General features: G+C 63.1%; 61 protein-coding genes, 3 tRNA genes and 1 pseudogene (1 of these 65 running past the window's edge). 25 read left to right on the top strand and 40 right to left on the bottom strand.

Annotation, left to right across the window (positions count from 1 at the left end; all coding sequences use genetic code 11):
- Positions 1 to 428 precede the first annotated feature (428 nt).
- A pseudogene (locus A6W98_RS20120) lies at positions 429 to 1,435 on the bottom strand (IS5 family transposase).
- 79 nt (positions 1,436 to 1,514) lie between these two features.
- Between A6W98_RS20120 and A6W98_RS22270 the strand changes: the two are divergent.
- Entirely contained in the window at positions 1,515 to 1,679 is a 165-nt protein-coding gene (locus A6W98_RS22270) for a hypothetical protein (RefSeq protein ID WP_155734711.1), read from the top strand.
- 151 nt (positions 1,680 to 1,830) lie between these two features.
- Here the strand turns inward: A6W98_RS22270 and A6W98_RS03845 are convergent, their stop codons facing one another.
- The 5 genes from A6W98_RS03845 to A6W98_RS03825 all read right to left on the bottom strand — a co-directional run bounded on the left by A6W98_RS03845 (position 1,831) and on the right by A6W98_RS03825 (position 7,718).
- On the bottom strand, positions 1,831 to 2,934 hold the full coding sequence (locus A6W98_RS03845) for a flagellar basal body P-ring protein FlgI (protein ID WP_042458140.1): 1,104 nt from the start codon (positions 2,932 to 2,934) through the stop codon (positions 1,831 to 1,833).
- Positions 2,931 to 3,941, bottom strand: coding sequence for a flagellin (locus A6W98_RS03840; protein ID WP_042458138.1), 1,011 nt, complete (start codon positions 3,939 to 3,941; stop codon positions 2,931 to 2,933). Before A6W98_RS03840 ends, A6W98_RS03845 begins: the two co-directional genes overlap by 4 nt.
- A 3-nt stretch (positions 3,942 to 3,944) precedes the next feature.
- A complete protein-coding gene (gene flgK, locus A6W98_RS03835; RefSeq protein ID WP_042458136.1) occupies positions 3,945 to 5,414 on the bottom strand; it encodes a flagellar hook-associated protein FlgK in 1,470 nt (489 codons plus the stop codon).
- Positions 5,415 to 5,446: 32 nt separating this feature from the next.
- Positions 5,447 to 6,760, bottom strand: a complete 1,314-nt coding sequence (locus A6W98_RS03830) for a flagellar hook protein FlgE (protein ID WP_042458133.1) — start codon at positions 6,758 to 6,760, stop codon at positions 5,447 to 5,449.
- 85 nt (positions 6,761 to 6,845) lie between these two features.
- Positions 6,846 to 7,718, bottom strand: coding sequence for a flagellar motor protein MotB (locus A6W98_RS03825; protein WP_042458131.1), 873 nt, complete (start codon positions 7,716 to 7,718; stop codon positions 6,846 to 6,848).
- A 527-nt stretch (positions 7,719 to 8,245) separates the two neighbouring features.
- Here A6W98_RS03825 and A6W98_RS03820 point away from each other — a divergent pair.
- The 5 genes from A6W98_RS03820 to A6W98_RS03800 all read left to right on the top strand — a co-directional run bounded on the left by A6W98_RS03820 (position 8,246) and on the right by A6W98_RS03800 (position 12,067).
- Positions 8,246 to 8,977 carry a TIGR04255 family protein gene (locus tag A6W98_RS03820; protein ID WP_063490871.1) on the top strand — a complete coding sequence of 244 codons (732 nt, stop codon included), beginning with the start codon at positions 8,246 to 8,248 and terminating at the stop codon, positions 8,975 to 8,977.
- Complete coding sequence (locus A6W98_RS03815; protein ID WP_042458127.1) at positions 8,974 to 9,552, top strand: hypothetical protein; 579 nt, start codon at positions 8,974 to 8,976, stop codon at positions 9,550 to 9,552. The genes A6W98_RS03820 and A6W98_RS03815 overlap by 4 nt, the downstream gene beginning before the upstream one ends.
- Before the next feature lie 118 nt (positions 9,553 to 9,670).
- Positions 9,671 to 10,030: a hypothetical protein gene (locus A6W98_RS03810; RefSeq protein ID WP_155734710.1), complete on the top strand. Its 360-nt coding sequence runs from the start codon at positions 9,671 to 9,673 to the stop codon at positions 10,028 to 10,030.
- Positions 10,031 to 10,334: 304 nt separating this feature from the next.
- A complete protein-coding gene (locus A6W98_RS03805) occupies positions 10,335 to 10,994 on the top strand; it encodes a hypothetical protein (RefSeq protein ID WP_042458122.1) in 660 nt (219 codons plus the stop codon).
- Complete coding sequence (locus tag A6W98_RS03800; RefSeq protein ID WP_247904415.1) at positions 10,991 to 12,067, top strand: helix-turn-helix domain-containing protein; 1,077 nt, start codon at positions 10,991 to 10,993, stop codon at positions 12,065 to 12,067. Before A6W98_RS03805 ends, A6W98_RS03800 begins: the two co-directional genes overlap by 4 nt.
- 383 nt (positions 12,068 to 12,450) lie before the next feature.
- Here the strand turns inward: A6W98_RS03800 and A6W98_RS20795 are convergent, their stop codons facing one another.
- From A6W98_RS20795 to A6W98_RS20115, 3 genes are read right to left on the bottom strand one after another with little or no spacing between them, the layout of a single operon-like run.
- Positions 12,451 to 13,152 carry a hypothetical protein gene (locus tag A6W98_RS20795; RefSeq protein WP_155734709.1) on the bottom strand — a complete coding sequence of 234 codons (702 nt, stop codon included), beginning with the start codon at positions 13,150 to 13,152 and terminating at the stop codon, positions 12,451 to 12,453.
- Positions 13,137 to 13,613, bottom strand: coding sequence for a hypothetical protein (locus A6W98_RS20790; protein WP_155734708.1), 477 nt, complete (start codon positions 13,611 to 13,613; stop codon positions 13,137 to 13,139). Before A6W98_RS20790 ends, A6W98_RS20795 begins: the two co-directional genes overlap by 16 nt.
- 1 nt (position 13,614) lies before the next feature.
- Positions 13,615 to 14,469: a ParA family protein gene (locus A6W98_RS20115; RefSeq protein WP_072071642.1), complete on the bottom strand. Its 855-nt coding sequence runs from the start codon at positions 14,467 to 14,469 to the stop codon at positions 13,615 to 13,617.
- A gap of 552 nt (positions 14,470 to 15,021) precedes the next feature.
- On the opposite strand from A6W98_RS20115, the gene tssI reads away from it, so the two are divergent.
- The 4 genes from tssI to A6W98_RS22265 all read left to right on the top strand — a co-directional run bounded on the left by tssI (position 15,022) and on the right by A6W98_RS22265 (position 18,576).
- Positions 15,022 to 17,118 (top strand): type VI secretion system tip protein TssI/VgrG, encoded by a 2,097-nt coding sequence (gene tssI / locus A6W98_RS03795; protein ID WP_081251752.1) that lies wholly within the window; start codon positions 15,022 to 15,024, stop codon positions 17,116 to 17,118.
- Positions 17,119 to 17,128: 10 nt separating this feature from the next.
- The gene (locus A6W98_RS03790) at positions 17,129 to 17,935 is read left to right on the top strand and encodes a hypothetical protein (protein ID WP_042458119.1); all 807 of its coding nucleotides are present in this window, start codon (positions 17,129 to 17,131) and stop codon (positions 17,933 to 17,935) included.
- 4 nt (positions 17,936 to 17,939) lie between these two features.
- Positions 17,940 to 18,191, top strand: a complete 252-nt coding sequence (locus A6W98_RS03785) for a hypothetical protein (protein ID WP_042458116.1) — start codon at positions 17,940 to 17,942, stop codon at positions 18,189 to 18,191.
- Between the two features lie 208 nt (positions 18,192 to 18,399).
- A complete protein-coding gene (locus tag A6W98_RS22265; protein ID WP_414478770.1) occupies positions 18,400 to 18,576 on the top strand; it encodes a PAAR domain-containing protein in 177 nt (58 codons plus the stop codon).
- A 125-nt stretch (positions 18,577 to 18,701) separates the two neighbouring features.
- On the opposite strand, the gene A6W98_RS03780 is transcribed toward A6W98_RS22265, so the two are convergent.
- Positions 18,702 to 19,031 carry a bacteriophage spanin2 family protein gene (locus A6W98_RS03780; RefSeq protein ID WP_042458113.1) on the bottom strand — a complete coding sequence of 110 codons (330 nt, stop codon included), beginning with the start codon at positions 19,029 to 19,031 and terminating at the stop codon, positions 18,702 to 18,704.
- Positions 19,028 to 19,594 carry a lysozyme gene (locus A6W98_RS21795; protein ID WP_081251750.1) on the bottom strand — a complete coding sequence of 189 codons (567 nt, stop codon included), beginning with the start codon at positions 19,592 to 19,594 and terminating at the stop codon, positions 19,028 to 19,030. The genes A6W98_RS03780 and A6W98_RS21795 overlap by 4 nt, the downstream gene beginning before the upstream one ends.
- On the opposite strand from A6W98_RS21795, the gene A6W98_RS21790 reads away from it, so the two are divergent.
- Genes A6W98_RS21790 through A6W98_RS03755 form a run of 4 tightly spaced genes read left to right on the top strand, consistent with a single transcriptional unit; the run spans position 19,574 to position 21,097 of the window.
- Positions 19,574 to 20,143 carry a DNA cytosine methyltransferase gene (locus A6W98_RS21790; protein WP_052677902.1) on the top strand — a complete coding sequence of 190 codons (570 nt, stop codon included), beginning with the start codon at positions 19,574 to 19,576 and terminating at the stop codon, positions 20,141 to 20,143. The genes A6W98_RS21795 and A6W98_RS21790 overlap by 21 nt on opposite strands.
- Positions 20,133 to 20,657 carry a hypothetical protein gene (locus A6W98_RS03765; RefSeq protein WP_042458110.1) on the top strand — a complete coding sequence of 175 codons (525 nt, stop codon included), beginning with the start codon at positions 20,133 to 20,135 and terminating at the stop codon, positions 20,655 to 20,657. The genes A6W98_RS21790 and A6W98_RS03765 overlap by 11 nt, the downstream gene beginning before the upstream one ends.
- Positions 20,650 to 20,877 carry a hypothetical protein gene (locus tag A6W98_RS03760; protein ID WP_042458107.1) on the top strand — a complete coding sequence of 76 codons (228 nt, stop codon included), beginning with the start codon at positions 20,650 to 20,652 and terminating at the stop codon, positions 20,875 to 20,877. The genes A6W98_RS03765 and A6W98_RS03760 overlap by 8 nt, the downstream gene beginning before the upstream one ends.
- The gene (locus tag A6W98_RS03755) at positions 20,870 to 21,097 is read left to right on the top strand and encodes a helix-turn-helix domain-containing protein (RefSeq protein ID WP_042458105.1); all 228 of its coding nucleotides are present in this window, start codon (positions 20,870 to 20,872) and stop codon (positions 21,095 to 21,097) included. Before A6W98_RS03760 ends, A6W98_RS03755 begins: the two co-directional genes overlap by 8 nt.
- Here A6W98_RS03755 and A6W98_RS03750 read toward each other — a convergent pair.
- From A6W98_RS03750 to A6W98_RS21430, 15 genes are all read right to left on the bottom strand, one after another.
- Positions 21,094 to 22,074: a tyrosine-type recombinase/integrase gene (locus tag A6W98_RS03750; RefSeq protein ID WP_168161805.1), complete on the bottom strand. Its 981-nt coding sequence runs from the start codon at positions 22,072 to 22,074 to the stop codon at positions 21,094 to 21,096. The two genes, A6W98_RS03755 and A6W98_RS03750, sit on opposite strands and share 4 nt — an antisense overlap.
- 128 nt (positions 22,075 to 22,202) lie before the next feature.
- Positions 22,203 to 22,277, bottom strand: a tRNA-Phe gene (locus A6W98_RS03745).
- A gap of 113 nt (positions 22,278 to 22,390) precedes the next feature.
- The gene (locus A6W98_RS03740; protein WP_042458102.1) at positions 22,391 to 22,570 is read right to left on the bottom strand and encodes a DNA gyrase inhibitor YacG; all 180 of its coding nucleotides are present in this window, start codon (positions 22,568 to 22,570) and stop codon (positions 22,391 to 22,393) included.
- On the bottom strand, positions 22,567 to 23,607 hold the full coding sequence (locus tag A6W98_RS03735; RefSeq protein WP_042458098.1) for a ribonuclease E/G: 1,041 nt from the start codon (positions 23,605 to 23,607) through the stop codon (positions 22,567 to 22,569). The genes A6W98_RS03740 and A6W98_RS03735 overlap by 4 nt, the downstream gene beginning before the upstream one ends.
- The gene (locus tag A6W98_RS03730; RefSeq protein ID WP_042458095.1) at positions 23,604 to 24,182 is read right to left on the bottom strand and encodes a Maf family protein; all 579 of its coding nucleotides are present in this window, start codon (positions 24,180 to 24,182) and stop codon (positions 23,604 to 23,606) included. Before A6W98_RS03730 ends, A6W98_RS03735 begins: the two co-directional genes overlap by 4 nt.
- A 3-nt stretch (positions 24,183 to 24,185) precedes the next feature.
- Positions 24,186 to 24,404, bottom strand: coding sequence for a translation initiation factor IF-1 (gene infA / locus A6W98_RS03725; RefSeq protein ID WP_037209844.1), 219 nt, complete (start codon positions 24,402 to 24,404; stop codon positions 24,186 to 24,188).
- 72 nt (positions 24,405 to 24,476) lie between these two features.
- Positions 24,477 to 25,370 carry a carbon-nitrogen hydrolase family protein gene (locus A6W98_RS03720; protein ID WP_042464491.1) on the bottom strand — a complete coding sequence of 298 codons (894 nt, stop codon included), beginning with the start codon at positions 25,368 to 25,370 and terminating at the stop codon, positions 24,477 to 24,479.
- A gap of 11 nt (positions 25,371 to 25,381) precedes the next feature.
- Positions 25,382 to 25,969 (bottom strand): GNAT family N-acetyltransferase, encoded by a 588-nt coding sequence (locus tag A6W98_RS03715; RefSeq protein WP_042458090.1) that lies wholly within the window; start codon positions 25,967 to 25,969, stop codon positions 25,382 to 25,384.
- A 20-nt stretch (positions 25,970 to 25,989) separates the two neighbouring features.
- Positions 25,990 to 26,397 carry a ketosteroid isomerase-related protein gene (locus tag A6W98_RS03710; RefSeq protein WP_042458086.1) on the bottom strand — a complete coding sequence of 136 codons (408 nt, stop codon included), beginning with the start codon at positions 26,395 to 26,397 and terminating at the stop codon, positions 25,990 to 25,992.
- Complete coding sequence (locus tag A6W98_RS03705) at positions 26,394 to 26,861, bottom strand: arsenate-mycothiol transferase ArsC (RefSeq protein WP_042458082.1); 468 nt, start codon at positions 26,859 to 26,861, stop codon at positions 26,394 to 26,396. Before A6W98_RS03705 ends, A6W98_RS03710 begins: the two co-directional genes overlap by 4 nt.
- Before the next feature lies 1 nt (position 26,862).
- Complete coding sequence (locus A6W98_RS03700; RefSeq protein ID WP_042464490.1) at positions 26,863 to 27,345, bottom strand: UPF0262 family protein; 483 nt, start codon at positions 27,343 to 27,345, stop codon at positions 26,863 to 26,865.
- Positions 27,345 to 28,655 (bottom strand): histidinol dehydrogenase, encoded by a 1,311-nt coding sequence (gene hisD / locus A6W98_RS03695; protein ID WP_042458078.1) that lies wholly within the window; start codon positions 28,653 to 28,655, stop codon positions 27,345 to 27,347. The genes A6W98_RS03700 and hisD overlap by 1 nt, the downstream gene beginning before the upstream one ends.
- A gap of 85 nt (positions 28,656 to 28,740) precedes the next feature.
- Complete coding sequence (locus A6W98_RS03690) at positions 28,741 to 29,217, bottom strand: DUF2948 family protein (RefSeq protein WP_042458075.1); 477 nt, start codon at positions 29,215 to 29,217, stop codon at positions 28,741 to 28,743.
- Positions 29,214 to 30,482 carry a UDP-N-acetylglucosamine 1-carboxyvinyltransferase gene (gene murA, locus A6W98_RS03685; protein ID WP_042458072.1) on the bottom strand — a complete coding sequence of 423 codons (1,269 nt, stop codon included), beginning with the start codon at positions 30,480 to 30,482 and terminating at the stop codon, positions 29,214 to 29,216. The genes A6W98_RS03690 and murA overlap by 4 nt, the downstream gene beginning before the upstream one ends.
- On the bottom strand, positions 30,482 to 30,634 hold the full coding sequence (locus A6W98_RS21430) for a hypothetical protein (RefSeq protein WP_168161804.1): 153 nt from the start codon (positions 30,632 to 30,634) through the stop codon (positions 30,482 to 30,484). The genes murA and A6W98_RS21430 overlap by 1 nt, the downstream gene beginning before the upstream one ends.
- Before the next feature lie 124 nt (positions 30,635 to 30,758).
- Here A6W98_RS21430 and A6W98_RS03680 point away from each other — a divergent pair.
- Positions 30,759 to 30,833: transfer RNA gene (locus A6W98_RS03680), tRNA-Thr, on the top strand.
- Positions 30,834 to 30,999: 166 nt separating this feature from the next.
- Here the strand turns inward: A6W98_RS03680 and A6W98_RS03675 are convergent.
- Entirely contained in the window at positions 31,000 to 31,806 is an 807-nt protein-coding gene (locus tag A6W98_RS03675; RefSeq protein ID WP_155734706.1) for an HNH endonuclease, read from the bottom strand.
- Positions 31,807 to 32,146: 340 nt separating this feature from the next.
- Between A6W98_RS03675 and A6W98_RS03670 the strand changes: the two genes are divergently transcribed.
- The 3 genes from A6W98_RS03670 to A6W98_RS21635 all read left to right on the top strand — a co-directional run bounded on the left by A6W98_RS03670 (position 32,147) and on the right by A6W98_RS21635 (position 36,354).
- Complete coding sequence (locus A6W98_RS03670; RefSeq protein ID WP_247904414.1) at positions 32,147 to 32,476, top strand: type II toxin-antitoxin system RelE/ParE family toxin; 330 nt, start codon at positions 32,147 to 32,149, stop codon at positions 32,474 to 32,476.
- Between the two features lie 9 nt (positions 32,477 to 32,485).
- On the top strand, positions 32,486 to 32,773 hold the full coding sequence (locus tag A6W98_RS03665) for an addiction module antidote protein (RefSeq protein WP_042458069.1): 288 nt from the start codon (positions 32,486 to 32,488) through the stop codon (positions 32,771 to 32,773).
- Positions 32,774 to 33,489: 716 nt separating this feature from the next.
- Positions 33,490 to 36,354, top strand: coding sequence for a pentapeptide repeat-containing protein (locus A6W98_RS21635; RefSeq protein ID WP_063490869.1), 2,865 nt, complete (start codon positions 33,490 to 33,492; stop codon positions 36,352 to 36,354).
- 243 nt (positions 36,355 to 36,597) lie between these two features.
- Here A6W98_RS21635 and A6W98_RS03650 read toward each other — a convergent pair whose 3' ends face one another.
- The 7 genes from A6W98_RS03650 to A6W98_RS03620 all read right to left on the bottom strand — a co-directional run bounded on the left by A6W98_RS03650 (position 36,598) and on the right by A6W98_RS03620 (position 40,079).
- The gene (locus tag A6W98_RS03650; RefSeq protein WP_042458062.1) at positions 36,598 to 37,287 is read right to left on the bottom strand and encodes a hypothetical protein; all 690 of its coding nucleotides are present in this window, start codon (positions 37,285 to 37,287) and stop codon (positions 36,598 to 36,600) included.
- 36 nt (positions 37,288 to 37,323) lie between these two features.
- Complete coding sequence (ssb, locus tag A6W98_RS03645) at positions 37,324 to 37,791, bottom strand: single-stranded DNA-binding protein (RefSeq protein ID WP_042458057.1); 468 nt, start codon at positions 37,789 to 37,791, stop codon at positions 37,324 to 37,326.
- The gene (locus tag A6W98_RS03640) at positions 37,791 to 38,141 is read right to left on the bottom strand and encodes a hypothetical protein (protein ID WP_042458054.1); all 351 of its coding nucleotides are present in this window, start codon (positions 38,139 to 38,141) and stop codon (positions 37,791 to 37,793) included. Before A6W98_RS03640 ends, ssb begins: the two co-directional genes overlap by 1 nt.
- On the bottom strand, positions 38,138 to 38,608 hold the full coding sequence (locus A6W98_RS03635; protein ID WP_042458051.1) for a putative PDDEXK endonuclease: 471 nt from the start codon (positions 38,606 to 38,608) through the stop codon (positions 38,138 to 38,140). The genes A6W98_RS03640 and A6W98_RS03635 overlap by 4 nt, the downstream gene beginning before the upstream one ends.
- Positions 38,609 to 38,648: 40 nt before the next feature.
- A complete protein-coding gene (locus A6W98_RS03630; RefSeq protein ID WP_042458048.1) occupies positions 38,649 to 38,846 on the bottom strand; it encodes a hypothetical protein in 198 nt (65 codons plus the stop codon).
- Entirely contained in the window at positions 38,846 to 39,532 is a 687-nt protein-coding gene (locus A6W98_RS03625; protein WP_042458045.1) for a hypothetical protein, read from the bottom strand. Before A6W98_RS03625 ends, A6W98_RS03630 begins: the two co-directional genes overlap by 1 nt.
- A gap of 79 nt (positions 39,533 to 39,611) precedes the next feature.
- Positions 39,612 to 40,079, bottom strand: coding sequence for a hypothetical protein (locus tag A6W98_RS03620; RefSeq protein ID WP_042458042.1), 468 nt, complete (start codon positions 40,077 to 40,079; stop codon positions 39,612 to 39,614).
- A 414-nt stretch (positions 40,080 to 40,493) separates the two neighbouring features.
- Here A6W98_RS03620 and A6W98_RS03610 point away from each other — a divergent pair, with 414 nt between their 5' ends.
- From A6W98_RS03610 to A6W98_RS22095, 3 genes are all read left to right on the top strand, one after another.
- A complete protein-coding gene (locus A6W98_RS03610; RefSeq protein ID WP_042458036.1) occupies positions 40,494 to 41,180 on the top strand; it encodes a S24 family peptidase in 687 nt (228 codons plus the stop codon).
- A gap of 232 nt (positions 41,181 to 41,412) precedes the next feature.
- Complete coding sequence (locus tag A6W98_RS03605) at positions 41,413 to 41,808, top strand: hypothetical protein (protein WP_196760239.1); 396 nt, start codon at positions 41,413 to 41,415, stop codon at positions 41,806 to 41,808.
- Positions 41,809 to 42,522: 714 nt separating this feature from the next.
- Positions 42,523 to 42,648, top strand: a complete 126-nt coding sequence (locus A6W98_RS22095; RefSeq protein WP_264580115.1) for a hypothetical protein — start codon at positions 42,523 to 42,525, stop codon at positions 42,646 to 42,648.
- Between the two features lie 1,060 nt (positions 42,649 to 43,708).
- Here the strand turns inward: A6W98_RS22095 and A6W98_RS20780 are convergent.
- The 3 genes from A6W98_RS20780 to A6W98_RS03595 form a co-directional block, all read right to left on the bottom strand.
- On the bottom strand, positions 43,709 to 44,467 hold the full coding sequence (locus A6W98_RS20780; RefSeq protein ID WP_155734705.1) for a hypothetical protein: 759 nt from the start codon (positions 44,465 to 44,467) through the stop codon (positions 43,709 to 43,711).
- Positions 44,468 to 44,982: 515 nt separating this feature from the next.
- Positions 44,983 to 45,378, bottom strand: a complete 396-nt coding sequence (locus tag A6W98_RS03600) for a hypothetical protein (RefSeq protein ID WP_042458030.1) — start codon at positions 45,376 to 45,378, stop codon at positions 44,983 to 44,985.
- 417 nt (positions 45,379 to 45,795) lie between these two features.
- Positions 45,796 to 46,302: a ClbS/DfsB family four-helix bundle protein gene (locus A6W98_RS03595; RefSeq protein ID WP_042458029.1), complete on the bottom strand. Its 507-nt coding sequence runs from the start codon at positions 46,300 to 46,302 to the stop codon at positions 45,796 to 45,798.
- Between the two features lie 107 nt (positions 46,303 to 46,409).
- Between A6W98_RS03595 and A6W98_RS20775 the strand changes: the two genes are divergently transcribed.
- Both A6W98_RS20775 and A6W98_RS03585 read left to right on the top strand, forming a co-directional pair.
- Positions 46,410 to 47,048, top strand: a complete 639-nt coding sequence (locus A6W98_RS20775) for a DDE-type integrase/transposase/recombinase (protein WP_196760238.1) — start codon at positions 46,410 to 46,412, stop codon at positions 47,046 to 47,048.
- 415 nt (positions 47,049 to 47,463) lie between these two features.
- A tRNA-Thr gene (locus A6W98_RS03585) sits at positions 47,464 to 47,539 on the top strand.
- A 727-nt stretch (positions 47,540 to 48,266) separates the two neighbouring features.
- On the opposite strand, the gene A6W98_RS03580 is transcribed toward A6W98_RS03585, so the two are convergent.
- From A6W98_RS03580 to A6W98_RS03570, 3 genes are all read right to left on the bottom strand, one after another.
- Positions 48,267 to 49,655: a heme biosynthesis protein HemY gene (locus A6W98_RS03580; RefSeq protein WP_042458026.1), complete on the bottom strand. Its 1,389-nt coding sequence runs from the start codon at positions 49,653 to 49,655 to the stop codon at positions 48,267 to 48,269.
- 12 nt (positions 49,656 to 49,667) lie between these two features.
- Positions 49,668 to 50,897 carry a COG4223 family protein gene (locus A6W98_RS03575; protein WP_052677899.1) on the bottom strand — a complete coding sequence of 410 codons (1,230 nt, stop codon included), beginning with the start codon at positions 50,895 to 50,897 and terminating at the stop codon, positions 49,668 to 49,670.
- Positions 50,898 to 50,978: 81 nt separating this feature from the next.
- Positions 50,979 to 51,701, bottom strand: coding sequence for a uroporphyrinogen-III synthase (locus A6W98_RS03570; protein ID WP_052677898.1), 723 nt, complete (start codon positions 51,699 to 51,701; stop codon positions 50,979 to 50,981).
- Positions 51,702 to 51,779: 78 nt separating this feature from the next.
- Between A6W98_RS03570 and tsaD the strand changes: the two genes are divergently transcribed.
- A complete protein-coding gene (gene tsaD / locus A6W98_RS03565; protein ID WP_042458023.1) occupies positions 51,780 to 52,865 on the top strand; it encodes a tRNA (adenosine(37)-N6)-threonylcarbamoyltransferase complex transferase subunit TsaD in 1,086 nt (361 codons plus the stop codon).
- A protein-coding gene (locus A6W98_RS03560; RefSeq protein WP_042458020.1) for an NAD(P)H-dependent glycerol-3-phosphate dehydrogenase crosses the window boundary here: on the top strand, positions 52,862 to 53,225 show its 5' end (the start). The gene runs 602 nt beyond the window's last position; the window shows 364 of its 966 coding nt (coding positions 1–364); its start codon is at positions 52,862 to 52,864; its stop codon lies off the right edge, out of view. Before tsaD ends, A6W98_RS03560 begins: the two co-directional genes overlap by 4 nt.

Genomic DNA, 53,225 nt, shown 5'->3' with positions numbered 1-53,225 from the left:
GGCCCGACCATCCATCTTTTCGCTTCCGGCGCACCGAAGCCCCCCGATTTGAGCACCGGACGTTTTCCGTAACATCCTGATGCATAACCGAAACGGGCCCCGTCTTCCCCGATCGAGACAGCGCGGCACATGGCGGGCCAGCTTGCAGCGGCCGCTCGCAGTATTTCCTCTGCACAGGATTAGCTGCCTAAAATTCGACCGAAACGGGTTGCCTCCGCTACGTCCTTTTTGCGGCCACAGCCCACGGAACGAGCAAATAGATGGGAGCCCGGGAGAAACTGAGCTATTCTTGAAAAAATCCGATAAAAATTTACAAAATTTTGACCTGCGGCCTGCCTCGGCGTTGTTGCGAAAATTTGCATATGGGCTGCAGGGACTCTGTTACACAAAAGAGCTGATGGCGGTGGTTTCCCTTTCCGCGGACAGACCTATCCCACGGCCTCTGTGACAGGGATGCCGAGCGCGGTGTAGCGGTTCAGAACGGCGATACGGACCTGAAGCTCGGCGACCTGTCGGTCGAAGTCCCGTGCCATGAGGCGCTGTCCCAGCAGTTTCACACAGTGCATCTTCGTCTCGACACGGCTTCGGCGGTGGTATCCGCTCCATCGTCGCCAGAGGGCACGACCGAGGTATTTCGATGCCCGCAGTGCTTCGTTTCGAGCGACCGCGCCGGCGGTGACTGTCTTCCACGGTTTGGCGTTCTTGCGGGGCGGAATGACAGCGTGGGCGCCGCGGTCAGCAATGGCATCGTGGCATTTGCGGGTGTCTCAGGCACCGTCGGCGGTGACGCTGCCGATCTGCTCGTGCGCCGGGATCTGTTTGAGCAGGTCGGCTAACACCGGCGCATCGCCGATGTGGCTACCTGTGATCTCCACGGCCCGAACCTCCAGCGTTTCCTCATCAATCCCCAGATGGATCTTGCGCCAGACGCGCCGTTTCGGGCCGCCATGCTTGCGGGCGTGCCACTCGCCTTCACCCTCGACCTTGATGCCATTCGGCATTGTCCTCGGACCAATGGCGGTCAATGCCTCATTGTCGAACAGCAGGTGCAGCGGCCCCTTGAACCCGCGATACGGTATGTTCACAGTCAGGGTCTTCTGGCGGCGGGACAGGGTGCTGAAGTCAGGCGCCGTCCAGTCGAGGCCAACCAGCTGCAGCAGGCTCTCGACGAAGCCGGTCGTCTGCCTGAGCGCCATGCCGAATAGCACCTTCATCGAAAGGCATGTCTGAATGGCAGCATCGCTGTAGGTCTGCTGGCGGCCACGCCTGCCTGTCGGAGCGGCATCCCAGCTCATCTCGGGGGCGAACCAGATCGTCAGCGAGCCCCGGCGCTTGAGCGGGTGCGCCGGTGGGCTCGGACCAATGGCGCCCTCACCGGCTTACTGTAGGCTGGCCAGTTCCTGGTCCTGTAGGTCGGGGATGTGGGTCTGCTCATGCATCCCAGCTACCGCACTGGATTCAAAAGGTGAATCCCTCACAGGATTTGTGCAACAGAGCCACAAGGAGCAGGAAACATGAATGCCCAGAACGGAGATGTGCAGCAGACACGACCTAACGCGAAGCTCATACGCCTGCTGGTCGGCACCATGCTGGATCGAGCTACTGGAACGCCATTGGTCCGAGAGACAATGGCAGGGATCATGCTGAAGTATTTGCTGCGCAAGACTGGACGACATTGACCAGGCAACGAGAGGCTGCGCTCCGGGTGATAAAGAACCATGACGTCTCACCGGGCCGGGCCTGCAGACTGAGGAACCGATAGCGTGAAGGTCATGCCCCGCCCAATAAAAGTAGGACACCCACCAGGTAGCGGGAGCGACCTGAGAACCTTCAGCGAACTAGAAAATCAGCGTGCAGCGCACCGGCGGCCTTGATGCTTTTCAGAATGTCAATCATATCGCGCGGCGAAACCCCGAGTGCATTGAGACCGGCCACAACTTCGGAAAGCGAGGTACCCTCGTTGATCTCGGCAAGGCCGGTCCCCGGCTCTTCTTCAATCGCGGCCCGTGTTCGCGGAACGACCACCGTCTGACCCTGCGCAAAGGGATTCGGCTGTATAACGAGAGGTTCTTCCTGAACCCGCAGTGTCAGATTGCCCTGAGACACCGCCACCCGCGAAATTCGCACATCTTCGCCCATCACAATCGTACCCGACCTCTGATCGACCACGACTCTGGCCTTCTGCTGAGGCTCGACCATAATACCTTCGATCCGTTGAAGCGCATGCGCAGGCGACGGCGCGCGAGTAGCAGCGATGTCCAGCATGACAGTGCCGGAATCGAGCATGCGTGCGACCCCGCGGCCGTAATCGTTGTTGATCGCCGCCTCGATCCGCCCCGCAGTGGTAAAGTCGGGATTACGCAGCGCCAAACGAAGCCGCCGAAGCGATGAGAAGTCGAAATCGATCTCGCGCTCGACCCGTGCGCCGGAGGGGATAACACCGGATGTGGGAACACCTTCCACGACCCTTGCCCCGTCACCCTCTGCCGACGCGCCTCCGGCAATCACCGTTCCCTGTGAGACGGCGTAAATCTGTCCATCGGCGGCGTTGAGCGGCGTCATGACAAGCGTTCCGCCCAGCAGGCTTTTTGCGTCGCCAATCGCCGAGACGGTCACGTCAATCTGGGAACCCGACCGCGCAAAAGGCGGCAAGCTGGCCGTCACCAGAACGGCTGCAACATTCTTGGGACGGAATTGCTCTCCGGTAACGTTGACACCGAGCCGCTCGAGAATGTTGGACATGATCTCTTCGGTGAAGGGCGCGTTCCGGATGCCGTCACCGGTCCCGTTAAGGCCGACGACCAGGCCGTATCCGACGAGATCGTTGCCGCGGACGCCGTCGAACTCCACCAGATCCTTGATGCGGATCGGGGCTGCGAATGCCGGAAATGCGACAAGCAAAACGGCGAGAAGGAGGGTCAGACGACGGATCATGGCATATAGTTCGTGAAGCTAAGGCGCGCCAGGCGCGCGGTGACCTTGTAGAGCGTTTCGATCTGTGCCTCGACAGCATCCATCTCTGTTACGGTTTCATAGGGATCCACGCCGAGGACACCCTCGCGGGCGAGCACCAGCATCGTCCGGTTCGCGCCGTTCTCGGTCTCGATCGTTTCGATCTTTTCCTGGCGCACCCCTAGCAACGCTTGTAGCTCGGTGATCGAGCTACGGGCAGTGAGAAGCCCCTCGCCTGCGGATTCGGCCAGCAGAGACCGAAGTACCGGATTCCCCGACAAGACCGTCTCATCGGCCAGCAACGCCCCGGTGGCCAGTGATTTCAAGACATCGCGAACCGCCGGATCCAGCGCGGTGATATCGATACGGACGGTTTCCGTCTCGCTGAGGCGAACCGGTCCGACCGAGGCCGTCGATCCCTGATAGGCAACAGTGTCGAAACCACCGGGTGTGTTGAACCAGTCGTCGATGGCGGTCTCGATATCGGTGACACTCGTCAAACCGCTGACCGTCGTACCCAAAGCAGAGAGGATCGTATCGGCGCTGGCGAGCGCTGGAGAATCGGTGGCCTCGCCCGCGAACAGGCTCCGGCCGGCGAAGCGGGTGTTCAGCGCCGCGACGACCTGACGGAACTGTTCTTCAGCCTCCTGCCCCGCCGCGGCAATCATGTTTCCATGCTGTCCCGACGACCCATTGATCAGGCTCGAACCGATTTCCTTCGCGGTATCGCTGACCACTCCGAGCGCGGCCTGCATCACCTGGGCGGTCGATTTGGTCTCGGATGTCGCAAGGTCATAAGCATCGAGCAGCGTAAGGCTGCGGTCGATGGCCCCAAGCGGGCGGAAATCGCCCCGTACACGGGCGGCCGGATCGGCGGTGACCCCGCTGACGAGCTCTTCCGTAAGGCGCGTAAACTGTGCCTTGACTTCGGCATTGCGGATGCGAAGTCCAAGTCCCTGAGCAAGATCTCCCATGGAAATTAAAGACATGACCTAGATCTCCAGCAACATGTTAATCAGCTCGTCGATCGTCTTCATCACTTTCGCGTTGGCGGCATAGGCCTCCTCGAACAGCATCAGCATCTGCAACTCGTAATCGGTATCGACACCCTCGGCGAGTTCGGCCTCGCTGAGAGCCGAAGCGCGGGCAGAGCTGAAACTGGACTGCTCGATTGCAGTCTGCGACCGAACCGAAATTCCGGAGACCACTTCGGAAGCGAGATCAGCCATGGTGAAGGCTTGAGTGGTATAGGATCCCGAACTCGGAGCCCGACTGGCGGTCAAGGCGTCGCCCATGGAATTGAGAAGGCTCGCATCTCCGACCGGGCCGGACGCCCCCGCCATAAGCCCGCTGCGAAGGCGCCAAAGCGCACCGCCTTGATCCGGGTCGGCAAGGAGGTTCACCCCGATCCGGGTGGACAGCCCGGTTTCGGCGTCAGGATCGGAGACGAGATCGAAAGCCGCCCCGAAATTAGTGAACAGTCCCGCGTCGCCTGCTCCAAGCGAGGCATCGACTGCCGGATCCTGGAATCGCTCAATCAGGTCGCGGGCAAGCGCGTCGAGATCGGTCTGCGCGTCGACCGCAGCGATGTCACGTTGCCCGAAAAGGGCTTCGAGACTGCCTCCCCCCATCGCAGCATATGTGCCCGAAACCCGAACCGGTCTGCCATTCATGGTCAGACCGCTCAGCGCACCGCCTTCGACCGTCATCTCTGGAACGATCACCCCGGCACTGACGAATTCGAACTCCGCCGGCGGACCGTCGATCAGCGCGGCACCGTTTTCGGTGTAGAGGGCGACCATGCCGTTGTCGCGCGCGATCTCGCGGACCGGAACGATCCCCGCGATCTTGTCGATCAGGATCTGACGCTGATCGACAAGGGCACTGGCATCGTTGTTATAGGAACGCTGCTTGCGGATTTCGGTGTTGAGTTCCGCGACCTGCTGAAGCGTCTCGTTGAGGGTCCGGACATTCGAGACAATGCCCGCTTCGGCATCCATCCGCGACTGCTGGATGTCATCTGCCGCCTCATTGATCCGCCCGACCAAGGTCTGCGTGGTCGCCAGAACATCGGCAAGCCGCGCATCACTGTCGGGTCGGCTGGCTGCCGCGACCAGAGCCGATTCGAAGGCGGAAATGGCGCCGGAAATCGAGTCGGCACTATCCGATATCCCGAAGGCCGCCTCGAGTTTCGACAGACCGTCGGCGCGCGTTTCGGCCTCGGCCGAAGCCGCATCGGCAAGGCGCCGGTCGGCGATCAACTGATGGTTCACATCGCGTCTTACGCCGACCACCTGCACACCGCTGCCCGAAGTGGACACGGTGTTGGGCGTCGTTTCCAGAACGCGCCGTCCGTAGCCTTCGGTCAGCGCGTTGGACACGTTCGACGAAACGACCTGGGCACCGCGGGAAGCGGCATTGAGGCCGGATAGGGCGTTGGCCAGGCTGGCGCTCAGGCTCATATGTCACCTCCTCTTCCCGCTGCCGGGACGGATTACCTTTTGATATTGGTGGTTTCCTGAAGCATCTCGTCGACGGTCTGGATGACCTTCGCGTTCGACGAATAGGCCCTTTGGGTCTGGATCAGTTCGGTGAGTTCCCCGGCCACATCCGTTGCCGATTCTTCGAGCGCGAAGCTCACGACATCGCCGGTCGGCCCGTCGCCGGCATCCCACATGAAGAACGAGCCGCTGGTATCCGACGGGCTGTAGCACTGGTTGTCATGGGCATAGAGACCGTTCGGGTTCGACACATCGACAATCGGCACCTGGTAGAGGGTACGGGTGATCCCGGTGTCGAAGTTTGCCCTGACGAAGCCGTTCGAGTCGATCTCGATCGAGGTCATGTTGCCGACCGGGAAGCCGTTCTTGGAGATGGTGGTCGGGCCGTAGCTGTCCGAGAGCTGGGTCATGACCGACCGGCTGTGCTGGGCACCGATATTGATCGACATCGTGTCCGAGTTGGGGCCGACCTGCACCGTCAGAATCCCGGTCGCCGAATCCCAGGCGCCGCCCGAATTGGTCGCGACGCTTTCCAGCGTCCCTCCATATTGCTGGGTGTCGGAGAAGACGAGATCGTAATCTCCGACGACCGCCCCGGTCGACGAGTCGGTCAACGTCATGTTCCAGCTGTTCGACAGGCCCGCGACCGATGTGTCGGGAGTATAGGAGATCTCGATGCTCTGCGACGTCCCGAGATTGTCGAAATACTCGACCGACAAGGTCAGCGGATTACCGGTGGCCGAGGCGGAATCGTAGGCCGTCTCGGTGGCGGGCAGGTTGACGCCGATCGTCATTTCGGTCGTCGGTTCGGTCGCGAACTGGTTGGTCTGGATCTGGATCGGCACCAGATCGTCGGTGGTATCGCGCGAATAGGACGGGATCGATCCATCTGCATCCGCGGGCCAGCCCATCAGCACGAGGCCGGTCTTGGTCTTCAGAAAGCCGTCTTCATCGGTCCGGAACGATCCGGTGGTGGTCATGTACATGGTGTAGTTGCCGACATTCGAGATGAGCTCGGATTCGGTCATCACCGGCAGGAAACCGCGGCCGCGAACGGCAAGGTCGGTGGCATTCGCGGTGGTCAGCAGCGCGCCGGGCTGGTCGATCAACCGCGTGGTCGTGGGACGGACACCGCCGGCGGAATAGGTCCCCCGCGACGAGTTGATGACCATCGAATGGAAATCGGCCTCGGCCGACTTGTAGCCGTAGGTCGAGGAGTTCGCGATATTGTCGGAAATCGTCGCCAGGCGGGTGGCGTTTGCCGCGAGACCGGCCACGCTTGCGTTGAGCGAGGAAGAAATCGTCATATGGGGGCGCCTCTTTGCTGCTGTTCCCGTTGCACCAGAGGTAAGGCCTTTGTCTTTAACGCGGCCCTAACATTCAAAATTTTCGCTAGTTTCTCAGATCGGACCTCAGGAGCGTCAGTTCGAGCCGGTTGTTGCGGACCGCCATCGGCCGCGAGATCGCGGGTTTGCGGTCGGCATATCCGGTGACCCGCTCGATCCGCGCAGGCGCCACGCCGATATCCTCAAGCATCTTGCGGGCGATCTGGGCATGAAGGGTGGAAATGTCCCAGACCGGATTGTCGACCAGAACGACGGGCCGGGCGCTGACATGACCGGCCACCGACACCTTGTTGCGCACGATGGAAAAGGCGGCCCCGATCACCTCCATCAACTCGTCGAGAACCTCGGTCGGGCGGTCGCGATCGTCGAAAAGCGGCACGCCCTCGATATCGAACAGCTCGATAACGAGGCCCTCATCGGTGAGCCGGGTCACGATATGGCGCATCATCTGCTCGCTCAGGAGCGTCTCGCCGCTCTTGCCATTGAGCATCTCCGCGACTTGCTCGAGCGCCTGGATCTCGGCCTCGGCATTGGCCGACGCCCCGCCCTCATCGTCCTTCTGCACCTGCGGACCGCTGCCGATTTCGCCCTTGGCCTGACGGTCGGGCGAGGGGCTGGGCCGGGTCGCGCCGGTACCCTGCTGGACAAGCGTATCCTCCGAAAAGATCGAATCGCCGCCGAACGCGCCTTCTCCTCCGCCGGACACGCGGTTCACCGGAATCGTCGGATTGAAGTAATCCGCGATCCCCTTGCGTTGCTTTTCTGTCGTCGCGTTCAGCAGCCACATCAGCAGAAAGAAGGCCATCATGGCCGTCACGAAGTCGGCATAGGCAACTTTCCAGGCACCACCATGGTGCCCGTCGCCTCCGACAACCTTCTTCCGTTTGATGATGACTGGCGCGTTGGTTCCAACGGCCATAGCACCACCTCGATTCACCCACCCCCAGCTTTAGAGCGCGGACATGAACAGGGGATTAATCCGGAAAAGTGGCATAAATCGGGTAAAAGGCCGCACGTCCTGGCGCCGACCGAAACAGATGCCATGCGGCTCGTGCAACGGCAAAGGACGCTCGTGGACGCCGTCCTGAAAGGTGGTGCCTGGGGGCGGCAACCTAAATAACTGATTCAAAATTATTAATGCAGGTTGTGGGGGATTTTTGGGTGACGCAGAAGGGCCGCGCCCATGTGTGAGGAACCCACACCGATCCGCTGACAACGGCTACGCACAGGGGGTGGTGCCCAGATCCTGATCCAGATGTGCAAGTCGTGCGCACCGCGCTTTTCGCAGGATGATTCGGGGAGGAAGGGACTCTACTGGAGCGAGACCGAGGCAAGCCATTGAGCGGGAATCGTTTTATCCTGTTGAATCAGAATGAACTTTTCGATTCAATGGCAAGAACTTAGGAGATTTTCTGAGGCTGCGAACCGAGCCGCCGGGAGGGCTGATTGCGCTACAAAAAGGCGCCTATCTTGGAGGCGGTGCTCCAGTTCAGCTGGTCGCCTTCGAAGTCGCTAGACGAACTGGAGGCGGTGCTTTCGTCCCCTGCCTTTGAGGATTTTGAAGAACCGAAGTCGAGGTTCCAGATCGACGCTACGGTCAATGTCGATGAAGGTGCGTTTTCGCACCGTCAGCGGCGGGTCGGCTTTGAGATCGCTCTTCGGAACGGTTCTGAGATAGTCTTTTTGGAAGAACAACGGCTCGTCTTCGTACAACGAGCGCCCTATGACCGTTGGGAGCATTTCTCTCAGCGCGCATTAGCATTGCTCTCCCCAACCGTCTCAGCCTTGAGGGTCGACGAATTTTCGCGGGTGGGCCTGCGGTTTGTTAACCGCATCGACATTCCCAAGCCGTCAATCAACACCGACGAGTATGTGACGGTCAGTTTCGACGGTCCTCGTCATGATCGTGGGGTCATAGAGGAATTCCAGATGAGGGTGGTGAAACCCACCGAGAAGGAAGGGATTCACTACGCTCTTGTCCTTGCGACGACGGCATCTCCGCTACCCGGTCACTCCAGCATTTTGCTGGATATTGACGTCTTTACGCGCCGACCAGTGCCCGCCGACGACGAAAAATTGATGCGCACGCTAGGTGAAATTCGGAACGAGAAGAATGAGATATTTGAGGAGTGCCTCACCGATGAGGCGCGAGCGCTGTTTGGAGGAGTGGAAGAATGACCTACGTCGACATGGGAGTTTCCCCCAGAGGACCACTGGTTTCTGGGCGCGCCTTTGACCGAATCAATGAGTTCTTCGGGCTGCTCGGGCAGAGAGGCGGGGCCGAACAGATTGAGGCTCAAGAATCCCTGGCTTCCTCCCATCTGAGTCTGCTGGAACAACGACTTCGGTACGTCCAACACAAGATCTCCGAGATTTCAATGCACTTGCCGAAGGGTTTTACCGCTGGGTTGAACCGGCAGTTCGCGAACCTGATGGACGAGGATGCGTGGGAAAACGAAGACGAACTAGTCAGCCCAAATGCGCTGGCGACCTTCATTCTAGTGCTACTCAGCACCAAGACGAGTCGACGGCCGGGCATAGGTACCAATGGTCGGGGCTCAATCACCGCATCTTGGACCGAAGGTGATAATCGACTCACAATCGAATGCCTGCCAACCAAGCGGGTCAGCTTGGTATTGTCGCGTGGATGTGACAACGGAGAAATCGAGCGTGCCGCCTTCGACCCGATGCGCCCAGAGCGTGTGAGCGATGTTCTAGCACCTTTCCATCCCGAGGTTTGGTTTGACGGCTGACGGCGACGATCTTCCAGGCCCCAGCCGGGTGGTTCGCTACGTGCCATATGGCAGGATGCGCAAGGACGAGGATGATAATTTCCTTGGCCCGTATCCTTCGGCTTTCGAAGAGCGTGCGGTGGATGACTACCTCTCCGTGACTTGGTGCGAGTACTTCGTCGGTTCGGACGACGAGCAGCTTCGGTGTTCCGTTGAGGCAATCCGGAGCAGCAACATGGATGTCAGACCAAAGGCGTGCTTCTGCTTAGCAAATACAACCGATGTACTTGCGGCCATAGACGACGCGGGCAGCAACGGTCGAGCTGTGTACCATCCTGAAGGGGACAACGACGCGCACGCAGGCATCTATGGTATCGCCCCGGAGGAAGCTAAGTTGCTTGCACGCCTCGCTGACGAGGTGTGGTGCGCTTTTCTCACCAAGGACACTGCCAACGCGCTCCCTGAGAGCGGATGCGCAAAATCGAACGATGTCGAATAGCGAAGTGGTACATCAAGAGGGAAAACTAAGACTATATTATGTAACGGATATTCAAATTTGCGGGGTATTTATGAGGGATTCGCGGTTGGGGCGCAACCATGTCTGTTTCCCCCACCCAACCGCTGCCACTGGCTCCGCACCGAGGACGGCGCCGAGTTCCTGATTCTTATATGTTGCGGCGCGGCAGCAGGCGGCCCGTGCGACTGCAGCTGCGATGTGCCTCAGCGCGCATAACCCGGAAGGTTGCTCTTGCGTTTAATATTTCCCCCCTCTAATGTGAGGGTAAATATTAAACGATGCAGGCATGGCAGCTTTCAACACCGCGATCACAGACAACCCACACGACGCCGAAGTGCGTCTCGCCGACTTTGGTCTGACACCAATGCAAATTCTCACCATTCGAGACTCTGCCCGTGCAGCCGCAGACGATGCAAGCCCGCTCATGCCCCTGAACGCTCCGGGCACACTGGCCTACATCCGTGGGGTGGAAGCCCTACGTGCTCAGTTGCTGGATGGTGAATGGGTGATAGACCGTACCCTTGGCGTCGAAGCAGTGATCAATCGCGAACTTGGAATCCGCATCGGTTACCAGAACGTCGACAAGGCATGCGATCTTGTTTTCAAGCCGATACCGCGTTCGGTGAAAGGTCCTGCCTCTGAAAAGATGTGCAGCTTTCCCCTCTTTGACTACTACGGAATGACTCTCGAAACCGACCATGACAGGGTTCCCCGCGATGATGTAAAAGACCCCCACGGCGATCAGGTAACGACGTACTTTGTAATGGTGGGTGAAGACGGAAGCGTCGAGCTGTCCAGCCCCATCATTGCTAATCGGAGGTACTCGGACTTCCGGGAACGCATCTTTGTGGATCGCCTAGACGAAGACTGGGAAGACCGGATTGAACCTGATAGCGAGCCCCTCGACGACTTTGACGTGCCGGTAAGCATTAAAGACAAGACATGATGTTCAGCGCAGAAAGACTTAGGATGGCCCGCTTTAGGCGGAAGCTGTCCGGGAAGGGACTCGCAGAAGCTGCGGGCCTCACTCCTGTTACTGTGTCTAAGGCAGAGAACGGGCACCAGCCCGACGAAGCCACGGTGCAGAAACTCGCGGACGCGTTAGACTACCCCGTCGACTTCTTTTTCATGGAAGCCCCGGAAACCCTCGAAACGAAAGCAGTCTCATTCCGGAGTCTCAAGAAGATGAGCGCCGCAGAGCGCAACGCGTCCTTGGCGGCGGGGTCGATTGGGATCGCTTTCTATGACTGGATCGAACAACACTTCAACCTGCCAGCACCGGACCTGATCGACCTGAGCAAGGAACGTGACCGGCCTGAGGTCGCCGCACGTCTTTTGCGCCAACATTGGGGGCTTGGTGATCGCCCGATAGGGAGCCTACTCAAACTCTACGAATCGAAGGGTGTCAGGGTTCTTTCCTTGTCGGAGAATACACCAAACGTTGACGCCTACTCATTCTGGCATGCGGAACGCCCCTACATGTTCCTGAACCAGCGCAAGACGGCGGAGCGCTCGAACTTCGACTCCGCGCACGAACTGGGGCATCTTGTTCTTCACTTCCACGCAGCGCGGCAGTCGGCGCAGATAGATGATGCTGAAAAGCAGGCGGACCAGTTTGCGTCTGCCTTCTTGATGCCGGAAGCTGACGTAAAGAGCCTTTTGGGACACGTCTACAGCGTTTCGCAGATCATCAAGGCCAAGCACCGCTGGAAGGTGTCCGCTATGGCTTTGGCGACACGGCTGCACGGCCTAGGGATGCTGAGCGATTGGAACTACCGATCGATCATAATCGAACTTGGGCAGCGAGGATACAGGAAGGGCGAACCTGTAGGTGTGGAGCGTGAGACGTCCACGGTTCTACGAAAGGTTTTGGCGGCGCTCTGGAAGAATGGGATCACTCGGTCTGAAATTGCGCAGAAACTGAACCTCCCTTGGGAAGAGGTCGAAACGCTAATTTTCGATTTGGCAGGGCACATGCCATCGCGCCCAGAGGCCCCCTCGCTGCGCTTGGTGAGATAACAGACTAGCCGCGCCAGACCCATTCTGGCGTGGCCTCAACATTCTGGTGGTGTCGGGTTTCAACCGCCACGAGCCTCAACGCCCCCTGTGAAAGTCATGAGGCTAACCATACGACCAGCCCGAAGTGGACGACGGCTTCACCCTTCCGTCTTACCTGGCGACCCTTGGTACGGGCGGAAAGCGGTCGTTCGTTGCAGGCGCGTAGGCACCCCGGCCGTCTCCAGGAAGCGGACATCCAGCCGGGAACCCGGGCCGGACCCGCTTGATGGACAAAGAGCGGACAGCGGCCATTCTCAACGGGCGCCCTTAATGCGCAATTTCACCAAAGGAGTAATCAAAAAGTAAACTAACCTTCGTCACCTCAAGCCCAACTAAACGCAGTTTCATAGGTCAAGCTCTACTGCTGGTTGCTTATCCTTAAATCTATATATTAAATCTGTCTTGATTGCCTCAGGCAAGGAAATCCAGTTTCCTTGGAAGCAGCTGATGTTGATATCGTTGATGTTTTCAGCCGTGTCATGGAAGACTTCCACGGCCGACCCAACGGTATCTATATCTTCGACCAATTCCTCGGGGACGGTAGCGGATGTTATCGAGTGAAGTGCAGTCCCGTGGGCAACGCCCGAGAGAATGACGTAGCAATCTTCATTCCGGCGACTTTTGTGCGACGTTAGTGTCTTGAAACGATTCTCGAACTCAGGATAGAAGTCTTTAAGGTATTTCTTGTTCACTCCAGGGAGATTCGGTTGATTCCTGAAACTCTTCACTCCGCGCCACTCCACGGGATGATCTTTATAATAGAGAAACTGTAGGCTTAATTCGTAGTGCGCGCGAAGAGAGAGGATGGCCGGTCGAACCAGGCCAATCGCCAAAAGAGACACTGCTTCTACAGCCGTGCCATATGCCCCTTTCAACAACAGATCGCAGTGCCTGTTATCGCTGTCTTCAAGATGCAATGCAGCCCAAGTTAGGGACAAAGTCATATGACGTTTGCATTCGTCGGCCAGAGGAGCATTCGTGCTGACTTGGCCCGAAACCGTTTCAGCAAAAGCTTCATACTGTTGTTGAGTCACCGTAGCTTCCAATCAGAGCCTTTTCCCTCGTAACGCTCATGCCTGATCTTCATTGCTGCATGGTAGATCTCAGATTCAGAAAAGCGCTCTGACATTCTTTTCAGCCAGACTTGAAGACCTCTCCGGGAATCAAAGCTCGGAACCTGCGAAGGTTCTCGCGCGCCGTTCTGGGAAATACTTTCCGTGAGTGCATCCACAAACTGCTGGACAGTCAGCCGAAGCTCTCCCTTCCTGATTCGATCAAGTTCTCTATAAAGACCTTCGGAATTGACATCATAACTTGATCGCTCACGGGAGCTCTCCAATATCAACGATATGGAATTCTCTACCTCATCCTCGATATCCCGGATTATGTCTATAAATGTAGTTGGATCGGTATCGCTTACCAGATCATGAAGTGATCTGATGTCTCTTTCGCTGAGGCGGGCCATCGCAATTGCAGAAAGTGCTCTGCCAACACCCTTTTGTGCCATTCTAATTACCCCAAACTCGGTTTGAGATCTCCGATACAATCTTTCCAATTTCCGTCTTTAGAACTCCCGAATAGGGCCCCCCTCGATCAGTAGCAAAACCTGTGTAGCTCGGGTCAGCCGTAAGGTGTTTACTTTGAACCAGGCGATTTACGAGGACCTTGGGGCCAAATTTCTCATGTGCTCTTAGCTCTACTTCTACCGGGGATGCTGGGTCGTGACGCTGCACCCCATTTATCAGGATCATATGATCTGGCGACAATCCAAGATGGTCAAATAGTTGGTCCACCAAGCCAACACCGAGAACCGAAAATTTGTCCAACTTCACCGGAGATAGAACGCTTGTGGAGTTCTCAAGTGCGCACTTCGTTACGAACGAGCTGCTCGGGTTGCAATCGAGGACAATTAGGTCGTAGTCCTTTCGAGCTTGGGAAATGAACCGCTTGAAGTAGCTTCCTGCACTCTTCAGCTGGCTGGCGCTGTCAATCATCGAGTATTTTACCAGCTCGAATGACCCAGCCAGCAGATCGATCCGTGCCTTTTTCCCTTTCCCAATTCCCCTCAGCACAGTAGCAACATCTGCGGCCTTAGGTGGCGGCTGATCTGACTTCTTTACCTTGAAGAAATCTTGCGACGGCAGCGGCTCGAAGCACGACATAACCGTATTGCCCTCTTCAATCACCTCATCATACTTCGACTGCGTAATTACCGATTGTGTGAGGTTGTATTGAGCGTCTAAATCTACCAGAAGAACCTTCTTCTGTAGTCGTTGATATAGAACGCGCATCACATGAGCAGACGTGGTAGTCTTGCCGACACCACCTTTCATGTTCAGAATCGATATTACCGGAGCCAACATCGTCAAGAGCCTTTTTTCGCCTTGCTCTCTACATACATCCAACCGAGGTCAATTGAACACCAGAAACTCGCGTTTGCGGCCTGACACCGCGCCTATGCCGGTCAACGCCACCCATGTTAGTCGAGCGAAAGAGCGTATGGCTACATCTGCAAAGGCTTGCAGGTGATGCGAAGACCGTGCGTCCACGACGACCGGTTGGAATGTCCGCGGATCCGAGCTCGAGAACCCGAGCGATGCTGCCCGCTGATGCGAACGGCGGCATCGGGGTAGCCGCGGTGCCGCGGATGCTATCTCGATGTAGGTCGGCTTAGGGCCGGGTGCGTCGATCGGAACGGGCATTGTTCCTCAGCAAGTGATGCCTGCAATCTGCGCATCGCTGCCGTTCGTTGAGGGCACAGCGAAGGTCGTCTCTCCGCCGCTTCTGCGTAGTGGCGTCAAGGATACCGGCATAATTCTGCCAACGACCTTGCGTCCACGTACGCCGAGAGCAGCCTGGGGTTGCCAGATCGAGGGCAGCCTCACTACCTTGGCGGGAATTCGAGAGGGTATTTCATGAGTGGCTTCTTCCGTCAGGACGCCCGCATGGGCCGGATTTCCACGGTGCTGGGGCAGGACGTCCTGGTGTTGCGCCGGTTCGAAGGCACGGATCACCTGAACGCGCTGTTCGACTATTCGGCCGATTGCCTCGCTGCCACGGCCGATGTCGATTTCGACCGGCTGATCGGGACGCATGCCACTGTCACCCTCACCACGAAGGAAGGCGAACGCCCCTTCGACGGCATCGTCACCGAGGCGCGCTGGCTGGGCTCGGGCGACAATGGCCATCGCTACCGGCTGCGGCTCCGGCCCTGGGCTTTCCTCGCGAGCTTGAGGCGTAACCAGCGGATCTTCCACAACAAGACCGTGGTCGAGATCCTGACCGAGCTGCTCTCGGCCTATGCGGATGCGGGCGCGCTGACGGTGGAACTCGCGAACGATTACCCCGAGCTCGAATACACCGTGCAATACCGCGAGAGCGATCTGGCCTTCGCCTGCCGGATGATGGAGCGGCACGGGATTTCCTATCACTTCCGCCACGCGGATGGCGGTCATGAGATGGTGCTGACCGACCAGGTCGAGGCCCATGACAGCATCGGCGCGCGGCCGTTCCGGCCCGCCGAGGGCCACCATCAGGAGGAGGTCTCGCATTTCCGCGCCTGGCGGCCCGCGCGACGGATCACGACCGGCGCCATCCGGCTGACGGACTACAATTTCAAGACCCCGGTGGCGGCGATGGAGACCGACCACCTGGGCGATGCCGCCTACGAACAGGGCCAGATCGAGAGCTTCGACTGGCCGGGCGATTACCTCGACCAGGGCCGCGGCCGGGTGGTGGCCGAGCTGCGCGCCGCAGGCGAACGCGGCCAGGACCGGCGCTTTGAGGCCGAGGGCGATATCGCGGCGCTCGGCGCGGGTCTCCGGGTGACGCTTTCGGGCGATCCGGTGCCCGGGACCGGTGGCGAGTACATGTGCCTGAGCGCGCGGCACTCCTACACCGCCGACAACTATGGGTCAGGCGGGTCGGACGATGGCGACGGCCGCGCCTATGACGGGCAATACGTCCTGATGCCGGTCGAGGCGCCGCTTCTGCCCGAACAGAAGACCGCGCGCGCCGATGTGAGGGGGCCGCAGACCGCGACGGTAGTCGGCGAGGGCGAGATCGACTGCGACGAATACGGCCGGATTCTGGTGCGGTTCCACTGGGATCTCGACGAGGCCTGGTCTATGCGCTGCCGGGTGTCGCAAAGCTGGGCCGGCGCGGGCTGGGGCGGGATGGTGATCCCGCGGATCGGCATGGAGGTGGTGGTCGAGTTCCTCGACGGCGACCCGGACAAGCCGCTGGTCACGGGCTGCGTCTATAACGGGCGAAATAAGGTTCCCTACGACTTGCCCGAGAATAAAACGCGCGCGACACTCAAGACAGATACCCACCAAGGCACCGGTTTCAACGAACTGCGCTTTGAAGACGAGAACGGCCGCGAGGAGGTCTACCTCAGGGCCGAGAAAGACCTGAGCCTCCGGGTGCGCGACAACGCGGTGTCCAATATCGGCGGCCTCAGCGTAGAAAACATCGACAAGGACAAGTGGGAGATGATCGGCAACGCGCATACCCTCAGGGTCGGCAAGGACTACAACATCGACGTTGGTTTCGAACGCGACTTCGGTGGCAGCTTCGGTTATCACAATCTCGGCGACGATGGCTTGCAAAAATCCATTTTCGGATACGATTCCAAGGGCTTCGATCTGGGCGAAACGGGCGACTACCGGCTGAACGTGAAAGGCACGATCACCCAGACCACGCAGTCGACCTTCACCCTGCGCGCCAAGGACAGCACTCATATAGAATCCGATCAGACCTTGCGGCTGGAGGCAGCCCGCGACTTCGACGTGAACGCGGGGCGCAACCTTGATCTCACCGCCACCCGCAGCCTCGTGGGCGCCGCCGCCGACTTCATCAAGATCGAAGTGGCAGGGGTATCGCTCACCATCTCGAAGGACGGTTGCGCCCGGCTACGCGGCACAAATATCGAGATTCATGCCGACGACAAGGTCGACATCCGGGCCGGAAATGAGATCCGTCTCTCGGCTGCGCGTATCGATCTGAACTAGGAGGGCGGCGATGGCGCAGGACCATGCACCCGTAAGCGACGTGACCGTAACCTACGAGAACGACCTCGGGGGACAGATTACGATTACTATCGATGGAACGGATTTCGTGCTCTCCGCTGCGCGCGCAAGGCCGGCGCCTTTGGTACGGCAGGCGCAAGAATATGCCGGCACAATTGCCTCGTCGATCTGGCACCAGCCCACCGACGTGACCACCGGAGCGTTCCTGCTCGCCACCCTCGGCGGCACCTTCGACGGGATTGCACCGCAAGGCTCCCGCAACGCGCGCGCGGTGATGAGCCTGCCAGTCGAGGCTTTCGGAATGCTGCGCCGTGATTGGAGACAGTTGCGGCTAGAATTGCAGATGCTGCTGGTCTACCAGCAGACCGACCTGCGCGGCCGGATGCTGCTGGCGAGCGGCACGCGCATTGCAACCGGCATGACGGTGACCCCGTGGATATTCTCGCTTGGCGGGCGGGTGAAAGGCTATGCTCTCGCCCGCGGGGCAGCCACCTTCGCGTTGGCGACATTGGGAGCGGTCTACCGCATGAGTATGAGAATGTACGAGGCCAAGCTGTCGGTGATGGATACCGGCCCCTACCCATTCCTCGCGGCAATCATCTCGGGCGAGGAACGCATATTCCATCTCGCCCGCGAGATCGGCATCGACAGCTATTTTGAGATCCGAAATTACCTGCGCGACCATCCCGAGGCGATCCAGCTTGAGGATACCGAGTTACGTCTCGTGCAGAAGGCGATCAACTGGGTATTCGATGCGCTGGAGGATCCGGCAGGCTTTACCGACAAGGTGGAGGAATGAGCCGATGATGCGGTTCATCAGCAAGGGCGGTTACTTCGTATTTCTTGCGATCCTGTCGGTGGTCGCCGGGGTCGTGCTCCCGGTCACCCTCGTGTTCGGGGCCTTTGCGCTGTGGGACCACGACTATCTCAATGGCATTGCCCTGCTCGGCTTCACTCTGCTCGGTCTCTACCTCACCCAGTTTGCCTTCGATTACCGCAAGAAAATCGGCCGTAATCGCGACGCGTCCGGGCCAGATGGAGCCGGACAGGACTGACCCGAGAAGTCAAGGAAACGCTATGCCAGCAGCGACCCGCCTTGGTGACATCGGCTCCGGCCACGGTTGCCACTTTCAGCCGAGCCCGGCCACCGGGGCCTCGAGCGATGTCTTCGTCAACGGCATCGGCGCGGTACGGCAGGGTGATGCTTATGGGCCGCATACCTGAGGTGTCTGCCCGCAACCGCCGCACGGGCGCGCGCGGTGAATTGGCTCGGGCACGATATTCATCAACGGCAAGCCTGCTGGGCGCATCGGCGATGCGATCAACTGCGGAGGCAAAGCGGCCCAGGTTCGGGCGATGTGTTCATCGGTGACGGAGCGGACAGTCACGCTTTCCGCCCCGAGCGATCAATCCCTTCCAGACGGCGCGGCGAGCTGCTGAACGGCTGCTACAGGGAAACCGCGCAATCCGCGGCGTCGAGCACGAACGTCAGTAGTCCGCCCAAACTTCCAGGATCCTGCTGAAACGGTTCCGAGGTGGGGTGAATGTCCGCCCTGGCGAAGCTCTCAGGTCCGGCGGCGCGTGATCGCTTCCGCGATCCGCCGCCCGATCTCGCCCGGCGAGGGGGCGATCCATCCGATCAGCGCGACCAGGACGATCCAGGGCGGGATGACATTGACGATGACGGTCTCGACGCGGTCGGCGCGGAGGCGGTTCTCGGATTGCTCCTGGCGGATCTCGCGGGCGCGGGGCCGAAGGATGGAAGGCGCGTTCTCGACCTTCTGCCCCTGGACGTTCTCGGCCCCGGCCTGGACATTCGCGGCGACGTTGGGGCCGAGCGGGACCGGCAGCCCGCCGCATCCGGCCAGCAGCAGCGCCGCGAGGAGCACCCTCATGCGCCGCCCCAGCGGAACGGCACCTCGGCCGGGATCCCGTCGAGCCCCTCATGGCAGAGCTGGCGGGCCTTGTTGCGGCGGATCAGGAGGCCGCGAATGCCCTTGCCGCCCGCAAAACGCCAGCGCGGGAGCTCATTGCAGGCGCCGCGCAGATCGCCCGCATTGAGCTTCCGGATCAGGGTCGAGCGCGCCGCCGCCCCAAGGCCCACATTATAGGCCCAGTCCAGAATGCCCACATAGCTCCGGTCCGGGATCCGGTCCTCGAGGGGATCCGCGATCAGCCGGTCGAGCCCGGCCTCGACCTCCGCGAGCCGCCCGGCGAACATCGCCCGGCACTCGGCGGGCGTGTAGCTGTCGCCGATCTCCACGCCGCGGGTTTCGCCGAAACAGACGGTCGGCACGCCCACGATGTCGAGATAGGCCTCTGTCTTCAGGCGCCGCGCGCGCTCGACATCGGCGCGCCGCTGAACACCGTGGTCGCGGGCGGCGTGAAGCAATACCCGGTGGCGGCCTTCCTCGCGCAGCAGAACGGCGGGCCGCGCATGGCCGCCCATGCCGGGCATGACCCGCGCGCGCCCCTGTCGACGGTGGCCGCCAGCGGCAGCCACCAGACGCCGGTCGCGGCCTGGTTCGCGAAATACTACGGCACCGGCGACGGCGCCCGGATGGACGCGCCCTGCCACACGGTGACGGTCAAGGACCGCTTGGGGCACATGCAGGCCGATCTGGCCGCGCCACCCTTCGCCCGGGAACACGAGGCGAGGGCGCGCGAGGTAGCCGAGTTCCTGCGCGCCCATGGTGCCTGGGACGGCGGCGAATTCGTCACGCTCGAGATCGACGGGCAGAGCTTCGTCGTGATCGATATCGGCATGCGGATGCTGAGCCCGCGCGAGCTGTTCAACGCGCAAGGCTTCCCGCCCGACTACGTGATCGAGGGCACCTGGGAGGGGCTCGACAGTGACGAGCCCACCTTCCGCCCGTTTTCCAAGGATGTGCAGATCAGCTGCTGCGGCAACTCGGTCTGCCCGCCCGTCGCGGCCGCGATCATCGCCGCCAATTGTCCCCACCTGGCCGCGCCCCGGCAAGCAGAGGAGGCCCATGATGCCGTCTGAGACCCTCACCCGCAGCTTCGGCCGGTTCGAGGCTGAAGCGACCCCGGCCGAGGCCCGGCTGATCGTCCGCGATGACGGCAAGGACGTGATCCGGCTCTTCGGCCGCGACCTGATCCGCAGCGCGCTTCTGGGCGGCAGCTGGGCACCGGACATCAAGCGCGCGCTGCGCTGGGGGCTCGACCGGATCGAGGCCGAGCTCGGCGAGGATCTGCGCTATCGCGCGGGCGTGATGGCCGCCGTCAAGCTCTGCTGGCGGCTGCGCCTGGCCGACGATCCACGCCGCGCGGAGCGGCTTCTGCTGGGCGATCCGGAGGCCGGGCAACCGCCAGCCGAGCCCCGGATCTGCCCCGCCTGTGGCGAGCTGGTGACTGACAGCCTGGGATGCGGCGGCGGTATCTGCCGGGCCTCGGACGCCTTTCCGAAGCCGGTCGAAGATCCCGCGGACAAGGCGTTCCGCGAAGCCGTCGCCGAGCTGGTCGATTGCGCCATGAAGGAGGGAAAGGCCGATGCCTGACGTGTTTCGGACGCTTTGGGCAATCGCAGGCGCTTTTGGTTTTGCAGTCCTCGCCCGCATCGGATGGGAGTGTGGCGGGCGAATTATCCGGGCGTTAACCGACACTGATCCGCTGGTAAGCGAGGCAACAGTCCGCGGCGGGCCACGCATTCGCTGGTTCACGGACAGGACCGGCCGGATCGTTCACATCGAGCGTGTGGAGGGCCAGGACGATGGCTGAACCGCAACTGATCGTCATTGACCAGAGCCGCCTCGACCGCATCGAGGAAATGCTGCGCGAAGCCCTGAAACGGCCCGAGCCGCCGAAACGCGAATGGGGCACAGTCAGCGAGGCGGCCCGGCACTACCGCGTCACGGACAGCACGGTGCGCCGCTGGATCTCGGACGGACGCGTGGAAGCCCGTGGCGTCGGCAAGGCCCGGCGCGTCCGCCTGGACTAGCCCAGCTTCTTCGCAATATCGGCCGCCGTCTCACGGTAATAGGCATTGAGCAAGATGGACAAATCGCGGTGCCCAGAGATCTTGGCGAGCGTCAGCGCGTCGACTTTCGCCGATAATCGCGTGAGGGCGAACGCACGGCTGTCGTGGAACCTCAGCCCCTCGACCGCGGCCTTGCCCCTGACCTTGCGCCAAAGCGCGTCGATTTGTCGGGGCGTCAGTCCGAACACCGGTGACATCTTGGGCAGCGCCTCAAGCAGCGCGACGGCCTCAGAAGAAAGCGGCACGTCCCGCGCATGCCCGTTCTTCGTCATCGGCAGGCGCGCCACACGCGCCTTGAGGTCGATCCGGTCCCATTCGAGGCTGGCGATCTCTCCGGCCCTCATGGCTGTCTCGCACGCGAACCGGAACGCATGGAAGGTTCGCCCCTGGGCCGTGGACAGGTCGTCGCCAGCCACATGGGCCAGCCGGTCGATTTCATCCTGCGTCGGCAGCCTATCGCGCGGCGGCGGCTCGGCCGGTTTGCGCACGTCCTCGATGGGGTTCGCGGATAGCAATCCCCACTCTTTACGCGCCCGTGTCAGAACTGCGCCGAGCAGGTTCATTTCCCGCCGCACAGAGGAGGGGGCGACCTCGCGCAGACGCCGGTCCCGCCAGTCGGCAAGGCTGGTCGCTGTCAGGTCCCGCAGGCGGACCTGGCCTAGCCGATCCGCCGCGATGCTCTTCAGGCGCAGCACCTCCCAGCGTTCGCCGCGCTTGGTCGGGCTGACCTCTCGCGCATACCGGATCAAAACGTCGCCGAAGGGCTGCGCGCTTGCCTCTTTCTCTGCGTTCTTGATCAGATATTCTTGCCGGGCGGCCCAGTCCTGTGCCTCGCGCTTGATCTCGAATACCTTGGATCGCCGAATCCCGTCGCGCGCGACCTGCGCGCGCCAGCCAGCCTTGTACCGGGTTATACTCGCCACCGCCATTCCCCACATGCGTAGTCCGTGGGGAGCAAGATGCGCGAAACCGGCGCGCATGGGCAAGTATGGGTATGGCGTGGGGACCGTCGCGGCCCTTTGTTTGCGGGGTTTTGCGCAACTATGCGCGTGTGTGCGTTTTGGAATGGTGCCCGGGGGCGGAATCGAACCACCGACACGAGGATTTTCAATCCACTGCTCTACCCCTGAGCTACCCGGGCATGGGTGAAGCGCGCGGCTTCGGGTGGCAGGTGTTTAGGCGACAGCCGGGGGGCTGTCCAGAGGGTCCGAAACGATTTCGGGGTATTTTTTCGCAACCTCCGACCGACCGGGCTCAATGCCGCCATGACGGGGATGGCGGGGGCTCGTCATCGGGCTCGGTCGGTTCGGCGGGATCGCCGGGAAGGGCATAGCCACCGGTCAGCCAGCGGCCCAGATCGACATCGGCACAGCGGCGCGAGCAGAACGGGCGGTAGGCCGGGTCGGTGGGCTTCTTGCAGACGGGACAGGTCATCTCGGCAGCGTCTCGGTCAGAGGCAGGCGTTCGCGCTTGCGGGTCAGTTCGGCATGGCCGAGCGGGGTCCAGCCGACAAAGGTCGTCTCGACCGCATCGGCGCGGAAGGCGGCCTTCATAACCTGTTCCAGCGCCACCCGGTCCTTCTTGGGCATCGGCGCGAAATCGACCACGACCTGGCCTGCAAGGCCGCGCAGACGCAGCAGGCGCGGCAGAGCGCGGGCGGCGGCGATATTGGCCTTGAGCCCGGCCGCGGGCGAACTGTCGGAACCGGTATTCACATCGACCGCTGTCAGCGCACGGGTGGGCTCGACATGGACGCTGCCCCCGCCCGGCAAGGTTTCGGGACCGGAAAGCGCGTCAATCGCCTCGAGAACCCCGCGGGTGGCGAAACATCCGGCGCTGTCGTCCAGCTCATCCGGGCCGGGCCAGTCGCGCCAGGCCAGCGTATGGGCATCGGGTCCGTCGAGGAAAAGCTCGGGCGCACCATCGGCGGGTTCGGCAAGGATCGCGGTGGCCAGCGCCAGCTGCGCGGCGATGTCCTCGGCGACAGCCTCGGGATCGGCGAGCTCGGCGGCCGAGCGCAGGATCGCGCCAAGCCCGTCGGGTGCGCCCGCCATGCCGTCATGCAAAAGCTCCAGCAGCCGGTCGCGGGCGTCCTCGTCGCGGATCGCGCGCGAGACGTTCAGCCCGGGCGCCTCGGGGGTGAGGATCGCGTAGCGGCTCTTGAACAGGAAACGCGGCGTGACCGGCACCGCCTTGCTTTCTTCGGCATAGCCGGTGACCTGCACCAGCAGGCCCTGGCCCGGGCGCAGACCGCGGGCCTGTTTCAGGAAGGCGCGGGCGCCGTCGGGCAGGCGCAGGAAGACCCCGCCCTGGCCCTTCATCTGGCGGTCGACGACGCCGCGGAGGATCGCGCCCGGCATCGGGCGCTCGTCCGGCGGATCGATCAGCAGATCGGCAAGCCGGCCGTCCTCGAGCAGGGCCGCGGCCTTCCGGCCGCCGATCTCGTCAAGCAGGATGCTGCGTCCGTTCATATGCGCTCCGCGTCCAGAGGATAGCCCGCGGCGCGCAGAAGCGTCGCGGTTTCGGCCAAAGGCAGGCCGACAACAGCCGTGAACGACCCGCCGATCCAGGGCACGAAGGCCCCGGCACGGCCCTGAATGCCGTAGCCGCCCGCCTTGCCCTGCCACTCGCCCGAGGCGAGATAGGCGTTGATCTCGGCATCGGTCAGCTGCTTCATGCGGACCTGGGTCACGACGTCGCGCTCCCAGATCCGGTCGCCCAGACGCAGCGCGACGGCGGTCACCACCCGGTGCCGCCGGCCCGACATCGCATAGAGGAAGGCCGCCGCCTCGCCCGCATCTGCGGGCTTCCCGAGAATGCGCCGTCCCAGCGCCACGGTGGTATCGGCGGACAGCACCAGTTCGTCACTGGCGGCGGCAACCGCGCGGGCCTTCTCGGCCGCCAGCCGGATGCAATAGGGACGGGGAAGCTCACCCCGATGGGGCGTTTCGTCGATATCGGCGGGACGCACGTCATCGGGGACCACCCCGATCTGCGCCAGAAGCTGTTTCCGGCGCGGGCTCTGAGAGCCTAGGATCAGCCTCAAGGCTTACTTGAAGCGGTAATTGATCCGACCCTTGGTCAGATCGTAAGGGGTCATTTCGACTTGAACCCGGTCGCCGGCCAGAACACGGATGCGGTTCTTGCGCATCTTTCCCGCCGTATGCGCGATAATCTCATGGCCGTTTTCCAGCTCGACCCGAAACGTCGCATTCGGCAGGAGTTCCTTCACGACGCCGGGAAATTCGAGCATTTCTTCCTTGGCCATGGTCACTCCAAAAAGGGGCAAGCCCGGAAGGGTTCCGGGCGCGCATGTACATGCGCCCGATCAGGCAATAATTCAAGTCGTAAATGCGTGAAACGGAACCCGGACCACCGTGTCGCTGAAAAGGCTCTGTTCAGGCCAGTGGGCGCGGTTCAGGACCTGCCCGGCGGTACGGACCCGGGCGATCTCCGCGCGGTCGATTTCGGCATAGACCCAGCCCGGCGCATTCAGCGCGCCTTCGGCCAGAATGCCGGTCGGGGGAAAGCCGGTATCGGGCGGGCCATAGATGGCGGCGGCACCGATATTGACGTCGACCGCCGGGCACCAGGGCGCCTCGCCCAGGATCGGCGACTGGACCACGACGCATTGTCCTTCCAGCGCGCGGGCCATGGCACCGATCCTGACCCGCCAGTAACCCGCCAGCGTGTCGGTGCAGGAGGGCACAAGCAGGATCTCGGCCCCGGCCTCGACCAGCGCACGGGCCAGCAGCGGGAATTCGCAGTCATAGCAGATCAGCACGCCGATCCGCCCCAGCGCGGTATCGAACAGCGCCAGCGGCCCGCCCGGATGGACGTTCCAGTCCTCGCGCTCGAAGCGGGTCATGATCTGCTTGTCCTGATGCCCGGCCTCGCCCCGCGGCCCGAACAGCCGGGCCCGGTTCACCGGGCGCGTGCCCTGCCAGACCGGGGCGCTGGCGCCGAGGATATGGACGCCATGTTCGCTTGCCAGCCGGGCGTGAAGGGCCGAGGCCTGCTCACACCGGGCCGAGACCGCGACCAGCGAGGCCTCGAGATCGGCCGCTGCGGCCGCGCCGTCGAGCATGGCCAGTTCCATCGCGCCATATTCGGGAAAGACCAGCAGATCGGCGCCTGCCCCGGCGGCCTCGGCGACCCAGGCGGTCAGCTTGTCCTCATATCCCGCCCAGCTGTCGAGCCGGTCGATGGGATAGGCGGCGGCGGCGATCTTGATGGCGCCCGCCGTCATAGCTCCCGGATCCAGAATTGCAGCCGGTGGCGGGTCGGGGCCTCGTCGTCGATATCCTTCCAGTCGAATTCGGCAACGACGCCGGGCAGGGGCGCATAGCCGCGCTTGCGCCAGAACCCGTCAAGCGGCCGGTACCCTTCGGGGCGGCGCGGATGGTCTTCGGGGCGGATCACGGAACAGAAGGCGCTGTAGCGGCGGCCGAGCCTGCGACCCTGTGCCTCGCGCGCCTCGAAGAAGGCATGGCCCGCGCCCTGGCCGCGCCAATCCGGCAACAGCACGCTTTCGGCACAGTAGAAGATGTCGGACAGATCAAGCCCGCTGTCCGCGAAGGCACCGGCAAAGCCCTCGGCATGATCCTCCATCGGCGTGCCGGTGGCTGCACCGACCAGCTGTTCCCCGGCAAAGGCCCCGACAAGGATCGCGCGCGGATTGTCGCGATAGCTGGCCATGTAGCGCCGTTCGTAGTCGCGATCGCCGTCATAGAGATAGGGCCAGTCGCGGAAGACCGCGATCCGGAGCCGGGCGAGATCGTCCAGCGCGGCCTCGATCCCGGCGCCGGTCAGGGTCCGGATCCCGAGGCTCATCCCGGGGCTCATCTCGGGGCTCATCGCACCTGCCCCAGCCAGTCGGCGAGGTTGTAATAGGTGGTGATCCGGGCGATGCGGCCCTGCCGCAGGGTGAAGAAGGACCCGGCGGGCAGCCGGTAGCTCTGGCCCCGGGCCTCGGGCAGGCCCGCATCGATTTCCAGATAGGTGCCGTTCACGACGAATTCGGCGGCGGCGCGGTCGCCCTCGTCGCCGGTGAAAATCACCAGATCGGTCAGGGTCTCGCGGTAACAGCGCGACATGTGGGCGCAGAACTCGGCGAACAGCGCCTTGCCGCGCCGGATCCGGCCTTCGTTCACATGATGTTCGACATCCTCGGTCAGTTCGGCCAGCATGGCCTCGGTATCGCCCGCATTGAAGGCGACGAAATAGCGGGCGATGGTGTCGCGGGTCACGTCACGGGTCATGGCGCGTCTCCTCTGCGCGGCGGGCCGAAACGGCCGGTCAGCCGGTCCACGATCTGGTCGCGGGTCTGGCGATAGGCCGCAAGCTTGTCGGGCCGGCTCTCGCCCAGCCCGGTCGGGTCGAGCACCGGCCAGTATTCGACCTCGAGATGGTAATAGCGCGTCAGCTCCTGCGCCCGGCGCAGGCTGGCGGGGCTGAGCGCGATGATCAGATCGAAGCCCGACAGATCGTCGCCCCAGTCTTCCATCTCGTCGAAGGAGCGCACCCGGTGGCGGTCGAGCTTCACCCCCATCTCGTCGCAGACGCTGACGGTGAAGCCGTCGATCTCGCGGTCGTTATGGACGCCGACCGACTGCACATAGGCGCGCTGGCCATAGAATTTCTTCATCAGCCCCTCGGCCATCGGCGAGCGGACGGAATTGTGGTCGCAACAGAAAAGTACCGAGGAGGGCAGCTGCCCGGTCACCTCATCCCCCGTGATGCAGAACGCAGATCAGGGTGAAAAGTCGTCTTGCCGTGTCGATATCGAGATCCGCCTTGCCCTCCAGCCGTTCCTGCAACAGCCGGGCCCCCTCGTTATGGATGCCGCGACGGGCCATGTCGATAGCCTCGATCTGGCTGGGCGGCAGGCGCTTCACCGCGTCGAAATAGCTTTCGCAGATCTGCCAGTAATCCTTCACCGCCTGCCGGAACGGCGACAGCGACAGATGGAATTCGGCCGCCGGGTCGCTGGTCTCGGTCCGGACGTCGAAGACCAGCCGCTTTTCCCGGATCGACAGCGTCAGCCGGAACGGGCCCGCCGGGGCCGGCCGGTCCTCGCGCCCGGGCAGGGCGAAGGAATTGTCCTCCATCAGGTCGAACAGCGCCACCTTCCGTTCCTGCTCGATCTCGGGCGTCGGCGGCGGCATGTTCGAATCGTCGAGTTCCACATGGCAGAGGCGGGCCGTCATCATGGTGCATCCTCGTTCAGACGGTCGAGCCGGGTACGGATGGACAGGCCATGCGCCTCGAGGCTTTCCGAGATCGCCAGCCGCTCGGCCGCGGGGCCGATGGCCTTCAGCGCCTGCGGCGTCATCTTGGCCAGTGTCGTCCGCTTGATGAAGTCATGCACGCCGAGACCCGACGAGAACCGGGCCGAGCGCGCGGTCGGCAGGACGTGGTTCGGTCCGCCGATATAATCGCCGATGGCCTCGGGCGTCCACTGGCCGAGGAAGATCGCGCCGGCATGGGTGATCTTTCTCGCCAGCGCGTCGGGATCGGCCACGCAGAGTTCAAGATGCTCGGGCGCGACCCGGTTCGAGAGGCAGGCCGCCTCGTCGAGATCGCGCACCGTGATCACGGCGCCGAAATCGCGCCAGCTCGCGCCCGCGATGGCCCGCCGCTCGAGCGTCTCGAGCCGGCGCTCGACCGCCGCCGCCACGGCGCGGCCGAATTCGGCATCGTCGGTCAGCAGAAGCGCTTGCGCGCTTTCGTCATGTTCGGCCTGCGACAGCAGGTCGATGGCGATCCAGTCGGGGTCGTTGTCGCGGTCGGCAATGACCAGGATCTCGGACGGGCCCGCAATCATGTCGATGCCGACCTTGCCGAAGACCCGCCGCTTGGCCGCCGCGACATAGGCATTGCCGGGTCCGGTGATCTTGTCGACCGGGGCGATGGTCTCGGTGCCATGGGCCATGGCCGCGATCGCCTGCGCGCCGCCGATCCGGTAGACCTTCTCGACCCCAGACAGCCGCGCCGCCATCAGGACCAGCGGGTTGGACTTACCGTCCGGGGTCGGCGCGCAGATCACCAGCCGCTCGACCCCCGCCACCTGGGCCGGGATCGCGTTCATCAGGACCGAGGACGGGTAGGAGGCAAGACCGCCCGGCACGTAAAGCCCCGCCGCCGAGACCGGGGTCCAGCGCCAGCCCAGAGTCGCACCCTCGGGATCGGTCCATTGCGCGTTCTCGGGCATCTGGCGGACGTGATAGGCCCGGATGCGCTCGGCCGCGAGCTCCAGCGCCGCGCGTTCCTCGCGGCTGACGGCGGCGCAGGCGGCGTCGATCTCGTCGGAGGTGAAGGCCAGCGTCTCGGGGGTCAGCTCCAGCCGGTCGAATTTCGCGGTCAGCTCGATCACCGCCGCATCGCCACGCGCCTTCACATCGGCAATGATCGCCGCGACGGCGTCGTCCACATCGGGGCTGTCCTCGCGCTTGGCGCCGAGCAGAGCCGAGAATTGCGCATCGAAATCGGCGGATGTGGTGTCCAGGAATACCGGCATTGTGGTCCTCGCAAGCTTCACAATGCTGCATAGCCGCATTTTGACGGCGGGTGAACCTCCCCAAATATACGAGCGCCGGACTGTGTCAGCTGTGGCGCGGTGCCTTGCCCGAGGGCGCGGCATAGGGCCGGGTCACGTCGGTCAGCGTCACTTCGAGACATTCGACATCGAGCGCGACCGCGCCGTCGCCCGCCAGCGTCAGAACCACCCGGCCGGTGCCATCCGCGCCCGGCTCGAAGCCGACCGACAGAAGCGACAGCACCAGATCGCGATCGGTCCGGTCGATGCCCTGGCTTGCGACATGGGTCACGTCCTCGACGGTCAGCACCGCCTGCACCCGCTCGAACGGGCGACCGCAGCGCTCGGCCGCATCGCGGTCTTCCCAGCGGAACCGGTTGACCAGGGCCGCGAAACGGCGCCTTGGCCGGTCCCAGCGCATTTCCGTCGCGGGCAGGATCGCATCCTGCGCCAGCGTCGAGATCACCTCCAGATCGGCTTCCGTCACCGCCATCAGATGGAGCGGCGCCTCAGCGCCGTCCTCGAACCGGGCATCTTCCGTCATTCTGCACTCATCCGTTCGATATGCGCCCCGCAGGCGCTCAGCTTCTGCTCCACTTTCTCGTAGCCGCGGTCGAGATGATAGACCCGGCTGACAACGGTCTCTCCCTCGGCGGCAAGCCCGGCCAGGATCAGCGAGACGCTGGCCCTGAGGTCGGTGGCCATCACCGGCGCGCCGCGCAGCCGTTCGACCCCGGTCACCGTGGCGGTCCCGCCCGAGACATCGATTCGCGCCCCCATCCGGATCAGCTCGGGCGCATGCATGAAGCGGTTCTCGAAGATCGTCTCCTCGAGGCGGCTGATGCCCTCGGCGGTGCACAAAAGCGCCATCATCTGCGCCTGAAGATCGGTCGGAAAGCCGGGGAAGGGTTCGGTGGTGACATCGACCGCCGAGACCCGGCCGTTCTTCCGCGCGACACGGAGGCCGCGCCCGGTCTCCTCGACCGTGATGCCCGCGGCATCGAGCGTCTCGGCGAAGGCGGGCAAAAGCTCGATCCGGCCACCAAGACAGGTGACGTCGCCGCCGGTGATCGCGGGCGCCAGCATGTAGGTGCCAAGCTCGATCCGGTCGGTGACGACCCGGTGGGTGGCACCGCCAAGAGCCGTGACGCCCTCGATGGTGATGGTGTCGCTGCCCTCGCCCTCGATCCGGGCGCCCATCGCGCGCAGACAACGGGCCAGATCGACGATTTCGGGCTCGCGCGCGGCATTCTTCAAGACCGTCGTGCCCCTGGCCAGCGTCGCCGCCATCAGCGCATTCTCGGTTGCCCCGACCGAGACCTTGGGAAACTCGAAAACCGCGCCCTTCAGCCCGCCCGGCGCCTCGGCATGGACATAGCCCTCGCGCAGTTCCAGCTGCGCGCCCATCGCCTCGAGCGCCCTCAGATGCAGGTCGACCGGCCGCGCGCCGATGGCGCAGCCGCCCGGCAGCGAGACCTCGGCCCGGCCGTGGCGGGCCAGCAGAGGGCCCAGCACCAGGATCGAGGCCCGCATCTTGCGGACGATGTCGTAATCGGCGCGGTGGCTGGTCAGCCGGTGGCTCGACAGCGCCAGCACCTTGCCCCGATGCAGCGCCGAGACCTCTGCGCCCAGCGACTGCAGCAGCGTGGTCATGGTGCGGATATCCGACAGCCGCGGCGCATTGGTCAGGGTCAGGGGCTCGTCGGTCAGCAACGTCGCCGGCATCAGCGCGAGACAGGCATTCTTGGCGCCTGCGATCGGGATCTCGCCAGTCAGCGGCGCCCCGCCCCGGATCATGATCTGGTCCATCAGTTCTGCTCTTCCTGCCCTTTGGGCTTGTCTTCGCGGGCCCGGGCCTGGGCCTTGCGGCGTGCGAGGTTGGCTTTCAGCGCCTGCTTGAGGCGCTCTTCGCGCGTCCCGGACGGCTCGCGCCCGCCCGTCTTGGGGGTTTTGCCTGTCATGGCGTCCCTAGTAGCGCAGGGGCCAAAAACCGTCCAGATACCGCTTGCGTCCTCCGGAATTTGCGTCTAATGAGCCGCCCACCGGGACATGACGGACCTCAGGGTCCGGCGGTACCGTCAGAGTGCTGCTGTAGCTCAGTGGTAGAGCACTCCCTTGGTAAGGGAGAGGTCGACAGTTCAATCCTGTCCAGCAGCACCACCTAAACCACTGAAAACCCGATATTTCCCCAAGAAACCTAAAGCCGCACATCATGCAGAACGAAGCATGAATTTGCGTCGCCTAGTGGCAAGAAATTGGCAAGTTGAATTGGGAACGAAGGCGAAGCCACAGCGGACATCTGACCGCCTGATCCGATCACGCCTGCTTAGATCAGTGTCAAGTTAACCCGCCGCTTCCGCGATGCCCTCGATCCGCCCGGCATTGCACCGGGCGGTACCGCACAGGCGAACTGCCAGGCGTCAATGAAGGGATTGTCGGTCGTGGCCGCCAGCCGGACCCGCGTCTTCACCCCGCCGCCGCCGCGGGTCTCGTACAATTCCTCGGTCATAGTCGGCGCCGAGACCACCGGTTTTGCGGTCGGCGAGGGCAGGGTGGGCACGCCGCCCGCGGGCTTGGGCATCTCCTCCGAGGTCCGCCAGTCGAAGATGGCGGGGCCGGTCTCGATGCAACTGAGCGTCACGCGGACCCCGTCCTCGCCGATATGGACGGTGCGGCCGGTGACCTCGAAGGTCTTCGCCGTCCAGCCCCGGCGCGGCAGCGAGACCCGGATAGTGTCGCCGAGCCGCACCGGCCAGGCGGCAAGCGAACAGGGCAGCGTGACCTGCTTCTGGCGGCGGCCCTTCAGGAGCGCCAGCTTCATCAGCCGCTGGCCGCGGGCAACGCCGGTCTCGCCCGGCAGCTCGCCCATGTCGAGCACCAGCGGCTCGCCATTGTCGGCGGCGATATAGGTGGCGCTGTCGAGCACCGGCAGGTCGGTCACGACATGCTCGTTCTCCGGATCGGCATATTGCGCCTTGGGCACCACGTGATCGCACTCGGTGGCGGGCGTGACGCGCCCCCTGCGCAGGCAGGGCTGGCACAGCCAGCTGTCCCGCTGCATCACCCGCTTGCGCAGCGCCTTCCAGCCCCTGCCGTAGCCCCGCTCCGACGCGCTCGGTCGGTGTTGCGCCACTGGCCTGCCATGGCTCAGCCCATGTCGCCGGTGACGCGCCTGTCAGGCTGCCTTCTGCCACCCGGGATGACCATCGGCTCTCGGAACCGCCAAGGCCCGCAGCGACCGCAGGCGCACTCCTCCCGCCATATGCTGCTGAACGGATGACGTCTCACCAGGACCATCAGCCCGCCGCATTCGCACTTGCTTCCGGTCATTTCGGTCTCCCGGTCTGATCGGGGTGCATGGTTGGCGGCCAGACTCTGGCATTGCCGCAGGTCGGGCCTGCTCGCCCTTCGGAATGAGGGGGACGAAACGGGCGAGGTATGGGCGAGCGCGCATGTGACATTTAGATCACTTTATGCTTGCATGGCCCGAGCGCGTGATCTATATTTCACTCATGCGTTACGAAATTCACCAGTCCGCCGAGTTCTCGAAATGGCTTCGCAAGCTGAAAGACCGCACGGCGCAAGCCCGCATCGCGATCAGGATCGCCCGGCTTGAAGCTGGCCTCATGGGCGACGCCAAGTTCTTCGACGGCATCGGTGAACTTCGGATCACCTACGGCCCGGGATACCGCGTCTACTTCGTCCAGCAGGGCGAGACGATCATCATCCTGCTCTGCGGCGGCGACAAAGGCTCCCAGCGCCGGGACATCGAAAAGGCCAAGACCATGGCCAAGGAACTTTAGGAGGCAACCATGCCTATCGAAACTACCCGCTTCGACGCGGCCGAATATCTCGACACGCCGGAAGCGCAAGCCATGCTGCTCTCCGACGCCTTCGAGACGGGTGACGCCGCCTACATCAAGCACGCCATCGGGATCGTCGCCAGGGCGCGCGGGATCAAGGACACGGCCGAGGCCGCCGGGATCACGCGGGAGGCGCTGCACCGCGCCTTGGGTGAGAAGGGAAACCCGAGGCTGTCTACTATCCTCGGCGTGACCAGGGCACTCGGGCTGACCTTGAAGGTCGAGGCGTCGGCCTGAAACGAAAACAGGGGCTCGCGTTCCCGCAAACCCCTGACGATGGTGCCAATCTGGCACGCGTCGGATTCGGCGTCAAGCGGGATACGAAATACGGCACTCGCCAAGAACGTGAATGCACATTTAATTCAGCGTGTCCGATGCTTGTCCCGAAGGATGATTGCAGCGGCCTTCCCAAAGATCGTCATAACCAGTCCTGCGAGCCCCCCAACGACCACACTGTTGAGAGCGATCGCGGTGCCCATGAGAGCCAACCCCATATTCCCCACCAGAAGCGTAAAAGCTAAGGCGCAAGTTACGGGCACGACAAGCAGGCACTGGACGAATACCGATTTCGAGCGGAACCAGGTCCACGTGTCCATGACGAATGGTTTCAGCCGCTTGTACACCCATCTGCTCCCTATATCTGGATCAATGGTCCGTATGTTTCGGTGAAGAAAGCTGAGCACAGCAAGTGTTAACGCTTGGTTCACGAGGCCTCGGCAAAGGCCGCTTGGAGCTTCTTCCCAGCCATAGATGCTTTCTGCGGGTCTCCACCAAATCCGCGAAATGCATTTAAAATCATCGCAGAAAATCCGAAATGTCTGAGGTGCCTGCCCGCCTTCAAGCGCTTGGATGCGACGGGTGGCGCCAGGAGAAATTTTCGGCCCCGGCCGGGATCTGCGGACTTTTACCTAGGCACTTCCGCAGATAGCGTATCGCCTATGGAGGTATTTCCCATGACGATCCGATTTGTTGCGCCCAAACGCCGCCCGGATTATCTCGGGGCCATCAAGACCGGACTCACCGCCGTGGCCGATGCCGCGGCTCAAAATCCCTACACCGCACCGGTCAGAATCGTGGAATTGATCGAAGCCCTCCGCGGCACGAAAACGGCAACGCCCGAAAACCTTGCATGGTCGTGGTGGACCCAGAGAATCACGTTCGCCGCGGCCGAGTTCGTAATAAGCGTTCGCCGGAACCACCTCCTAGACGGAGACAAGGGCCGCGCCACTGCCGCCTTCCTTGAAGCGGCTCTGCCTGATGAGCCCACCGCCACCTTCGATCGCAACGCGCTCCTGCATCCGTCGAGCCATCAGGCATTTGCCGACGCGCGTCAGGCGGTACTGGGCTTCACGCTCGATCTGACCGGGCTTGCGGTTTTGCCGGAGGGCCACGGACAGGCTTACTACGAACAGGAGTTCGGCCGCTGCCTTCACCGTGCCTCGGCCTACGTGTTTTCGTCGAATTTCGACGCTCTCAAACCGCTCGAAACGCTGGTCGCCGGTCCTGCCGCACTTGAGATGCAAAAAGACATGGCCTGGGCACGGCACTACGACTGGATCACGCGCAAGTTCCGGATGGAACCGGTCTTCTCGCCCGAAGGCGACGTCAAGACCCCGCTGTGCGAGCTGTACCTCCGGCTGCGCTGCTACTGGCACGAAGAACTTCCTCAGGAAAAGGAAAATGAACCGCCCCGGTTCCAAGCCCACGTCCAGGACCTGCACGAGACGGCGAAGGACTGGCTCGCAGACATGACCGACCGCTACCACATGCGCCTGATCGCCGGTGGCCCCGGATCTGGCAAGTCGTCCTTCGCCAAGGCGTTCGCGGCCGAGACCATTGCTGCAGGAACGCACCGGGTTCTGTTTGTCGAACTTCAGCACATGCACCTGACCAGAGACCTCGAGGCGGATATCGGAACCTACCTGAAACGCCGATACAGCCCCTCCGGATCAGCGGGCTCGCCGGGCTTCCCCGAAAACGCGCTTGACTGGATCAAGCACGGGTCTCAGCCGACACTGCTGATCTTTGACGGACTCGACGAAATGAGATTCATCGAACCACGAGCCGATGAGCTAACGCGGAGCTTCATCCAGAATGCCAGCCGGATGCTGGGTCGGCTGAACAGCGACGGCACGCCAGTCAGGGCGCTCATCCTCGGCCGGAATCTCGCGATTCAGCGGGGCATGGAAGCGGCGGCGCTGCCCAGGAACCTGTTGTTGAATGTCGCACCGATCCGCGAACTGGGGCGCGAGGATCTGGAATTGCGGTCCGCCGACGCAAGACACATGGAAGACCGGAAGACGAAGGTCGAGGTCCCGGACCTGGAAGACCTACCCAAGAACCTGACCGGGGACCAGAGGAAAGACTATTGGGCAAGGTGGTGCCGGAGCCAGGACCTGCACGCTCCGCTGCCCGAAGGCATCACCCATGACGACCTGAAGGACCTGAATGTCGAGCCGCTACTGCTGCATCTGTTCATCCTGTCCGACTATTGCGGCGAGCGCTGGCAGGAAGCGGCGGAAAACCGGAACCGGGTCTACGAGGACATCCTGCGCAAGATCCAAAAGAGAAACCTGAAGAAGCCGAATGCAAGCGCCGTCCCGGCATACACCGAAGGGCAGTTTTTCCTGCTGATGGAATGCCTCGGATTGGCGGCGTGGCGCGGCGGGGGCCGGGGCAGCGACGAGGCAACCTTCGACAAGCTGCGCGAGGTGCACGCCGCACACAAGTTCAGGAAGGAAAGGGTTCCCTTGCCGCAGGATCTCGATAGCGTGGTTCTGCTTACCCATGCGCGGCGGACCGACGGCTTGGATCCGGGATTTGAGTTTATCCACAAGAGCTTCGGCGAATACCTTGCAGGCCGCGGACTGATATCCGAGGCCATGCGACTGCACCGGCGCTTTACGCAAGACGAAGATCCGGTCGAAGAGGGCCGCCTCGCGCAGGACTGGGCCAGAATGATCTTCGATGCCAAATTGACGGAAGAAGTGGTCCGCTTCACCCGTGACGAGGCGCGCCTTCTCCTTGAAAAGGGCCAAGATCTATCCGAAACGAAGGCATCGGTGGAGGCTGTGCTTAACTGGGTTCTGCTTAACGGCATGCCGGTTCACGAAATCCGGGAGCCTGGCAGTTACCGGCAGCTTGAGACACGGCAGCGCAGCGCCGAAGCGGCACTCTTTCTTGTTGCTTCAACGATGGTGGGCGCGCTTCAGGATGAAGCCCGAAACAACGACGCCGAACCGGCTCGAACCCTCCAACTCAATTGGCGCGCTACCGGTGCCCGAGACATTATCGATCGGCTTCAGGCCACCTATGGCGGGTTGAACCGCTTGCTGTTTGCGGGCAGCAATTTTAGCGGGGCGAACCTCATCGAGGCGAACCTCTTCGGGGCGGACCTCAGCGGGGCGAACCTCAGCAGGGCGCACCTCTTCGGGGCGCACCTCAGCGGGGCGCACCTCAGCGGGGCGAACCTCATCGAGGCGAACCTCTTCGGGGCGGACCTCAGCGGGGCGAACCTCAGCGAGGTGAACCTCAGCGAGGTGAACCTCGATCAATCCACCAACCTGAAGCGCTGCACATTCGCCGCCACGCGCTTCAGGTTGGTGGATTTAAGTGTAGCGTCCGACATCGACAGCGAAGTTGTCAAATCATCCTTCGGTGTGCGCGCCGGTTTCGGGCTCGTCCACCTGCCTCCGGGCGTTTCCTACCCCGACCACTGGCATGTGGCCGATGAAGCAGAGGAAGACAGCAAGGATTTGCAGGATGCCTTCCGAGCCGACTATGAAATATGGCTGCGGCAACGTCGGCAAAGCCGCTGATGCGTGGGCCGGTCGCCGTGCCCCCAGCGCTGTGCCGACAACAGGGAACGCTCTTATGACCGGCAGGTCGGGCGCTGCTATCTTCCGGACGGGCGCGACATCGCCGAGATCCTGATCTCCGAAGGATATTGCGGCCGCTGCGCCCGGTACGACCCCCAGCGGACCTACGTCACAGCCCAGAGGCATGCCGGGCGCTATCGGGGAGCCATGCCGGGATATTGCCGCCCGAGGTGATGCCGCCCGCTATCGGCGCTCCACCACGTCAGCCAGCTTGCGCAAGGCCTGCACGTAGCCCCGCCCTTCGTCGGTGGCTTGGTGCTCGATGCGGTCTCTACCGTCCCCGCCGGTCACAACCCGGTCCCGGATCAGGGCGGTTTGCTCGCGCACGGCGCCGCAGATCGCCGCCTGCTGCCAGCGGTCGAGGTGGCCGAGGTAGCCTTGCCAGCGCATCCAGTTGTTGACGGCGGCGCGGGCCTTTTCCTCCTCGCTCCGCAGGTCCAGGTCATCGTCGCCGCTGATCTCGAACCGCTCGATCAGCATCTCGATCTTGGCCGTCTTCGGGTGGAGCCGGACGCCGAGGTAGCGCCTCGCATAGGCCGCATGTGCCCCGCAGAGCCCGGCGAACGCGGACCAGAGGCGGGCGACCTCATCGGGCCTGTCGCACAACAGGTGCAGCACGCGACCCGCATCGCATTCGAGGCTCTGCGCCCGCGCCTTGGCCATGTCCTCCGGCCTCGCCTTCCAGCCCATCTGGCGGCACCGCGCCCGCAGCGCGACGTCGGCCTCGGTGCGCTCGTAGCCCGGCTTTGTCGATCGCCGGATGCGCCCGTCCTTCTCGCGCCTCTCGACCGGCGCCAACCCCGGCATGCCCGCCAGCTCGGCCTTCTTCGCCAGTTTCACTGCCCGCGCGCGGGTCTTGCTGCCCTTGCCCATGTCCTGTCCCGTGCTGTTGTGTGAATTGATTGGCCATCAGATCCGGCTCTCTGCTGCGAACGGGATCTCGTCGTCGAAATCACCGCTTGGCCGCCCGCCAGCACCGTAGCCCCCACCCTGATTGGCCCCGCCACCGTAGCCGCCGTCGCCATCGCGCTTGTCCAGAAGCGTCAGTTCGCCCTTGAACGGGCGCACGGCGATTTCGGTCGTGTAACGGTCCTGCCCCGTCTGATCCTGCCACTTGCGGGTTTCGAGCTTGCCCTCCACATAGACCTTGGAGCCCTTGCGCAGGTATTGCTCCGCGAGCCGGACCAAGCCCTCGGCCCAGATCGAGACCGAATGCCATTCGGTCCGCTCGCGACGCTCGCCGGTGTTGCGGTCCTTCCAGGTCTCGGAAGTGGCGATCCGCAGGTTGCAGACCTTGCCGCCACTCTGGAAGCTGCGCACCTCGGGGTCGCGCCCCAGATGCCCGATCAGGATCACCTTGTTGACAGTTCCGGCCATCAGGCAGCCCCCCGCTGATCCGCGGCCCCGCCGAACCGCTTCGGCCCGGTGAAATCTTCCGCCGGGCTGAAACCGGCGGCCCGCATGGCCCGGGCTGCGGCCTCGGGGCTGCAGCGCTCGCGGTCCTCGGGGGCCTCGGTCCCGGCCCACCCGCTGCGCGCCCGGACCCTGGCCGCGCGGACGGCCCGCATTTCGATGCGGCAGCGCTCGGCGATGTCGCCCTCGAGGGTGGCCTCGTGCATCAGGCAGATCATCTCGACCCACAGGCCGCGGGCTGCCAGTCCGCACATGCGAAGGCCGGGATCCGACCTCCAATCCGAAGTGTAGAATTTCAGCCAGGGGTCGCTCATCTCACTGTCCCCCTGATCTCGATCTCGGCGGCGCCCGGCCCGGCCATGATTTCGCGGGCGAGATAGGCGAGCCCGTCCAGGCTGCACTCGACCCATTCCTCGGGTGGTGCTGCGCCCCCGTCGCCAAAGGCCGCGCGGATCGCGCCCAGCGGCAAGGCGCAGCGGATCGGGCGGCGATCGAAGCGATAGACCACCACGGGCAGTTGCCCGGCCTTCCGGGCACTGGCCGCCGCCTGAGTGCGCCAGTCGTCAGCGCAGCCGGTCCCTGCGGATCGGCGCTTGCACTCGATCGAGAACGGCCAGGCCGGATCGTCCGTCACCAGATCGCCCCAGCCGGATTCCTGGCACTGGCGCAGGTTGCGGCGGAACGCGATGCCGGTCAGATCGAGCAGGGCCGCGGCGACCTCGCGCTCGAGCTCGGCCCCCTTGGCGCGGTTGCGCCGGCCGATGGCGGATCGGTCCTTCATCTGGACACCTCCTGTCTGAAATGCTCGTGGCGGTGCAGGCTCATACCCGGCCCGCCCTGATCTGCGCCCGGGCGAGGGCCTTGTCGAAAGCCTCGCGGATCGCCTTTGTGGAGTTGCTCTCGGGCTCGCCCGCAAGCCGCGGGTGCAGCGCCACGCGCAGCCCGTGCACCTCGTCCAGAGGCATGCGGATCACGGCTTCGGCGTTCTCGATGCTGACCTTGAGGGTGCGTGTGGTCATTACAGCAGCGCCTCCTGCTGTTCCCCGCCTTCGCGGAACAGGCGCCGATAAACGGTCTCGCCTTGCCAATCTGCATCCCAGACCGCCCAGATGTTGCGCTGGGGCGGGCTGCCGCCGCCGCGAAAGTCGATCTTCCAGCAGCAGATGTAGACGCGGGACATGGGAAACTGCTCGTGCAGGGCATCCATCCCGTTGATCCGAGCAGCAGGCCAGTCCGCGTTCAGCAGCATGGCGGTGTAGCGCGGGCGCAGGGACATGGTGTGCCGAAGCCACCGGCCGCCACCGTCGCGCGCGTTGACCTCGCAATAGGGCGGGTTGGTCACGATGACCGGCGCGGGGGCCGTATCGAAGTCATAGAAGCTGCGCAGGGAAACGCCCGGGAAGCCCCGGCCGACCAAATCGGATGCCGTGACATCGAAGCCCCACCGGCGCATTTCCCGCACCATATGGCCGCCGCCTGCCGCCGGTTCCCAGATGTGCCCGCCGAGTTGTCGAATGCGCGCGCCCTCGACCGCGAGAAATGCGGCAGTCGCGTCCGGAGGTGTGGGGTCATAGTCCAGCGGATCGCGCCCTTCTTCGGGAACGCGCTGGATCGGCAGGTCGACAAATGCTTCCGCCTGCCGGAGATCGATCCGCGCCTTTGGCTTTGTGGCACGGAACAGGGATTTCGCAGATGCGACTGTCATGCCGCCCCCTTGCCCCCGGCCGCCGCGCGAAATGGCGCAGAGCCGGGGGCCGTGCCGCGAGTGGATTCGATACGGGGCGTCATGCCGCCCCCCGCTGCTTGCGAAGGATCGCGATCGCAGCGTCGACAACGTCGCGTGCTTCCGCGCATTCCTTCTCAGCCTCTTCGAAATTCTTGGCGCTCGCGTTCGCGGCCGCCCGGATCATCGCGGACTGTGCCTCGCCGCATTCCTTCGCGACGATGCTGCAGTGGGAAAGCAAGCTGGTGACCTTCGGATCGGCATGGATCGGCTGGAACACTCCGCCCGCCAGCGCCGCGAAATGGTGCGCGAAGACGGCGGCGGCCTCGGGGCGGGCCTCCGAAAGCGCGTGGGCGTAGTTGAGCCCGAGACCGCCCGACCGCTTTCCGCTGCGGGGCAACTCGCTGAAAGAGGAAAGCGTCGACATGGCCAGGTTGAGAATGCTCGACGACGTTTTCAGGCCGCCCGCCGCCTCGTAGGCGCGGTAGACCGCATCTTGGATACTGTCGTGGGGGTTGTTGCGGGCCATGCCGAAAAACCTCGGGTCTATTTCGATTGCTGTTCAGCCGCCCCACACGCACTCTCGGCGCATGGAGCAAAGCCGTTTTCATCGTTCATTTGAGGAATGGGGGACCGGGGGCGCGGCATCAGGCGGCGTCCCCGGTGGGCGTTGGGATGAAGTCCGCAGGGGAGAGGGGGACGCCCCTCTCGGCGGCGAGTTCAAGAAGCTTCGGAATGTGCCTGTATGGCACGAGGCCGTCCGTGCCGCCCCGCTCGCGCGATGCCTGCCACATCGACACCCGCGTTCGGTGAATGCCAATGACTTTCGCTACTGCGGAGGGGCCGCCGAGGGCCGAAATGATGGTGCTAGCCGGTTCCATATATCCGATGTAGCGATTTTAGCTACCTGCCGCAATATGGCTTGTAGCGATTTTCGTTACAGATGATGGTTGGCGCCGCGGATATGCTGTTCGCTGACATGGCTCCGCGAACCCCGATATCAGCGCCCCTTAACGAGTGGCTCATTCAAGCTCTGGATCACTCCGGGCTGAGCCAGTCGGCTTTGGCCGAACTTCTTGACGCGCGCGTGCAGAAGAAGATCGACCGCTCGATCATCAACAAGATGACACTGGGCAAGCGAACGATCTCGGCCGAAGAAATGCTGTTGATCTCTGAGATCACTGGCTTTGACCTTCCTAGCGATACGGCTCGGATCGCTACCATAGCCATCGCAGGGAAGGTCGGCGCAGGCGCGCGGGTGCCCGTCTTCGACACCTACGAGAAGGGAGACGGGCCGCAGGTCGAGTGTCCGCTGGGTCTGTCGCCACACAACATCGTGGCGGTGGAAATCGAGGGCGACAGCATGGAGCCGGTCTATTCGGCCGGCGATCTGCTGTTCTACACCCGCTGGTCGGACGGAAGCGTGCCCAGCGAGGCGGTAGGCAAGCGATGCGTTTGCGAGTGCGAAGAGGGGCTAGGCTGGGTGAAGGTTGTTCGCCCAGGACGAGACCATGGCACCTTCGACCTTCACAGCTTCAACGACCAGACGCCGACGATGTACGGGGTCCGGCTCAAGTGGGCGGCACCGATTAAGCTGCACTGGCCGGCCGAGCTAGCGCGCAAGGTCTAAGCGTTGGTACCGATGGGCGGTGAGCTGCCGTTCGAGACCGTTCCCAAGCATCGGCTGAACTGACCTGAACCGGACCTTCATCGCAACGCAACCCTCGCGCGGCGGACCTTGGCACTCAGGGCGGAAGCGGAAGTTCGCCGCGGGCGCAAGATCAGAGCACGTCACCGTGCAAAGAGGACCTTGAGGCATGTTGCGGCGCATAGCGTCGCTGACCAAACAAGAGGTCCGTGTGATGCAGAAAAGCGACGCCGCTCGGCTGGTCATTTCGGAGCCATTCGCAGATCCGCGCGGAATGGGGTTCACTGCTACTCTGACACAGGTTTTCGGTCTTTCCACGACCTTGGATCTGGCGACGCAGCAGCAGATAGATGATCGGAACGCGCTTGCTCGCATCGAGCAGCGCAGCGACGCACAGCAGAAGGAGCTGATCGCCATCAACGAGAAGCTGAATAGGCTGGGCTTCATGAATGAAAGCCGCGAACCCTTGTACCAGGAGTTCTTAAGTGCCTGGCAAGACGTGCGCTATGCAGATCGACCTCCTTTGACGCCTGAAGCAATAGCGAAACGGCATGAAGCAATGAAAGACTTGATAAGGCAGTTAACGAGTAAAGCGGAGCAGTCACATTGATCTACGTTCGCCGTGATCCCGCTCTCATTCCCGAGAAGGTTCTAAAGGTTGCTGAGCGTGCTCAGGCGACTCTTGAAACCTTACCGCCTGATGAGCGAGTAGCCTTCATCAAAAAGAAGTCGCACGTTTGGACCGGTTTCAAAAAATACTTGTCCAGGATGTCCTACGGAAAATGCTGGTATTCCGAAAGCCCGATCTACCTGCATTGAAGGAGGCAAGGCTGCAGGTAATGCGGGAAGTTCAAGGGCTGTTTGAAGCTCTACTGGATACAGTAACTACGGCAAATGAGTTTCCGCCTGCCGCTGATCGTTTGCCAGTGCCACAACAAGCAGACCTGATAACTGCAAGGACTATGCCGAACAGCCCATACGCGTTGGCAGCCAGAAGCCGATTGATCGAACTAGGGGCGCCTGAATTGATTGCTCGACCGGAGGATTACCCTGCGCCCGTGAATTAGGCGTCTCTCTCTACACCATGCGTCGAGCGGCCGTTCTCGGCAGGGGGCGCACGGCTGCAGGCCAACGGCAAGACGCTACCACGCAGAAAGCCGCACTCCGCGGCCATCCCGGCCCCGCCTCACGCGGGGTTTTTCATGCTGTCACCCCGGCGCTGATTGGGTGACAGCATGTTGTAGCGGAAAAAGCTACAAACCATGTTGCCAAAGGTAGCGATTATCGCTACATATCTTCTTGCAACAACAGCAAGGGGGTTCCCATGAGCAACACCGAATATCCGCTGACCTGGCGCGGCTTCGCCCTCGCGCTGTTCATCGCCGGGACCCAGCTCGGGCTGATCGCATCGGCTTTCCATTTCTTCGCGTCCCTGCGGGAGGCGATGTGATGACCGCAGCCTTTCGTGCCTCCACCGCCGAGGCTGCCGTCCCGAACCGGCGAAGCGGCTCGCCTTATAACCGGGGGGACGCTGATCGGTACGAGGCACCGGCGGGGCTGGTCGATCCCACGCTCATTCCCGGGTAGGAGTCGGCCATGTCGTTTCTCCTGTCATTTTTGCGCTGACGGCGTGGTATCCATCGGGCTGAGAGAGCGTGGCGACCTGCTGTCCCCAGAGGGCGACCAGTCCCGCGTCAGCGCGTGACCAGGGCACTCGGGCTGACCTTGAAGGTCGAGGCGCGGCCTGAAACGAAAACAGGGGCTCGCGTTCCCGCAAACCCCTGACGATGATGCCAATCTGGCACGCGCTGGATTCGCTGTCAATCCTTTGCTCGGGCTGGCAAATGCACATCAAGAGGAACAAAGATGTCCCGCGCGAAACAGCCGTCGCCTCATGAATTCGATGGCGACATCCCGGACCTGTCGACGCCCGAATGGCAGGAACAGTTTAAGAACGCCAAGTTGCAGCGCGGACAGGTGTCGAATGTCGTGCGAAAGCGACTCGAAGCTCCGGTTTTCTGGGTTGCGACAGCGTGTTGTGGCAAGCAATCCCGACCCAACCGCCGAGCATTTTCGACCCAGACCGGACCTTGGACGCTGGACAGGGGAAGGTCCGCTATGCGGGAGATTGTATTGAAAAACTCGCTTGCGGGGCCGCAGAGCACAAGCTCACGGGACATGGTTCCGCTTTTCTGCGATCCAGCCTCGTAAATGGACCTTTGCTGCCCCTGTGAAGAACGGCGTTCCAAACTCAGACGACCTCTCAACCGCGGCCGGAGTTTTTCAACACAATCCGGGACGAAGCTGACCTTCGACGAACGGCAGCTACCGATCTGGACAAAAACCGTCGCTTTTGAACTCTTGAGGCAAACATTGGCAGTTCAACGGCTTAGCCGTTGAACTGCCCTCCTTTGAGTCCATGAAATTCTCGCAAGTTTTTGAAGATGAGGGTTGAGAGAAATAGATCAGCTCTGCTGGCTCGTAATTGTCGTTGTTTAGCAGGGATAATATTAGAGCCCTGAAGCAAGAACTTCGGCCAGATCAGCTACCGCCTCCTTGTCTCTTACCGTTGCAAATCGGACACCATTTGGGCCCTGAGAAGCCGTATATGGAATCATTCTAGCGAAAAGAACGGAGCCGTCCGCATTAGTCACATCAATCTGATTGGTGTCGCTGATTTCGAATTTAAGATCGCCACGGGCAGTGGAAACAGTTCTCGAAGAAAATGTCGCTCCAGCAGCTGCCGTCTTGTCAACCTCTACTCTCAGCGAATTTCCAATTGTCACCTCGGAGACCAGGACCAATACTACGTTATCTTCAAGCCTAAAGTTCTCGTCCAGTTCAAGTGAGCGGTACCAGCGTTCTTTGTCAGCGCGAATTTCGTTGAGTAGTGCTGCCAGGGGATCTCGGAAACCTTCCGACGAAAGTGCTTTGCCCGCAACACTTGAGCGACGTGCGACCTCCAGGCTGAGGTTCGATATCTCTGCTTCGGTCAGTTCTACGTTCCCTGAGACTTCAGCACCTTGTTTAAAGGTAACGGTTTCGTCACGCTCCGCAGAACGTGGTATCAAGGGGTGTTTGTCTGGATCAACAAAATTGACTCGGCGAGCTGTCTCACTTGACCTGTCCCACAAATAGACATTCCCGAGAGAAACTTCACTCCTGTTAATGTAACCTTTGGAGGTCAATGACCCCGAAACGCCAAGTTGTGCTGGATTGCAAGCGGAAAGAAACGCCAATGCACCAGCGGCCAAAATCGTGTATTTCATATGATGTCCTTGCCAGCAGCTTCCCAAGTAAATCAGTATTGTGAGGAGCATTACGCTTTTCGCCGGCGTTTTCAAGCTTGCGATAAAATTCTCCTATATGGAGAGTGCCGTAGGCTGTGAGCGTAAGAACTTCCTTGCATTCGGCCGACGAGGTGCTTGAACGCCCAAAACGGTGGTTTCTGTTCCTCCCTAAGCGGGCCTGCGTCTTCAGAAGGTTCGCCGGGACAGAACCCCAAGGCAAAACCCACGTGTTCTCGCACGTTTTTGGCTGCTCGAGAGAGCGGCCGTTCGCTGCAGCCTGTCGAATGCGAAGGTCGGGCTCCTTCCAGCCGTTCGCTACGCGCTGTCCGAACGACCGCTGTCGGCTTAGCGTAGGACTTCACACTCTCCCGCAAACGACCCGTGGAAAGGCGACCAGCCGCCGATCGACGGCTGATCGGCGGGGTGGCCTTCGGGCCCGCCCGTCGCCCTGACGCGCGGCGCCGGCCGAGGCTGGCGACCCACTCTCCCCTCGTTTACGCGCTCATCACGAGCATCTGCGTGAGAGCCACGAAGATCAGTATCATCGCGATCGCGAACACCACTCCGTATGGGTCTTTCAACCCCTGTCGGCCGTGGAATCGGTCTTCGCCAATCCACCCTGCAAAAGCGAAGATGAAGACCGGGACCGAGATGGTGAACATGCCAATGGCGGCTGCACCGAGGATCACCCCAAGGAAAATCGTCCATCCGTTTCCCCATCCGAGCCCCAGCAAAGCCAATTCTCCCAGCTTGCCGGCTACGCCCAAGGCACCGGCCCCGAGAAGGACCCGGGAGATTATCTTGGTGTAGCCAGCGGCGTTCACTTCGACCAAGGGCTTCAGCTCGTATCTGCTAGGCGCTTCGCCGCTATTCTGTTCGTTGTCGTTCACAGTGTTCTGCCTCTTCCTAGCTTCGATTCCAGAAGTATCGACGCGAACGGTGAAAATTCAAAATTCCTCGCAATAGAGCTTGTTGGCCCCTCCTCGCACGGTCTCCGCCGTGCGCTTGGCGCCCTACTCGGCCCACGCTTCGCGCCGGCCTCCCCGAGCACTGGCTCCCTGCCATCCCTTCGGCCTAGTTCGGCGTCGGCCGTCTCCTCCGGAGCCAACCGCCGCTGCGGCCGAATGGTCGGGCAGCGGCCCAGGTCTCGGCCCTGCGGGTGACGGTCCCCGGTGCGTTTGGACGGTATCACATAGCTCTGCCCTATTCGTCAGAGGCGTTGCCTCTGACCGGGCGCTCTACGCCGAAGCGGTCACTCCCTACGACTGGCGCGAGCGTCGGCAGTGCGGGACGAAGTGGCCGTTCGCCTAGCTTACAACCTTCAACCATTTCCTGATGCGCACGCGCGCATTCGCGTAGGGCGACGAGGTATTGAACTGGACCATCCGCCCCTTCGTCCACTTGCCATACCAAGGGTGGCCATAAAGCTCGTCGTTCGTCCGGGATGAAATCGTTTCGACCAGCCTGAGATTGGTTGCCGCAAGGCCGGTCAGGAGCTCATGCCAGTCGAGATGCTGGTAATCCGCATAGAATTTCTGGGCCAGTGAGCCGAGTTGATTCCACTTGAAACCGGTTTCGGGAAGCTCCAAGGCCTCGCCACGATCATCCCGATCCAACCATTTCAAAACGAGTTCATTCCAGCCAAGCAGATAGGCCACCAGATCGGCGGGGCTCATCATCGTTCCAGCGGCATGGCCCTCCATGGAGGCCGTGCGTGCAAGCTCCGGTGGCACACGCTCTAGGTCGTATATCAGGTTGCCGAATGTCGTTGAAATCGCATCCAGAAGTTCGGCTTTCGATACCGGCACGCCCATACTGTTCCCTTACGCATTTTGATCCGAAGTTAGGCCCGACGCGCATCATCGCCAATGATAGATACGGGCTCGCTCCCATCCCGAGGCGGACGGTCTACTACAAGCCGGTGAAGGCTGCGCCTAAGGTCGAGGCCCGCTTTTCCGAGCCGATCAAGAAGCTGATCGAGGAAGAGCCGTCCTTTGGCTATCGGACCGTGGCTTGGCTCCTGGGGTTCAACAAGAACACCGTGCAGCGGATCTTCCAGATCAAGGGCTGGCAGGTGCGCAAGCGTGCCGTGGGCATGCGGCCTCGCATCCAGGCCGTGCCGTCGGTTGCGGCTGCGCCGAACGAGCGCTGGTCGACGGATCTCGCCCGTATCTGGACGGGCAAGGACGGCTGGGCTTCCTTGGCGTTGGTGATCGACTGCCACAACCGAGAGTTGCTGGGCTGGCATCTGTCGAAGTCCGGCAAAGCCACGACCGCCAGCGCCGCCCTCGAGCACGCCCTGATCGCCAGGTTCGGCACTTTGGGCAAGGTCGAGAAAGAGTTCCTGCTGAGGTCGGACAACGGTCTGGTCTTCACCAGCCACCACTTCACCAAGATCGCCCGCAGCTACGGTCTGAAGCAGGAGTTCATCACCCCACACTGTCCCCACCAGAACGGCATGGTCGAACGCTTCATCCGGACGCTGAAGGAGCAATGCGTGCATCGCCACCGTTTTGAGACCATCCAGCACGCGATGCGCGTCATCGGTGAGCAGGCCTGAGCCAGGCGTTGTTGCATAATCGAAGAAATCAGAGACTGCAGCGGCTTGTAGGAAGAACTTCTTGCTTGCCAAGCAGCGTAATATCCTGCCTCGAAAGCCGCTCGGCTACGCAAGATCCTTCGACTGTCCAACAAAGCCCCTGAAGCAGATCAACCGCCTGTGCAATGCACGCGCTCCGACCGCCCCGCCAGACGGCCGATCCAACTGCGGATTCGCGTTATGATCACGGGTCCCGAGCATGCCATTACTTGGAATATGACCCAGGGGGGCGGGGCAACCGAGGCCATATCGCCGACGCGGAGAGCCTCAGGTCTCGCGAAAAAGAACTCGCCGCCCTGTTCCGTACGGAACAGGACATCCCTTCCTGTTTCCGCTTGATCGGCTCGACCGATACGTTTAAACGCACGGTCGGTCCGCCTCAATAGCTCAGCTGGTAGAGCAGGTCCTTCGTAAGGACAAGGTCGGGGGTTCGAGTCCCTCTTGAGGCACCACTCCCCTGCTTCGCAAAACCATCCGATTGTTGCGGGTTATTCCCCGAACTGGACAGGAAAACGGAAGCGCCGATACGTCAAAGGCTGCCGCTATAAGGCCATCAAGGCGCGGTTTTCGTCCGTCTCGACGTCTCGTGAAGCGGTCGGTATTTGCCTGCTCAAAGAGCGCGACGCCGAATGTGTGCCATAATCCCCGAGCGGACATGGCTGGCCTTTCCGGCGGCCCGTCGAACATAAGCCCATACGATCCGAGCTAGGTGTTGTCGCATAGCGATGACTTGAGCCCCCTTAGCCATCGTCTTCGGACGACGCCGACGTTATGGGCAGGCGAGCATGGTCCCAAACAGGAAGGGCCAGCCACTCGGCCCAGCCAGACGCAGCAGGCTCGAGAGCCTTCCAACAGTCTCACCGAGCCGCAGGTCGGGCAGGCCCTCGATCGACAGACGGAACCTGTTTGCTGCATCCGAGAACGCCGTAGTGCGGCCCGGGCGGCCGTCATGCGGCGAAAAGCAGACTGGCCGGACAAGTTCGTCCTACGGTAGCGGGCGCGTGATGGATTACCGCTGTCGGCCGCCTGACCGCAAGGTTTCACAATGCGACACTCTACGGTCACGTCCTGCAACAGCGCCGTGTCACACCAACGGGCGAATCCTATTACGCATGCCGGGCGACACCGGCAGTTTGACGGGCTCCACCCTCCCCGAAAGGAGGGCAGCCCCGCTCCGTTCTATTCCGCCGACTTTTGGAACCCGCCGCCGACCAGAAGCGGCAGCATGTCCGAAGCGCCGCCAAGCCCCGCAGCGGCCGTTTTCCAGGCCAGCGTGTCAAAGCCGCTGCAATGCCCGCAGACCGGCGTCCAGGCCGAATGCACCGTGCCGCAGCTCTCGCAGACCCATTGCGGGCCCTGCGGCGCGCCGATGGCCTTGGCCAGATAACCGCGCACCACCTCGTCATCGGCGCCGAGCCCGCGCTCGATCGCCGCCATCAGCGCCAGCGCACGCGCCGTCGGCGCCGTCTCGGCCAGATCGCCCAGCGCCTTGCGCGCGGCCGGGAAATCCTCGGCGGCAATCGCAAGTTCCGCCGACAGCATCCGGGTCTCGGGATCGTCAGGACGCACCTCCGTCAGCGCCACGAAACGCTGGATACGGTCCTGCGGCGTCTCTTCGGGCACAAGCTCTGCGAAGGCGGCCGCGAGATCGGGATGCGGCTGTGCCTCCCAGGCGCGGCGCAGCACCCGCACCGCCTGCTTGTCGCGGCCCTGCACATTATAGGCCCGCGCCGCCATTACCGCGGCGGGCACCAGATCGGGCGACAGCTTGTTGGACTCCATCGCCAGGTCGCGCGCGCGCGGCTCGTCGCCATCGACCATGAGGTCGCGCGCTTCGCAAAGCGCCAGGATCGCGTCGCGCCGGCGGTGCAGATCGCGCGGAATGTTGCCATGCCGCAGCTTGGCGTTCAGGGTCTTGCGGGCACCCTTCCAGTCCTCGGCGCTGGCCTGCAGCTGCAACAGCGCGGTCTGGGTCTCGGCATGGCGCGGTTTCAGCGCGAAGGCCTTCTCGGCCAGTTTCAGCGCGGTCTCGCTGTCGCCCTCGGCCAGCTTCTGCTTCATCAGCCCACGCACGCCGACGAAACGGGTGCGGTCATCGCCCAGAAGCTTCTTGTAGATGTCGCGCGCCCGGCTCTTGTCGCCCAGCATCTCGGCCGCCTGAGCCGAAAGCAGGTTGGTCAGGTCGGGCCGGCGCAGGAAGCGCTCGGCCTTGGCCGCGTTCGACATCGCCAGCCGGGCCTCGCCCGAGGCCAAAGCCAGCATGCCATCCGCCAGCGCCTGGAAACCGCGCCGCTCGCGCGAGCGGCTGAAATAGCGGCTGATCGCGGTCTCGTCGCCATTGAGAAAGCGCACCAGCGCCACCAGGAACCCCGCGACCCTGAGCAGAAGCCAGACGCCAACCAGCGTGAGCAGCGCCAGGATCACCGCCTGGACCGGGCCCAGCACGAATTCCATATCCGCGACCGACACCCGCAGGCCCGACCCGGTCTCCATCAGGAGACCGGCGCCATAAGCCAGCGCCGCGACGAGGACCACGAAGAAAAGGATCTTGAGAAGAGACCAGAGCATGTTCGCGCGTCCTCAGTTGCTGTTCAGCGTTTGCTCGAGGCTCTGCGCGGCCTCCACGGCATCGGCCCGGGCGCGGGCCGCGTCGATCCAGCCCGCCATCTCGGCGCGGGCCCCGTCATCCAGCCCGTCAAGCTCGGACAGCGCCGCCCGGAGGTCGCCCTCGCGCAGCGCCGCCTCGGCCCGCGACAGGACCGCATCGGCATCGTCGCCCTCTTTCGGGGTCAGCGAGCGGACGCCAAGCTGGCTGCGCAGGAAGGCCGCGAACTTGTCTCCGACACCGCCCGCCGCCTGTTCCTTCAGCGCGGTTTCCAGTGCGTCACGGGCCGCGGCCGGGAAACTGTCCTGCAATTCGGGCAGGGTCTCGACGCCCTTGCCGGCCACTGCCGTCAGGGCCTCGGGCACCTCGATCGCGCCGAACTGCCCCATGGCGCTGTCGAAGGGCGCGCCATCGGCCAGCGCCGCGTCGATCCGCATCAATGCCGCGCGGGCCTCGACCTGGGCCGCACGGTCCATCGCCTGGCCGATATCGGCCTGGGCTTTCTTGGCCACTTCCTGCACCGAGGCGCTGAGTTCGGCATTCTGTTCGCGCATCTGCGCGATCTGGTCCTCATAGGCCTTGAGCGCGGCCGCCGCCTCGCCGCTGGCCGCCGCGGCAGGCGCCTCGGCAAGCTCGGTCACGCGGGCGTCGATCCCGGCAAGCTGATCGGCGATCTTGCCGATCTGCTCCTGCAAGGCAGAGATCTGCGGCGCGATTGCGTCATCGGCCCCGGTCCCGGAGGGGCGCTCGGCCAGCGCCGCCTCGATCCGGTCGAGCCGCGCGCCGGTCTCGGTCAGAACCGCCATCCCCTTGTCGCCGATCCCGGCGCTGGTTCCGGGGAAGGACCAGCCCTCGGGCTGGATGTATTGCGCGGTGGCAAAGCCGATCCCGGCCGCCAGAACGCCGCCCAGAACGGGCGCGACGGCCCCGACAAGGCCGCGCTTCGGCGGAACCGGTGCCGCCGCCGGGGCAGGGGATACGGCCGGTTCAGAAGGCCCGGTTTCAGAGACCTCTTCGGCAGGTGTATCGTCTTCGCTCGGCGTTTCGTCGCGCGGCGGCTCCGTATTGACGTCCTCGTCCGTCTCGTCGCGGTCGCGCGCCGTGCGGATCGCCGTTTCCAGCCGACCTTCGCCGGTCTCTCCGCCGCCTTCGGGTTGCGACGTCCTGGTGTCCTCGGAATCGGTTTCGTCTTCGGTTTTAGCCACGGGAACCCGCCTTTCGATTCGCTTCGTCTGAGACCGCGCATCGCGCACCGTCTCACACATTAAAGACTAGCCGTTACCTGCTCAAGGCACGCCAACGGCACCCATTACCGCAGCCAGACCGTCCATCATCGCGGGGGCATCGGGCCGTTCGGCCTCGATCAGGACCTCGGGCCGGGGCCCGTCCCAAGAGGCCGTGACCGCCGCGCTCATCGTCACCAGCGCGAAGCGGCCGCCCAGGCCGCGCAGCCATTCGGCGACCAAAAGGGCCGAGCGCGGCGAGAACAGCGGCAGCAATGTCAGGGGCGCGGCCTCGATCTCGGCCGCGATGCCGGGCGGGAAGGGCAGGGCCTCCTGCGCATAGACGATGCGTTCCTCGGTCGGGATGCCGATCGCGCTGAGCGCCTCGGCCAGTTCGACCCGGGCATGTTCGCCGCGCAGATGCAAAAGCGGGCCCTTCGGCGGATCGGCGGAGAAATGCGCGATCATCGACGCCGCTGTTCCCTCGGCCGCGGTGGCGCGGAACCCGACGGAACGGGCGGCATCGGCGGTGCGCTCGCCCACGCAATAGGCGGGCAGATCCCGCCTCTCGTTGACGGCGGCCAGCGCGGCGACCCCGTTCTCCGAGGTGAACAGCAGCCCCGCGAAACCGTCGAGCGACACCGGATCGGGACGCGGCACGATGTCAAGCACCGGCGCCGTGCGGATCGCGATGCCCGAACCGAAGCGTTTGACGAAGTCCCCGGCGAAGCGGGCCGACTGGAGCCTGGGGCGGGTAAGCAGAAGCAGCGGGGGATGCTGGGTCAAGGCGGACCTCCTCGCGGGATTGTGCCTGTGGTCCCCGTGGTGTTACCTGCCCACCGACAGGCACGCAACGGCAGAGCCATGGCGGAAACACTCACGATCCTTGGGCTGGAGAGCAGCTGCGACGATACGGCCGCCGCCCTCGTGCGCCAGAATGCGGACGGGCGCCCCGAAATCCTGGCCTCGGTGGTCGAGGGCCAGACCGCATTGCATGCAGCCTACGGCGGCGTGGTGCCCGAGATTGCCGCGCGCGCCCATGCCGAACGGCTCGATCTCTGCGTCGAGCGCGCGATGGCCGAGGCCGGGCTGGGGTTCCCGGATCTCGACGCGGTGGCGGTCACGGCCGGGCCGGGCCTGATCGGCGGCGTGCTGTCGGGGGTGATGGTCGCCAAGGGCATCGCCGCCGCAACCGGGCTGCCGCTGGTCGGCGTCAACCATCTGGCCGGGCATGCGCTGACGCCGCGGCTGACCGACGGGCTGGACTTTCCCTATCTGATGCTGCTGGCCTCGGGCGGGCATTGCCAGTTCCTGGCGGTCTCGGGCCCCGAGGATTTTGCCCGGATCGGCGGCACCATCGACGACGCGCCGGGCGAAGCCTTCGACAAGACCGCCAAGCTGCTGGCCCTGCCCCAGCCCGGCGGCCCGGCGGTCGAACGCACGGCCGAAACCGGCGATCCGGCACGCTTTGCCTTTCCGCGACCGCTGATGGACCGGCCGGGCTGCGACATGTCCTTTTCCGGGCTGAAGACCGCGCTGCTGCGCGCCCGCGACCGGATCATCGCCGAAAAGGGCGGGATCACGGTGCAGGACCGCGCCGATCTTTGCGCCGGATTTCAGGCGGCGGTGCGCGACGTGCTGGCGGGCAAGGCCTCCCGGGCGCTTTCCGCCTGTCCCGAGGCGACCGCGCTGGCCGTCGCCGGCGGGGTCGCGGCGAACCGCGCGATCCGGGCCGCGCTGGAGGATCTGGCCAGGACGTCCGGGCTGCCCTTCGTCGCGCCGCCGCTGAAGCTTTGCACCGACAATGCCGCGATGATCGCCTGGGCGGGGCTCGAGCGCTTTCGCCTCGGCGCCCGCGACGACATGGCGCTTGCCGCCCGGCCGCGCTGGCCGCTTGACAGCAGAAGCCCCGCGCTGATCGGGGCCGGCAAGAAAGGAGCCAAGGCATGACAGGCATCGGAATTGCAGGGGCAGGGGCCTTCGGCACGGCACTTGGCGTCGTGCTGGCACAATCCGGGCGCAAGGCAACGATCTGGGCGCATCAGGCGGCTTTTGCCGACCGGATCCGGAGCAGCAACGAGAACCCGCGCCTGCCCGGCGTCGCCCTGCCCGAAAACCTCTCTGTCACCTCCGAGATCGCGGATATCGCGGAGTGCGACCTCGTGCTGCTGACCACGCCGATGCAGGCGCTGGCAAGCGTTCTCGAAACCCATGGGCCGGTGCTGAAGGCGCGCCACATGGTCGCCTGCTGCAAGGGCGTCGATCTGGCCACCGGGCGCGGCCCGAGCGCGATCATCGCCGAAAGCTGCA

The organism is Rhodovulum sulfidophilum DSM 1374, from assembly GCF_001633165.1.
Lineage (GTDB): Bacteria > Pseudomonadota > Alphaproteobacteria > Rhodobacterales > Rhodobacteraceae > Rhodovulum > Rhodovulum sulfidophilum.
The sequence above is the reverse complement of the archived record's forward strand: the minus strand, read 5'-3'. Positions and strand labels throughout refer to the sequence as shown.

What these genes read in the sequence shown, in the direction of transcription:
- A6W98_RS22270 (WP_155734711.1), top strand. Translation starts at nt 1,515, where the DNA reads ATGAATGCCCAGAACGGAGATGTGCAGCAGACACGACCTAACGCGAAG.
- A6W98_RS03845 (WP_042458140.1), bottom strand. Translation starts at nt 2,934, where the DNA reads ATGATCCGTCGTCTGACCCTCCTTCTCGCCGTTTTGCTTGTCGCATTT.
- A6W98_RS03840 (WP_042458138.1), bottom strand. Translation starts at nt 3,941, where the DNA reads ATGTCTTTAATTTCCATGGGAGATCTTGCTCAGGGACTTGGACTTCGC.
- flgK (WP_042458136.1), bottom strand. Translation starts at nt 5,414, where the DNA reads ATGAGCCTGAGCGCCAGCCTGGCCAACGCCCTATCCGGCCTCAATGCC.
- A6W98_RS03830 (WP_042458133.1), bottom strand. Translation starts at nt 6,760, where the DNA reads ATGACGATTTCTTCCTCGCTCAACGCAAGCGTGGCCGGTCTCGCGGCA.
- A6W98_RS03825 (WP_042458131.1), bottom strand. Translation starts at nt 7,718, where the DNA reads ATGGCCGTTGGAACCAACGCGCCAGTCATCATCAAACGGAAGAAGGTT.
- A6W98_RS03815 (WP_042458127.1), top strand. Translation starts at nt 8,974, where the DNA reads ATGACCTACGTCGACATGGGAGTTTCCCCCAGAGGACCACTGGTTTCT.
- A6W98_RS03805 (WP_042458122.1), top strand. Translation starts at nt 10,335, where the DNA reads ATGGCAGCTTTCAACACCGCGATCACAGACAACCCACACGACGCCGAA.
- A6W98_RS03800 (WP_247904415.1), top strand. Translation starts at nt 10,991, where the DNA reads ATGATGTTCAGCGCAGAAAGACTTAGGATGGCCCGCTTTAGGCGGAAG.
- A6W98_RS20790 (WP_155734708.1), bottom strand. Translation starts at nt 13,613, where the DNA reads ATGGCACAAAAGGGTGTTGGCAGAGCACTTTCTGCAATTGCGATGGCC.
- A6W98_RS20115 (WP_072071642.1), bottom strand. Translation starts at nt 14,469, where the DNA reads ATGTTGGCTCCGGTAATATCGATTCTGAACATGAAAGGTGGTGTCGGC.
- tssI (WP_081251752.1), top strand. Translation starts at nt 15,022, where the DNA reads ATGAGTGGCTTCTTCCGTCAGGACGCCCGCATGGGCCGGATTTCCACG.
- A6W98_RS03790 (WP_042458119.1), top strand. Translation starts at nt 17,129, where the DNA reads ATGGCGCAGGACCATGCACCCGTAAGCGACGTGACCGTAACCTACGAG.
- A6W98_RS03785 (WP_042458116.1), top strand. Translation starts at nt 17,940, where the DNA reads ATGATGCGGTTCATCAGCAAGGGCGGTTACTTCGTATTTCTTGCGATC.
- A6W98_RS03780 (WP_042458113.1), bottom strand. Translation starts at nt 19,031, where the DNA reads ATGAGGGTGCTCCTCGCGGCGCTGCTGCTGGCCGGATGCGGCGGGCTG.
- A6W98_RS21790 (WP_052677902.1), top strand. Translation starts at nt 19,574, where the DNA reads ATGGCCGCCCATGCCGGGCATGACCCGCGCGCGCCCCTGTCGACGGTG.
- A6W98_RS21795 (WP_081251750.1), bottom strand. Translation starts at nt 19,594, where the DNA reads ATGCCCGGCATGGGCGGCCATGCGCGGCCCGCCGTTCTGCTGCGCGAG.
- A6W98_RS03765 (WP_042458110.1), top strand. Translation starts at nt 20,133, where the DNA reads ATGCCGTCTGAGACCCTCACCCGCAGCTTCGGCCGGTTCGAGGCTGAA.
- A6W98_RS03760 (WP_042458107.1), top strand. Translation starts at nt 20,650, where the DNA reads ATGCCTGACGTGTTTCGGACGCTTTGGGCAATCGCAGGCGCTTTTGGT.
- A6W98_RS03755 (WP_042458105.1), top strand. Translation starts at nt 20,870, where the DNA reads ATGGCTGAACCGCAACTGATCGTCATTGACCAGAGCCGCCTCGACCGC.
- A6W98_RS03750 (WP_168161805.1), bottom strand. Translation starts at nt 22,074, where the DNA reads ATGTGGGGAATGGCGGTGGCGAGTATAACCCGGTACAAGGCTGGCTGG.
- A6W98_RS03740 (WP_042458102.1), bottom strand. Translation starts at nt 22,570, where the DNA reads ATGACCTGTCCCGTCTGCAAGAAGCCCACCGACCCGGCCTACCGCCCG.
- A6W98_RS03735 (WP_042458098.1), bottom strand. Translation starts at nt 23,607, where the DNA reads ATGAACGGACGCAGCATCCTGCTTGACGAGATCGGCGGCCGGAAGGCC.
- infA (WP_037209844.1), bottom strand. Translation starts at nt 24,404, where the DNA reads ATGGCCAAGGAAGAAATGCTCGAATTTCCCGGCGTCGTGAAGGAACTC.
- A6W98_RS03715 (WP_042458090.1), bottom strand. Translation starts at nt 25,969, where the DNA reads ATGAGCCTCGGGATCCGGACCCTGACCGGCGCCGGGATCGAGGCCGCG.
- A6W98_RS03710 (WP_042458086.1), bottom strand. Translation starts at nt 26,397, where the DNA reads ATGACCCGTGACGTGACCCGCGACACCATCGCCCGCTATTTCGTCGCC.
- A6W98_RS03700 (WP_042464490.1), bottom strand. Translation starts at nt 27,345, where the DNA reads ATGACGGCCCGCCTCTGCCATGTGGAACTCGACGATTCGAACATGCCG.
- hisD (WP_042458078.1), bottom strand. Translation starts at nt 28,655, where the DNA reads ATGCCGGTATTCCTGGACACCACATCCGCCGATTTCGATGCGCAATTC.
- A6W98_RS03690 (WP_042458075.1), bottom strand. Translation starts at nt 29,217, where the DNA reads ATGACGGAAGATGCCCGGTTCGAGGACGGCGCTGAGGCGCCGCTCCAT.
- murA (WP_042458072.1), bottom strand. Translation starts at nt 30,482, where the DNA reads ATGGACCAGATCATGATCCGGGGCGGGGCGCCGCTGACTGGCGAGATC.
- A6W98_RS21430 (WP_168161804.1), bottom strand. Translation starts at nt 30,634, where the DNA reads ATGACAGGCAAAACCCCCAAGACGGGCGGGCGCGAGCCGTCCGGGACG.
- A6W98_RS03670 (WP_247904414.1), top strand. Translation starts at nt 32,147, where the DNA reads ATGCTTGCATGGCCCGAGCGCGTGATCTATATTTCACTCATGCGTTAC.
- A6W98_RS03665 (WP_042458069.1), top strand. Translation starts at nt 32,486, where the DNA reads ATGCCTATCGAAACTACCCGCTTCGACGCGGCCGAATATCTCGACACG.
- A6W98_RS21635 (WP_063490869.1), top strand. Translation starts at nt 33,490, where the DNA reads ATGACGATCCGATTTGTTGCGCCCAAACGCCGCCCGGATTATCTCGGG.
- A6W98_RS03650 (WP_042458062.1), bottom strand. Translation starts at nt 37,287, where the DNA reads ATGGGCAAGGGCAGCAAGACCCGCGCGCGGGCAGTGAAACTGGCGAAG.
- ssb (WP_042458057.1), bottom strand. Translation starts at nt 37,791, where the DNA reads ATGGCCGGAACTGTCAACAAGGTGATCCTGATCGGGCATCTGGGGCGC.
- A6W98_RS03640 (WP_042458054.1), bottom strand. Translation starts at nt 38,141, where the DNA reads ATGAGCGACCCCTGGCTGAAATTCTACACTTCGGATTGGAGGTCGGAT.
- A6W98_RS03635 (WP_042458051.1), bottom strand. Translation starts at nt 38,608, where the DNA reads ATGAAGGACCGATCCGCCATCGGCCGGCGCAACCGCGCCAAGGGGGCC.
- A6W98_RS03630 (WP_042458048.1), bottom strand. Translation starts at nt 38,846, where the DNA reads ATGACCACACGCACCCTCAAGGTCAGCATCGAGAACGCCGAAGCCGTG.
- A6W98_RS03625 (WP_042458045.1), bottom strand. Translation starts at nt 39,532, where the DNA reads ATGACAGTCGCATCTGCGAAATCCCTGTTCCGTGCCACAAAGCCAAAG.
- A6W98_RS03620 (WP_042458042.1), bottom strand. Translation starts at nt 40,079, where the DNA reads ATGGCCCGCAACAACCCCCACGACAGTATCCAAGATGCGGTCTACCGC.
- A6W98_RS03610 (WP_042458036.1), top strand. Translation starts at nt 40,494, where the DNA reads ATGATGGTTGGCGCCGCGGATATGCTGTTCGCTGACATGGCTCCGCGA.
- A6W98_RS03605 (WP_196760239.1), top strand. Translation starts at nt 41,413, where the DNA reads ATGCAGAAAAGCGACGCCGCTCGGCTGGTCATTTCGGAGCCATTCGCA.
- A6W98_RS22095 (WP_264580115.1), top strand. Translation starts at nt 42,523, where the DNA reads ATGAGCAACACCGAATATCCGCTGACCTGGCGCGGCTTCGCCCTCGCG.
- A6W98_RS20780 (WP_155734705.1), bottom strand. Translation starts at nt 44,467, where the DNA reads ATGAAATACACGATTTTGGCCGCTGGTGCATTGGCGTTTCTTTCCGCT.
- A6W98_RS03595 (WP_042458029.1), bottom strand. Translation starts at nt 46,302, where the DNA reads ATGGGCGTGCCGGTATCGAAAGCCGAACTTCTGGATGCGATTTCAACG.
- A6W98_RS03580 (WP_042458026.1), bottom strand. Translation starts at nt 49,655, where the DNA reads ATGCTCTGGTCTCTTCTCAAGATCCTTTTCTTCGTGGTCCTCGTCGCG.
- tsaD (WP_042458023.1), top strand. Translation starts at nt 51,780, where the DNA reads ATGGCGGAAACACTCACGATCCTTGGGCTGGAGAGCAGCTGCGACGAT.